We start from the raw sequence: 57,624 nt of genomic DNA, 5'->3' as shown, positions 1-57,624 counted from the left end.
GCGTCGGTCGCGGCGACCTCGACGGTGGCGGCCTCGACGACCTTCTCCGCAGCCTTACGGGTGCGGCGCTTCGGCTTCTCGGCCTCGGCTTCCGGCGCGGTGACCTCGACGGTGGCGGCTTCGGCGACCTTCTCCGCGACCTCCTCCGGGGGCTTGCGGGTGCGGCGGCGCGGCTTCGTGGCCGGGGCCTCCGCCTCGACGGCCGGGGCCGCGGGGGCGGCGGCGACCGGTGCGGGCGCCTCCGTCACGACGGCCGTGCTCTCGGCCGTGGCCAGAGCCTCGGACGCCCCACCGGAACGCGTGCGCCGACGGCGGCGCGGGGTGCGGGGCTCGGTCACCTCGGCGGCCGGGGCGGCCGGGGCGCTCGCCTCGGCCGTCGGAGCGGCGGTCGCCGTCGCGGTGGCGTCGAGCGGGCTGCCCGCACGGGTGCGGCGGCGACGACGCGGCGTGCGCGCGGGGCGCTCGCGCTCCTCGGACGACGCCGGGCCCGAACGGTCCCGGTCCCGGTCGCGGTTGCGGTCCCGGTCACGGTCCTGCGTACGACCGCCGGAGCGGCCACCGCGGCCGCGGCCACCGGTCTCGCCGAGGTCCTCGACCTCCTCCGCGCCCAGACCCGCACGGGTCCGCTCGGCGCGGGGCAGCACACCCTTGGTGCCCGCCGGGATGTCCAGCTCCTCATAGAGGTGCGGGGAGCTGGAGTACGTCTCGACCGGGTCGCTGAACCCGAGGTCGAGCGCCTTGTTGATCAGCTGCCAGCGCGGGATGTCGTCCCAGTCGACCAGGGTGATCGCGATGCCCTTGGCGCCCGCGCGGCCGGTGCGGCCGATGCGGTGCAGGTACGTCTTCTCGTCCTCGGGGGACTGGTAGTTGATGACGTGCGTCACGCCACCGACGTCGATGCCTCGCGCGGCGACGTCCGTGCAGACGAGCACGTCCACCTTGCCGTTGCGGAACGCGCGCAGGGCCTGCTCGCGCGCGCCCTGCCCGAGGTCGCCGTGCACGGCGCCCGAGGCAAAGCCGCGCTTCTCGAGCTGCTCGGCGATGTCGGCGGCGGTCCGCTTCGTACGGCAGAAGATCATCGCGAGTCCGCGGCCGTCGGCCTGCAGGATGCGCGAGACCATCTCGGGCTTGTCCATGTTGTGCGCGCGGTACACGAACTGCTTCGTGTTCGCGACGGTCTGGCCCTCGTCGTCCGGCGCGGTGGCGCGGATGTGCGTGGGCTGCGACATGTACCGACGGGCCAGGCCGATGACGGCGCCCGGCATGGTCGCCGAGAACAGCATCGTCTGACGCTTCGCGGGCAGCATGTTGATGATCTTCTCGACGTCGGGCAGGAAGCCCAGGTCGAGCATCTCGTCGGCCTCGTCGAGGACCAGGCACTTGACGTGCTTGAGGTCGAGCTTGCGCTGGCCCGCGAGGTCGAGCAGACGGCCCGGGGTGCCGACGACCACGTCGACGCCCTTCTTGAGGGCCTCGACCTGCGGTTCGTAGGCCCGGCCGCCGTATATGGCGAGGACGCGGACGTTGCGCGCCTTGCCTGCGGTCAGGAGGTCGTTCGTCACCTGCTGGCACAGCTCGCGCGTGGGAACGACGACGAGGGCCTGCGGCGCCTCGGTCAGCTGCTCCGGCTTGGCGCGGCCTGCCTCGACGTCGGCGGGCACGGTGACGCGCTCGAGGATCGGGAGCCCGAAGCCGAGGGTCTTGCCGGTGCCGGTCTTGGCCTGGCCGATGACGTCCGTCCCCGAGAGGGCGACGGGGAGCGTGAGCTCCTGGATGGGAAAGGGATTGATGATGCCGACGGCTTCGAGCGCCTCGGCCGTCTCGGGAAGGATCCCGAGCTCTCGGAAAGTCGTAGTCAGGGCTATGCCTCTTCTGTGAGACGCGGCTTGAGGCGAACGCTGGGGGTCGTGACCGTGCCACTACCGCCGGGCCGCTTGGGGGGCGGGCCGGGGGCGCGGGACCACTGCCGGCGCTCGAGCGCTCTTACCGCTGAGGTTCCCTCCTCGTGCCGCACGCACCTGTGCGTACCGCCCGGAGGGCTGTCGGGTCGGAGCCGATCGGGCCACCGACCGGGCATCCTCATTCGTACGGCCCGTCGAATATTCGGCAGGCGCATTACCACTGTACCGCGGAATCTCGCATGTGTGTCCGGCGAATTGGTCACATGGTCGTCGTCACAGTCACTGACCAGGGCCTTACGACGTCCGGCAAGCGGGCTATTGTGCGCTTCATGGAGACCCCCGACACCGCTGCCGAATCCGCCCCCGAACCCACCGGAATCGCCGCCCAGGACTGGGCGACGGCCGCCACCGAGCCCCAGTACCGCGCCGCGGTCGTGGACCTCCTCGGCGCGCTCGCCTACGGGGAGCTCGCCGCGTTCGAGCGGCTCGCGGAGGACGCCAAGCTCGCGCCGACGCTCGGCGACAAGGCGGAGCTGGCGAAGATGGCGTCGGCCGAGTTCCACCACTTCGAGCAGCTCAGGGACCGGCTGTCGGCGATCGGCGTGGAGTCGACGGAGGCGATGGAGCCGTTCGTCGCCGCGCTCGACGGCTTCCACCGCCAGACCGCGCCGTCCGACTGGCTGGAGGGCCTGGTCAAGGCGTACGTCGGCGACTCGATCGCCAGTGACTTCTACCGCGAGGTCGCGGCCCGCCTCGACGGCGACACCCGCGCCCTGGTGCTGGGTGTGCTCGACGACACGGGGCACGCGAGCTTCGCCGTGGAGAAGGTGCGCGCCGCGATCGAGGCGGACCCGCGCGTGGGCGGGCGGCTCGCGCTCTGGGCGCGGCGTCTGATGGGCGAGGCCCTCTCGCAGTCGCAGCGGGTCGTCGCCGACCGGGACGCGCTGTCGACGATGCTCGTCGGCGGCGTGGCGGACGGCTTCGACCTCGCCGAGGTCGGGCGGATGTTCTCCCGGATCACCGAGGCGCACACCAAGCGGATGGCTGCGCTGGGCTTGGCGGCGTAGTTCGGGGCCTGGCCGGAGTGCGGTCGGCTGCGGGTCCGTCGTGGCTGGTCGCGCAGTTCCCCGCGCCCCTTGGGTGGTCCGCGGCGTGGTCGGCTGCGGGTGCCTCGTGGCCGGTCGCGCAGTTCCCCGCGCCCCTTGAGCTACCCCCAGCGCCGCCCCCTTTGAGTGGCCCGCAGCGCCGCCCGCGGCTATGCCGTTGCCGAGCGGCGCATTCTTGTGCGGGTCGGGCGGAGCAGCAGGGACAGCAGTGCCACGGAGACGGCGACGGCTCCCAGGAGCGTCGCGGGGGCGTGGCCCGAGCCGAGTGCGGTGTGCGTGATGAAGGCGCCGATGAGTGCGCCTGCGGGGCCCGTGGCCAGGACCAGGTTGCGCGCGGGCAGTCGGTGCCCGAAGCGGTGCGCGGCGGCCCAGGCCAGGGCGAGGCCGAGCAGTGTGGAGCCGAGTGCTTCCAGAATCACGGTGTGTGCCCTCCCTTTGCGGCCGGTGCAAATCGGTCGTAGCCGGTCTACCCCCGGCGGCCGGAACGCAACCCTCCATGATCGGTCGGCGTCGGCATCCCCCGTATGACGGACAAGAACGGCCAACACACAGGAACGGCCCGGTGGTTGAGAACCACCGGGCCGTTCCTGTGAAGATCCACCAAGGGTGTCCTACAGGGCGCTGAAGCCCACCTTGCGCGCCGTGGGCTCGCCGAGCTCCACGTACGCCAGGCGGTCGGCCGGAACCAGGACCTTGCGGCCGTGGTCGTCCACGAGGCTCAGCAGCGGCGACTTGCCGGTCAGCGCCTCGGACACCGCGTGCTCGACTTCCTCGGCGCTCTGGCCGCTCTCCAGCACGATCTCGCGGGGCGCGTACTGCACGCCGATCTTGACCTCCACGGCTTTGTCCCTCCGACGGTCAGTCTGTGCGCGGCCGTCCGCGCCGTACCCAGCACACATTAGCCCGGTGAGGGGACGGGGACGGCCGCGGCCATGAACGCCGGTAGCGAACACGGGACGGGAACAAAAGGGCGAGGGGGTCAGTGGCCCTCGGCGCCGTGCAGCGGGAAGCCCGCGATGCCGCGCCAGGCGAGCGACGTGATCAGCTGGACCGCCTTCTCGCGCGGGACCGTGCTGGAGCTCGCCAGCCAGTACCGGGCGACGACCTGGGAGTATCCGCCGAGGCCGACGGCGAGGAGCATCGCCTCGTCCCGGGGCAGGCCGGTGTCCTCCGCGATGACCTCGCAGATCGCCTCGGCGCACTGCAGGGTGACGCGGTCCACGCGCTCCCGCACGGCCGACTCGTTCGTCAGGTCCGACTCGAAGACCAGCCGGAAGGCGCCGCCCTCGTCCTCCACGTACGCGAAGTAGGCGTCCATCGTCGCGGCGACGCGGAGCTTGTTGTCCGTGGTGGACGCCAGCGCCGTGCGCACGGACTGCAGGAGCGACTCGCAGTGCTGGTCGAGCAGGGCGAGGTAGAGGTCGAGCTTGCCCGGGAAGTGCTGGTAGAGCACGGGCTTGCTGACGCCCGCGCGCTCGGCGATGTCGTCCATCGCCGCCGCGTGGTACCCCTGCGCGACGAAAACTTCCTGGGCCGCCCCGAGGAGCTGGTTGCGTCGGGCACGGCGCGGCAGGCGTGTGCCCCGCGGGCGTGCTGCCTCTGTCTGCTCGATGGCTGTCACGCCGCCTCCCAAATCGTCCGATGTGCGGTGAGCGCCGCGCCGCCATCGTACTTTTCGGTAACAGCGATGTGCGCGGTACGAGCGCAGAATTTCATGGACTGGACCATCGAAGATGGGCTCTCCAACGGTGCGTAGCAGGGCAAACACGGTCAGGTCGGTGTTGTCGGCCGACGACAGCCCCGCTCTGTCTCAGCGGTAGTCGTCCTCGTCGATGCTGACGACGCGGGCCTGTTCCGCGAGGTCGGCCTCGTTCGCCGCGGCCGGATCGGCCTCCTGGAGGGAGTCGTCCCGGCTCGGGGTGAGGTCCGTGTGCTGCTCCGCGGTGTCCGCCTCCGGGGCCTCGACATCGGCCTCGGCCGCGCTGTCGTCCGTCTCGAAGGTGTCGGGGTCGGTCGGGTCGACACTCATGTGTGGCTCGCTTCCCTTGCGGTACTGGGTGGCTTGGTGATGCGAGTGCCCCGTACTCCCTCATTCCATGACGCTTCGTGACTCTCTCTGCAAGTTGTCCCAGGTGATTCGAGCGTAGAAGAGGCACGCGTGAGGCGCTACGCGATCTGAGCACAATCTGTGACGGCGAACACGTGAACTACCGCGTGATCGTCTCGTAACATTGCCGCATGTCTTCGACCGAGCTGCCGAGCCTGCTGGCCTCCGCCGTCGCGCCCAAGCCGGGTGCAGTGGCGGTCGCGGACGGCGAGCGGCTCGACTCCGTGGCACTGCCAGGGCTCTCGCTGACCGTGCGCTCCCGGCCCTCGACCGGTCCAGGACTGCCACCCGCGCTGTACGTGCACGGGCTCGGCGGGTCCTCGCAGAACTGGTCGGCCCTGATGCCGCTGCTGGCGGACATCGTCGACTGCGAGGCGCTCGACCTGCCGGGGTTCGGGGACTCCCCGCCACCGGACGACGGGGACTACTCCGTCACGGGGCACGCCCGCGCGGTCATCCGCTACCTCGACGCGAGCGGCCGCGGCCCCGTCCACCTCTTCGGGAACTCCATGGGCGGCGCCGTCACCACGCGCGTCGCCGCGGTCCGCCCCGACCTGGTCCGCACGTTGACCCTGGTGTCGCCCGCCCTGCCGGAGCTGCGGGTGCAGCGCACCGCGGTGCCGACCGGGCTGCTCGCGGTGCCGGGTGTCGCATCCCTCTTCACCCGGCTCACCAGGGAGTGGACGGCCGAGCAGCGGGTGCGCGGCGTCATGGGGCTCTGTTACGGCGACCCGGGCAGGGTCACGCCGGAAGGATTCACTGCGGCGGTCCACGAGATGGAGCGCAGGCTCCAGCTCCCCTACTTCTGGGACGCGATGGCCCGCTCGGCGCGCGGCATAGTGAACGCTTACACGCTGGGCGGCCAGCACGGGCTGTGGCGGCAGGCCGAGCGCGTGCTCGCCCCGACCCTGCTCGTCTACGGAGGCCGCGATCTGCTCGTCTCCTACCGCATGGCGCGCAGAGCGGCCGCCGCGTTCCGCGACTCGCGGCTGCTCACACTGCCCGACGCGGGGCACGTGGCGATGATGGAGTATCCCGAGACCGTCGCCACCGGCTTCCGTGAACTGCTCGTCGACCTGGGTGAGTCGAGTACCGCGGGCCCTGGTGGCGCGCGCGTGGGTTCGGGGAGCTGAGGCGGGGCGTGGGACGGCACAGCCGCCGGGGTCCGGCAGACACGACTGACAACACCAGCACCTCGGGCATACCGAAGTCGCAGGGCGTGGGCCCGCAGCCGGGGCCCGGCACCGGGCGTCGCAGACGCGCTCGCGGGGCGGACGGCAGGCCGGTGGACGGCAGGCCGGTCGAGGGGACGCCTGCGCATGGCACCCCCGCTCATGGCACCCCCGTGCACGGCGTACCCCGGCAGACGCCGCACCACGGTGCGTCGCACGTCCGTGGCGGGCACCCCGAGCAGCGGGAGCCCGGCGGCGGCTGGGGCGATGTCACCGGCACCGGTGGCGGGCCCCGGATCGGGAGCGGCCCCGGCTTTCCAGGCCCCCGCCAGGACTACGTGGCCGCCTTCCCGGACGGCGGCGGCCCCGAGTCGGGCGCGCAGCCGCAGGCTCCCCGCGACCCGTACGCCTCCGTCACCGCCTGGGACGAGGCCGCCGAGCCCCGGCCCGACGACAAGAACAGCGACTTCCTCGACGGAGACGGAGACGGCGAAGGCAACGGAGACGGCGACCTCGCCGACGGGCAGGACGGCGACGGCAAGAAGGGCGGCCGCGGCCGCACCTTCACCGGCATCGCGGCCGCCGCCGTGACCACCGTGCTCGCGGTCGTCGTCGCAGGGCAGATGACGGGCGGATCCGATGACGCGGACCCGCAGTCCCGCGCCGCACCGGGCGGCGCGCGGGACACCGAGGACCCCGCCTCCCGCTCGGACCGCCGCCCCACCCCTGCGGATCAGCAGAAGGCGGCCCCGGCGACGTACGACGAGAAGATGAAGGAGAAGTACCCGCTGGACGCGAAGCTCAAGGCGTCCGGGGACTTCGAGGCGATGGCCGGGTTCGAGAAGGCGCCCGGCAAGGGGCAGAAGTTCCGCTACCGCGTCGACGTGGAGAAGGGGCTCGGTCTGGACGGGAAACTCTTCGCGCAGGCCGTGCAGAAGACCCTGAACGACGACCGGAGCTGGGCCCACGCCGGAGCCCGCACTTTCGAGCGAATATCGTCGGGGAAGCCCGATTTCGTCATTACGCTGGCGAGCCCGGGGACGACCGGCGTCTGGTGCGCGAAATCCGGTCTCGACACGACCCAGGACAACGTGTCGTGCGATTCCGCGGCGACGGACCGCGTGATGATCAATGCCTATCGGTGGGCCCAGGGCGCGCCCACCTACGGTGACGAGGTCAAGAAGAAGTTCGGCAACGTCATTTACCCGTACCGGCAGATGTTGATCAACCACGAGGTCGGACACCGGCTCGGCTTCAACCACACGGACTGCTCGAAGAGCGGGGACCTCGCGCCCGTCATGCAGCAGCAGACGAAGTTCCTGGAGCACGACGGCATCAAGTGCAAGGCCAACCCCTGGGCATTTCCCAAGAGTTGAGCAGCCACTTTGACATTTGTCGGAAGTTCGTTCATATTTCTCCGCATGTCGAACAGTCACGCCCCTTCGAGCGCCGCCATTGAGCTGGCGCTCTTCGGCGTGACCGCGCTCTGCGTGGCCGACATCCACTGTTGCTGACGCCCGCCCCGGCGAGTGCGTCGCTCTCTTCCCAGCCCAGGCCCTCTTAGGCCGCTCCCGGCTGTCCGCAGCTCTTTTCCGCTGCGTTTCCGCGCCTTCTCCGGGGCGAGCTCCGTTTCATTCCCGCTCGTTTCCTGTTGACCCGCCGCCATTCCGCGGCGACCCCCGAGAGGTCTTCTTCCGATGCGTCAATCGTCCGTCATAGCCCGCCGCGTGGCAGCGGCATCCGTCAGCCTGGTCCTGGCCTCGGGCGTCGCCGCCTGCGCGGGCCCCAAGGACAACGACGCCGGGAGCGGCGGCGACGGCACGCCCGCCAAGGGCGGCACGCTCAGCGTCCTCAACCGCGACCCGCAGACCGACTTCGACCCCGCGCGGCTGTACACCTCCGGCGGCGGCAACGTGCCGAGCCTCGTCTTCCGCACGCTGACCACCCGCAACCGCGAGGACGGCGCCAAGGGCACCGAGGTCGTCCCGGACCTCGCGACGGACCTGGGCAAGCCGAGCAAGAACGCCACCGTGTGGACGTACACCCTGAAGAAGGGCGTCAAGTACGAGGACGGTTCGGCGATCACCTCGGCGGACGTGAAGTACGGCATCGAGCGGTCCTTCGCCGCCGAACTCAGCGGTGGCGCGCCCTACTTGAGGGACTGGCTCGTCGGCGGGGACAAGTACGAGGGGCCCTACAAGGACAAGAGCGGCAAGGGGCTCGCGTCCATCGAGACGCCCGACGAGCGGACCATCGTCTTCCATCTGAACAAGCCCGAGGGCGAATTCCCCTACCTGGCGACCCAGACGCAGTTCACGCCCGTCCCGAAGAGCAAGGACAAGGGCACGAAGTACGAGGAGCACCCGGTCTCGTCCGGGCCCTACAAGGTCGTCAAGAACGAGAACGACGGGGAGCGGCTGCGCCTGGAGCGCAACCCGCACTGGTCCGCGAAGAACGACCCGGAGCGCAAGGCCTACCCGGACGTCATCGACGTACGGTCCGGGCTCGACTCGTCCGTCATCAACCAGCGGCTCTCCGCGAGCCAGGGCGACGACGCCGCCGCCGTCACCACCGACACCAACCTCGGCCCGGCCGAGCTCGCCAAGGTCAGCGGCGACAAGGAGCTGGCCTCGCACGTCGGCACCGGACACTTCGGCTACACGAACTACCTCGCCTTCAACCCGAAGGTGAAGCCGTTCGACGACCCCAAGGTGCGCCAGGCGATCTCCTACGCCGTGGACCGCTCCTCGGTCGTCAACGCCGCGGGCGGCTCCTCGCTCGCCGAGCCCGCCACCACGTACCTGCCGAACCAGAAGTCCTTCGGATACACGAAGTACGACCACTTCCCGGCGGGCACGTCCGGCAACGCGAAGAAGGCCAAGGAGCTCCTGAAGGAGGCCGGTCACAAGGACGGGCTCACCATCACGCTCACGCACTCCAACGCCAAGGACTTCGAGACCAGTCCCGAGATCGCCACCGCGGTCCAGGATGCGCTCAAGAAGGCCGGGATCACCGTCAAGCTGCAGGGCCTTGAGGACAACGACTACAAGGACAAGGTCCACAGCGCCAAGGACGAGCCCGGCCTCTTCCTCGCCCACTGGGGCGCCGACTGGCCCTCCGGCGGTCCCTTCCTCGCCCCGATCTTCGACGGCCGGCAGATCGTGAAGGACGGCGCCAACTTCAACTCCGGCTTCCTGGACGACAAGTCCGTCAACGACGAGATCGACGAGATCAACAAGCTGACCGACCTCAAGGCCGCCGCCGAGCGCTGGGGCGCCCTCGACAAGAAGATCGGCGAGCAGGCGCTGACCGTGCCGCTGTTCCACCCCGTCTACAAGCGCCTGTACGGCAAGGACGTCAAGAACATCGTCATCAGTGACTGGACCGGCGTCCTGGACGTCTCCCAGGTCGCGGTGAAGTCGTCGTGACGGTCCGCTCGGTCTTCTGGGGGCGGCTGCGCGAACAGCGCGCCGCCCTCGTGGCGGCGGGCGTCGTCGCGCTGCTCGTCCTCGTGGCGCTCGCGGCGCCGCTGCTCACCGCCCTGGAGGGGCAGGACCCCACCTCGTACCACCCGGACCTCATCGACTCGGCGCGCGGCGGCGTGCCGGTCGGCCCGTTCGGCGGGATCAGCGGGGAGCACTGGCTCGGCGTCGAGCCGCAGACCGGGCGTGACCTCTTCGCGCGGCTCGTGTACGGGGCGCGGGTGTCGCTCGGCGTCGCGCTCGCCGCGACCGTCGTGCAGGTGGTCATCGGTGTCGCGGTCGGGATCGCCGCCGGGTTCGGCAGCCGCTGGGTCGACCAGGTGCTCAGCAGGGCCACCGACGTCATCGTGGCCCTGCCGCTCATGGTCCTCGCGCTCGCGCTGATGGCGATCGTGCCCAGCACCTTCCCGCGGCCCGTGCTCGTCGCCCTCGTCATCGGCCTCGTCGCCTGGGGCAACATGGCCAAGATCGTGCGCGCGCAGACCGTCACGCTCAAGGAGCTCGACCACGTGGCCGCCGCGCGGCTCAGCGGCTGGGGCTCCGTGCGGATCGCCCGCCGCGAACTGCTGCCCGCGCTCGCCGCGCCCGTCATCACCTACGCCGCGCTGCTCGTCCCGGTCAACATCACGGTCGAGGCCGCGCTGTCCTTCCTCGGCGTGGGAGTGAAGCCGCCCACCGCGTCGTGGGGACAGATGCTCACGGCCGCGGACGTCTGGTACCAGGCCGCGCCGCAGTACCTGCTGTACCCGGCGGGCGCGCTGTTCCTCACCGTGCTCGCGCTCACCGTCTTCGGTGACGGCGTGCGCACGGCGCTCGATCCGCGGGCCGCCTCGCGGCTGCGGGTCGGGACGGGCCGGAAGCGGGAGGCACGGGCATGAGCGGGTTCGCCGGGTTCTCCGGATTCCTGGTGCGGCGCCTGCTGGGCGCCGCCGTCACGCTCCTCGCCATCTCCGTGATCATCTACGTGGTGTTCTACGCCGCGCCGGGCAACGTCGCCCAGATCACCTGTGGCCCGCGCTGTTCCCCAGCCCAAGTGCAGCAGGTCGCCGAGCAGTTGCGGCTCGACGACCCGCTGTACGTCCGCTACTGGGACTTCCTCCAGGGCATCTTCGTCGGCCACGACTACTCGACGGGCACCGGCACCGAGCACTGCGACGCGCCCTGCCTCGGGATCTCCTACCAGAGCGACCAGCAGGTCACCGCGCTGATCACCGCGAAGCTGCCGGTCACCGGGTCGCTCGCGCTGGGCGCCATGGTGCTCTGGCTCATCCTCGGGGTGGGCACGGGCGTGCTCTCCGCCTGGCGGCGCGGGCGGCTCAGCGAGCGCGTGCTGACCGCCGTCACGCTCGCGGGCACCGCCACGCCCGTCTTCGTGATCGGCCTGCTCCTGATGATCGTGGTCTGCGGTCAGCTGCAGTGGCTGCCCTTCCCGCAGTACGTGAACTTCGCGGACGATCCGACGCAGTGGGCGTGGAACCTGCTCCTGCCCTGGCTCTCGCTCGCCCTGATCGAGGCCGCCAAGTACGCGCGCCTGACCCGCTCCTCGATGCTGGAGACCCTCGCCGACGACCATGTGCGGACCTTTCGCGCGTACGGCGTGGGGGAGCGGTCGATCATCGGGAAGCACGCGCTGCGCGGCGCCGTCGCGCCCGTCATCGCGCTGACCGCCAACGACTTCGGGTCGATGTTCGGCGGTGCCGTGCTCAGCGAGACGCTGTTCGGCCTGCCCGGCATCGGGCGTGAACTCGTGCACGCGGTCAAGGTCGTCGACCTGCCGGTGGTGGTCGGCATGGTGATGGTCACCGGCTTCTTCGTGGTGCTCGCCAATGCCGTCGCGGACGTCCTGTACGCGGTGGCCGACCGACGGGTGGTGCTGTCATGAGTCTCGTCCGAGTCGAGGACCTGAGCGTCGGGTTCGGATCCGGCGCCGGTGTGGTCCGGGCCGTGGACGGCCTCTCCTTCACGCTGGAGAAGGGCGGCGCGCTCGCCCTCGTCGGCGAGTCGGGATCCGGCAAGTCCACGGTGGCGTCCGCGCTGCTCGGCCTCCACCGGGGCACGGGCGCGCACGTCGAAGGGACGGTGCTGGTCGACGGCGTCGACGTGGGCGCGGCGTCCGAAGCCGAACTGCGGCGGCTGCGCGGCGGCAAGGCCGCGATGGTCTTCCAGGACCCGCTCTCCTCGCTCGACCCGTACTACGCGGTCGGCGACCAGATCGCCGAGGTGTACCGGGTGCACACCGGAGCGTCCCGGCGGGCGGCACGCGCGCGTGCCGTGGAGGTGCTCGACCGGGTCGGCATCCCCGACGCGGCCCGCCGCTCCCGCTCCCGTCCGCACGAGTTCAGCGGCGGCATGCGCCAGCGCACGCTCATCGCCATGGCGTTGGCGTGCGAGCCCGCGCTGCTCGTCGCCGACGAGCCGACCACCGCGCTCGACGTCACCGTCCAGGCCCAGATCCTCGACCTGCTGCACACGCTGCGGACCGAGACGGGCATGGGGCTCCTCCTCGTCACCCACGACGTGGGCGTCGCGGCGGAGAGCGTCGACGAGGTCCTGGTCATGCGGGACGGGCGCGCGGTGGAGCGCGGCGCGGTGCGCGAGGTCCTGGGGGCGCCACGGGAGGCGTACACGCAGGAGCTCCTCAAGGCCGTGCCGCGGGTGGACTCGCCGCTGGTGCCGCCCGCCGGGGAGCCGGGCGACGTCGTGCTCGAAGCCGTCGGCCTCCGGCGGGAGTTCGGGCGCGGGAAGCGCGCGGTCACCGCGGTCGACGACGTCTCGCTCACCGTCCGCCGGGGGGAGACCCTCGGCGTGGTCGGGGAGAGCGGCAGCGGCAAGACCACGCTGGGGCGCATGCTGGTCGGCCTCCTGGCACCGAGCGCCGGGCAGCTCCTCCACGGGGGTGTGGAGCAGCCCGGCGGGCAGGTGTCGCCCGGTGTGCAGATGGTGTTCCAGGACCCCGTCTCCTCGCTCAACCCACGGCGTTCCGTCGGCGAGTCCATCGCCGACCCGCTGCGCGCGCGGGGCGAGAGCGACTCCTTCGTACGAGGGAGGGCGCGCGAACTCCTCGAACGCGTCGGCCTCGAACCGGCGCACTACGACCGCTACCCGCACGAGTTCAGCGGTGGACAGCGCCAGCGCGTCGGCATCGCGCGGGCGCTCGCGGCCGAGCCGCGCCTCATCGTGTGCGACGAACCGGTGTCGGCGCTCGATGTGACGACCCAGGCGCAAGTCGTCGCGCTGCTCGCCGAGTTGCAGCGCGAGCTGGGGCTCGCGCTGGTCTTCGTCGCGCACGACCTCGCCGTGGTGCGCCAGGTCAGCGACCGGGTCGCCGTGATGCGGCAGGGGCGGATCGTCGAGCAGGGCTCCGTGGCGGAGGTGTACGGGGCGCCACAGGATCCGTACACGAAGCGGCTGCTCGCGGCCGTGCCCGCGCTGGACCCGGAGGCGGCGGCGCGGCGGCGGGAGGCCCGCGAGGAGCTGGCCGCAGCCTGACGCTCGGTGACGAAAAGGGGCTCCTGAACTGCTATAGCGCGACAGAACGCTACCGGCGCGGGAAAGTTACTGCCGTTCACCCCTTTTGGTGGCGCGATGGACAACCGTCCGTCGCGCCACCTGCATGACCGCTTACGTTCGTCCCGCTGCGAGCCGCCGGCCAACGGCGGCTCACCGAACGGGAGATCGGGGGTGCGCTCGTGCGCGTCGGACTGCTTACGGAGGGTGGCTATCCGTATGTGAGCGGTGAGGCGAGGCTCTGGTGCGACCGGCTCGTACGCGGGCTCGGGCAGCACGAGTTCGACATCTACGCACTCAGCCGCAGCGAGCGGCAGGAGGCGCAGGGCTGGGTCGAGCTGCCGCCCCAGGTCGCCCGGGTGCGCACGGCGCCGCTCTGGACCGTCGACGACGAGGCGCTCTGCGCCGCGGGCCCCCGTGGCGGGCGCGGACGGCGGGCGCGGCGGCGGTTCGCCGAGTGCTTCGGAGAGCTTGCGGACGTGGTGTGCCGGGGCGATCGCGACGAGGTGGCGGACCGTTTCGGCAACGCTCTGTACGGGCTCGCCGAACTCGCCCGCGACGAAGGCGGCCTGGTCGGCGCGCTCCGCTCCGAGTCCGCCGTCCGCGCCCTGGAGAGCGCCTGCCACGCACCCGGCGCGCTGCGGGTCGCCCACGCCGCACGCGTCCCCGACCTGCTCGCCGCCGTCGGCCTGATCGAGCGAGCGCTGCGGCCGCTCTCCCTCGACTGGTACGAGTCCGACGGACTCGGCGCCGTCGACCTGTGCCACGCCACGTCCGGCGGGCCCGCGGCCCTCCCCGGGCTGCTGGCGAAGCACTTCGCGGGGGTGCCGCTGCTCGTCACCGAGTACGGCGTGCAGCTGCGCGCGCACTACCTCGCCGCGGGCGGCACGGACCTGAGCGCCCCCGCGCGGGCGCTGCTCGCCTCCTTCCACGGCCTGCTCACCGCGGAGGTGTACCGCGCGGCCACGGTCGTGACCCCCGGCAACACCCACGCAAGGCGCTGGCAGGAGCGCTGCGGCGCCGACCGCGCCAAGCTGCGCACGGTCCACCCGGGCATGGAGGCCGACCGCTTCGCGGAGATCGGCGAAGGGGGCTACGACGAATTCGCCGACGCCCCCGACACGCTCCTGTGGGTCGGTCGCGTCGAGCCCGCCAAGGACCTGATCTCGCTGTTGCACGCCTTCGCGGAGATCCGCGACGAGGTGCCGGGGGCGCGGCTGCGGATCGTCGGGGCACCCGCCGAGGGGCCCGAGGCCCAGGCCTACCTCGCGCACTGCAGGGCCCTCGCCGCGCAGCTCTTCCCGGACGAGGCGGCGGGCGCGCACGCCGTCGGCGACAACCCCGTCTCCTTCGAGGAGATCGGCGGGCCCGACGTGCCCGGCCTCGCCGACGCGTACGCCTCAGCGGGCGTCGTCGTCCTGTCCAGCGTCGTCGAAGGCTTCCCGATCAGTCTGGTCGAGGCCATGTTCTGCGGACGCGCGACCGTCTCCACGGACGTCGGCGCGGTGGTCGAGGTCATCGGCGGCACGGGGCTCGTCGTGCCGCCGCGCAATCCGCGGGCGCTCGCGGAGGCGTGCACGGCGCTCCTGCGCGACCCCGAGCGGTGCGCGCGCCTCGGCGCGGCGGCGCGGGCCCGCGCGCTCGAACTCTTCACCGTCGAGCAGAACATCGCGGCATTTCGAAGCATCTACCTGGAGATCGTCTCGCACTGCCCCGTCCGCAGGGACGCGGTGGACGAGGCGGGCGAACCGGTGCCGTTCGCGCACCCGGCGGAGGCGTATGTCCCGGGGCGCTGGGCGGTCGCGGTGGGGCCCGCGGCCGGGATGGAGCCGGGGGCGGCCGAGTGCGGGGTGCCGAGCTGGGCCGTGCCGGAGGAGGCCCCGGCGCCCGGAGGCGTAGAGGTGCGGGATCAGTTGAAGGGGGCTGCCGTATGAGTCGGACGAGCCGGACTAGCCGGATAGAGGGATACGAGAGCGCCGACCCGCCCGGCGCCGTGGACGCGCCGCGGGCTCCGGCGGGCGCGAGCGCCTGGGACTCCCGGTCGGAGGAGCTGCTGCACGGGCTGCCTGGGCTGCCCGGGCTGCCCGGGCCGCACGGGGCCGCTGCGGCTCCGCTCGGCGACGGCGTGTCCGTCCCCGCCTTCGGCGAGGGCGAGCGCGGCGACGACGACGGCGACAGCGGTTGGGACGCACGCGGCAAGGGCAGGCGCGGCGCCGGAACCCGGTCGCCGCTCGCCCGCGTCGCCGCCCGCGCCAGGCCCCCTCGGCGCGGCGCCGCCGACCCCGTGAAGGCCCTCATGCACCGGCACCGGGAGCTGTGCGAACGTGCCGTCGACCCGCTGGAGATCGCGGCGGGCCTGGAGGCGCACGGCGTCACCGACCGGGCCGCCGCACGCTTCCGGCACCGGGACGTGTTCGCACTGGCCGAGGAGATGTACGCGCGCGTGCCCGGGCTCCCCGGCGGGCGCGTGCCGTCGCTCGCCGTACGCCCCGTGACTTCTCCGTCGAGGCAAGTCCCCTCCGGCTGGGCCCTGTTCGCGCTGCTGCCCGGCGCCGTGTGCGCGGCCGCCGTCGCGGGACTCGCCCTCAGCGAGGGCCACCTGCGGCTCGTGGCCGCGCTCGGCGGCGCACTCGCCGTCGCCGTGGCCCTGCGCATCGCCCTCCGGCACGGACCGCTGCGCGCCGTCACCCGTCCGGTGCCCGCCACGCGCGCGTGGGTGTGCTGGCTCCTTGCGTACGCCCTGCTCGGCGACGGCCTGTTGAACGGCGCCGTCGCGGGCGGCCCGGACGGTCCCGGCGACCTCTGGGACCCGGCGGTCGCCGCGCTCCTCGGGCTCTCCCTCGCCGTCGCGCCCGCGGTCTGGTGCGCCCGCCTCTTCGCGGTGCGGTCCGGTGGCCGCCTCGCCGCGAGCCGCGGACTCGATGAATTCGCGTCCTCCGTAAGGCCGTTGCTCTTCGGTGCCTTCGCACTGTTCCTTGGCGCGCTCGGATCGCTGCTCGCGGGGGTGCACGCGCTGCTGCGCGACACGGGCGCGGGCCCCGGTCACGGCACACCCGCGATGGCCGGGGCCGCCGCGCTCGGCGCACTGCTCCTGCTCGCGCGGCTCCTCGGTGTCTACGGCTTCACCCGCGCTCCCGCCCTGCTGCTCGGCGCCGCCGGTGCCTGCGAAGCGGCCGCCCTGGCCCTGGTGTTCGCCGCCCGGCTGCCCGGCTGCGACGCGCTCGCCGTCCCCGTCACGGCCGCCGTCGACGCATGGGGCCCGGGCGTCGTACCGGCCACCGCGTGCGGCGGCGCCGCCCTCGTCCTGCTCGTCCACGCGGCCAGGACCCTGACCCTGGCCTCGGCCCACGCCGGTTCCCGTGATGCGCCGTGAATCGACAGGTGACCCAACTCGTGAACCGACGCCCCGCAGACCGCCAGGACCACTCTCCCGCGGGGCCGACACCGCGGGCTCATCCCGTGCACCACGGCAACTTCCCGAAGGAGAAACACAGATGACCACCCGCAGCCGTCCCCGCCGCCGAGCGGCCACCCCGGGAGGCCCCCGATGAGGGTGCTGCTGATCGGAGCCAACGGATACCTCGGCCGGTTCGTCGCCGACCGGCTCCTTGCCGACCCGGCCGTGCAGCTCACCGCGCTCGGCCGCGGCGACGACTCGGACGTACGGTTCGACCTCGCCAGCGGAAGCCCCGGCGCGCTCACCCGTTTCCTGGACGCCGTCCACCCGGGCGTCGTCATCAACTGCGCAGGGGCCACCCGGGGCGGTGCCCGCGACCTCACCCGGCACAACACCGTCGCCGTCGCCACCATCTGCGAGGCCTTGCGGCGCAGCGGCTGCGGGGCGCGCCTCGTGCAGCTCGGCTGCGGCGCGGAGTACGGGCCGAGCCAGCCGGGCTCCTCGACGGCCGAGGACGCGGTGCCGCGGCCCGGCGGGCCCTACGGCGTCAGCAAGCTGGCAGCCACGGAACTCGTGCTCGGCTCCGGGCTCGACGCCGTCGTCCTGCGCGTCTTCTCGCCCGCAGGCCCCGGCACGCCCGCCGGGTCGCCGCTCGGGCGGCTCGCGGAGGCCATGCGGCGCGCGATGCAGGCGGGGGACGGCGAGCTGAAGCTCGGGGGGCTCGGCGTGCAGCGGGACTTCGTGGACGTACGCGACGTGGCGCGCGCCGTGCACGCCGCCTCGCTCTCCGCGGCCCAGGGTGTCGTGAACATCGGGGCCGGACGCGCCGTACGACTACGTGACGCGGCCGCCGTCCTGGCCCGCGTCGCGGGGTACGGCGGCGCGTTGCACGAACTCGACCAGGTGCCCGTGCGGGCATCCATCGGCCACCCCCGCGGCGAATCCGAGCACGGGGGACCGGCCGCGGCCGCGTACCCCTACCCGGACGGCTGCGGGAGCTGGCAGCAGGCCGATGTACGCACGGCGCGGGACCGGCTCGGCTGGCGGCCCCGCATCAATCTCGAAGAGTCACTGGCCGATATCTGGATGGAGGCCGCATGCCGCATCTGACCAGGACCACGAGGGGTACCGCGAGCACCGAGGTACGGATCGGCTTCGGCATCCCGGGCTTCGCCCACCCCCTCGTGGCTCCCGTCGAATGGTCCGAACTCACCCGCCCCGGCACCCCATTGAAGTGGGTTGTCCTGAATGTCGCCAATGGTCCCGGGGAGCGTCCTGACCCGCACTGCCTGGAGGCGGCGGGACGGCTGCGGAACGCGGGCATCCGGGTGCTCGGGCACCTCGACACGACGTACGGAGCACGCGCCTTCGGGGAGCTGATCTCCGACGCGCACCGCTATCTCGACTGGTACCAGGTCGACGGCTTCTCCCTGGACCGCTGCCCGACCGAGCGGGCCGCGCTCCCGGAGGTGCGCAGGACGGTGACGACCCTGCGGGCCCTGGTCGGCGACGCGCACATCGTGCTCGGGCACGGCACCCATCCGTACCCCGGCTATGCCGAGACGGGCGACCAGTTGGTGACCTTCACGGGCCCGTGGAGCGATTACCGCTGGTCGCAGGTTGCCGAGTGGACCGCGGACTATCCGCCCGAGCGCTTCTGCCACTTCGTGCACGGCATGCCGCGCGGGCATCTGGACGAGGCGCTGCGCATCGCCCGCTGGCAGGGCGCCTCGACGATCTACTTCACGGACCGTGTGGACGGGGGTGGCGTGGGTGACCCCTGGGAGTCCATGCCCGGCTACTGGGACGAAATCGTCTCGCGCATCGGAACGGGTGTCTCGGAATGAAGAAGGGCGTGGCAGTGTTACTTGCAGAACAACCGTTCCGCATTACCGACCAACGGAGTCCCCGTGTCGCTGCCACCCCTGGTCGAGCCCGCATCCGAGCTCACCGTCGATGAGGTTCGCAGGTACTCCCGCCACCTGATCATCCCCGACGTCGGGATGGACGGGCAGAAGCGGCTGAAGAACGCCAAGGTGCTGTGTGTCGGCGCCGGCGGCCTCGGGTCGCCGGCGCTGATGTACCTGGCCGCGGCGGGTGTCGGCACGCTCGGCATCGTCGAGTTCGACGAGGTCGACGAGTCCAACCTCCAGCGGCAGATCATCCACAGCCAGGCGGACATCGGCCGCTCCAAGGCGGAGTCCGCGAAGGACTCGGTCCTCGGCATCAACCCGTACGTGAACGTGATCCTCCACAAAGAGCGGCTCGAGGCCGACAACGTGATGGACATCTTCAGCCAGTACGACCTGATCGTCGACGGCACCGACAACTTCGCGACCCGTTACCTGGTCAACGACGCGTGTGTGCTGCTCAACAAGCCGTACGTGTGGGGTTCCATCTACCGCTTCGACGGCCAGGCGTCCGTCTTCTGGAGCGAGCACGGCCCCTGCTACCGCTGCCTCTACCCGGAGCCCCCGCCGCCCGGCATGGTCCCCTCCTGCGCCGAGGGCGGCGTGCTCGGCGTGCTGTGCGCGTCGATCGGCTCCATCCAGGTCACCGAGGCGATCAAGGTCCTCACGGGCACCGGCGACGCGCTCGTCGGCCGCCTGATGATCTACGACGCCCTGGAGATGCAGTACCGCCAGGTGAAGGTCCGCAAGGACCCCGACTGCGCGGTCTGCGGCGAGAACCCCACCGTCACCGAGCTCATCGACTACGAGGCCTTCTGCGGCGTCGTGTCCGAGGAGGCCCAGGAGGCGGCGGCCGGTTCGACGATCACTCCCAAGCAGCTCAAGGAGTGGATCGACGACGGCGAGAGCATCGAGATCATCGACGTCCGCGAGGTCAACGAGTACGAGATCGTCTCGATCCCCGGCGCCAAGCTGATCCCGAAGAACGAGTTCCTCATGGGCAACGCGCTCCAGGACCTCCCGCAGGACAAGAAGATCGTCTTGCACTGCAAGACGGGTGTCCGCAGTGCGGAAGTCCTCGCGGTGCTGAAGTCCGCGGGCTTCGCGGACGCGGTGCACGTGGGCGGCGGCGTGATCGGCTGGGTCAACCAGATCGAGCCCGACAAGCCGGTCTACTAGGCGTAGGGCCTGAACGGCCCAAAAGGGGGCCCGCACCTTCAAGGTGCGGGCCCCCTTTTTTGATCAGGTTTTTGATCAGATTTCTTGGGTCAGGAGTCGCAGGTCTTGTTGTTCTTCGGCGGGGTGCCCTCCAGCAGGTACGTGTCGACCGCGCCGTCGACACAGGAGCTGCCGTTGCCGTACGCCCCGTGGCCCTCGCCCTTCCAGGTCAGGTGGACGCCGACGCCCTTGCCGAGCTCGTCCGCCATCTTGCGGGCGCCCTCGTAGGGCGTGGCCGGGTCGCCGGTGTTGCCGACGACGAGGATCGGGGCGGCGCCCTCCGCGCTCACCTCGGGGGACTCGTGCAGACCGGCCACCGGCCACTCGTGGCACCAGCCCGCCGTGTCCCAGCCCAGGAACTCCCCGAACACCGGCGATATCCCGCGGAACCGGTCCAGGCGCTGCTTCGCCTCCGCAGGAGTGGTCCGCGCCTTGGTGTCCAGGCAGGAGATCGCCCGCTGCGAGTGGCTCTGCGTGCTGTAGCGCCCCGAGGCATCGCGTTCGTTGTAGGCGTCGGCGAGCTGGAGCAGCGCCGAGCCGTCGCCCTTCTCGGCGTCCTCCAGGCCGCGGGTCAGCGAGGGCCAGGTCTGCTTGCTGTAGAGGGTGACCAGGATTCCGGTGTGCGCGAGGGACTCCGTCAGCTTCCGGTCGCTCGAAGTGCGCATCGGCTCGGCGTCCAGGCGCTCGAACAGCTTCTCTATCTTCGCGGCGCCCGCCTTGGGGTCCTCCCCGCGGGACTTGAAGTAGTTGTCGAGGGCGCGCTGGAAGCCCCGCGCCTGGTTCTCCGCGTGGCCGATCGAGTCCGCGCTCGGGTCGACGACCGCGTCGAACACCAGGCGGCCGACGCGCCGAGGGAACAAGTGGGCGTACGTGCCGCCGAGTTCGGTGCCGTACGAGACGCCGAAGTAGTGCAGCTTGTCGTCGCCGAGGACCTGGCGCAGGACGTCCATGTCACGGGCGGCGTCGGCCGTCGAGATGTGCCCGATGAGCTTCTTCGAGGCCTGTGCGCAGCCCGCACCGAAGTCGGCCGCGTCCTTGAAGTACGCCTTCTCCTCGGCCGCGGTGTCCGGCGTGAGGTCGACCTTCTTCTCCGCGGCCTGGGTCGCGTCGTCGTCCCGGCAGCGCACGCCCTCGCTGCCCGCGACCCCGCGCGGGTCGAAGCTCACCAGGTCGTACCGCTCGCGCAGCGAGTCGTACGAGTCGGCGAAGGACGGGAGGCCGGAGACGCCCGAGCCGCCCGGGCCGCCGAAGTTGAAGACGAGGGAGCCGATACGGTCGCCCTTGCCCGTGCTCTTGGCACGGATCAGGGCGACCCCGATGGTCTCGCCGCCCGGCTTGCCGTAGTCGAGGGGGACCTTCAGCGTCGAGCACTGCCACTCGGCGCCCGGGGCGCTGCCGCCCTCGGGTGCCTTGCAGCCGCTCCAGTCCAGCTTCTGGGAGGTCAGCGAGGCGGGCAGGGTCGATGAGGGGTCGGGCTTGGGCTTCGGCTCGGGACCGGTCGCCGAGGGGTTCTTCCCGTCGCTCCCGTCCCCGTCGTCGGACGCACCGCAACCGGCGGCCAGGCCCGCCACCAGCACTCCTGCTGCGGCCAGGGCCGCGGACCGTACGAAACGCTGCATAGAGGCGCTTCCCCCCTCGGAAGACAGTCAGGCCATATTAGGTGGGATCACCGACAGCGCCGGGGCGGGCCCTCACGGGTGGGCCCGCCGGGCCGCCGGGTCGCAGGACGGTGCAGGTCAGGAGCAGACCGTGCCCGCCTTCGGGGTCGTCCCTGCCAGCAGGTAGCCGTCCACCGCACCGCGTACGCACTTGTTCTTGCTGTCGTACGCCCCGTGTCCCTGGCCCTTGTACGTCAGCTCGACGCCGACGCCCTTGCCGAGCTCGTCCGCCATCTTGCGGGCGCCCTCGTACGGCGTGGCCGGGTCGCCGGTGTTGCCGATGACGACGATGGGCGGCGCGCCCTCGGCGCTCACGTCGGGGTGGTCGGCCTGGCCCTGGACCGCCCAGTCGGTGCAGCCGACCATGCCCCACGCGAGGTAGTCGCCGAACAGGGGGGATGCCTTGCGGAACTCGGGGAGCCTCTTCTCCACGAACTCCGCGTCGTAACGCGCCTTGTCGTCCGCGCAGTTGATCGAGACGTTGGCGGACTGGATGTTGCTGTACTCGCCGTCCTCGTTGCGCCCGTTCATCGAGTCGGAGAGCGCCATCAGGATCTTGCCGTCGCCGTCGTAGGCCTCTTCGAGGCCCTGGGTGAGGTACGGCCAGAAGTCCTTGGAGTACAGGGACTGCGCGATGCCGTTGGTGGCGGCGGTCTGCGTCAGCTCGCGCGGCGGGAGGCCGCGGATCGGCTTGCTGTCCAGGTCCTCCAGCAGCTTCGCGATCCGGTCCTTGACGTCCTGCTCGGTGTCGCCGACCGGGCAGTCCGCCAGCTGTGACGTGCAGTCCTTCGCGAAGTTGTCGAGCGCGAGCTGGAACCCCTTCGCCTGGCCGAGTGAGCCCTGTTCGGCGGTCTCCGTGGGGTCGACGACCGCGTCGAAGACGGCCCGTCCCACCTTCTTGGGGAACAAGTGTGCGTAGACGCCGCCGAGTTCCGTGCCGTAGGAGATGCCGAAGTAGTGCAGCTTGTCGTCGCCGAGCACCTGGCGCATCAGGTCCATGTCGCGGGCCGCGTCGGTGGTGCGGACGTGCGGGAGCGTCTTGCCCGCGTTCTTGTCGCAGCCGTTGTTGAAGCCCCGCACGTTGTCGAGGAGCTTCTTCTGTTCGGCGTCGTCGTCGGGCGTGGAGTCCTGCTGGAAGTACGTGTCGAGGTCGGAGTCGTCCTCGCACTTGATGCCCGCGCTGCGGCCGACGCCGCGCGGGTCGAAACTCACCAGGTCGTAGCGGGTGCGCAGCTTGGCGTAGTCCTCTCCGAAGGCGGGCAGCGTGGTGACGCCCGAGCCGCCGGGACCGCCGAAGTTGAAGACGAGCGAGCCGATGCGGTCGCCCTTGTCGCCGCTCGTGGCCGCCTTGATCAATGCGATGTCGACCGTGTCGCCCTTGGGCTTCGACCAGTCGAGGGGAGCCTTCATCGTGGCGCACTGCCACTCGGCGCCGCCGGGCAGCGGGGACGGGGCGTCGCCGCCGCCCTCCGCGGCGTCGGGCGCGGGGCAGTCCTTCCAGCTCAGCTTCTGAGCCGACAGATCCTCGTCCTTGGAGTCGTCGCTGCCGCCGCACCCCGCGAGGGTGGCGGACAGGAGCAGGGTGGCGGCGGCCAGAGCGGTCGCGCGCGGCTTGGACTGTGTGGGCATGTGCCCATCCTGCGGCGGGTCCTGACGGGGCGCTCGGGGCGCGGTCCGTGTGGGTGAGGAATCAGCCACTTGGTGTGGGTATGGAGGGGCAGGAGGGGGCTTGGGGGCTGCCTTGGGGGCCCCGGCCCCCGCGTCAGCCTTCCGCGATCTGCTGGGCCGCGGCCGTCCCCGTCGCCACGCACGCGGCGACGCCCACGCCGTCGTACGCGGCGCCGCACAGCGCGAGCCCCGGCAGCTTGCCGACGGCCTCGCGGACGCGGGCGACGCGCTCGATGTGCCCGACGCCGTACTGCGGGAGGCCGCGCTCCCAGCGGGTGACGCGGGCCGCGACGGGCTCGCCGATGGAGCCGAGGGCCCGGTGCAGCTCGATGACCGAGCTGCGGACCAGATGGCGGTCGGGGACGGCGAGCCGGTGCTCCTCGGCGACGCGGCCGATCGAGGTACGCAGCAGGAACACGTCGGGCGCCGCCTCGCGCTGCCACCGCCACTTGTTGCTGAGGAACGTGGCGGCCTTGAGGGTGCGGCCGTCGACGGCGGGCACCAGGAAGCCGTTGCCCTCGGGGAACGCGTCCCCGGGGCCGTGGCCTGGCCCGCTGCCGTCCGCCCGGGTGAGCGCCTGCGCCCGCGGGAACGCCAGGGTCACCACGGCGGTGCTGGCGTGCTGGATCGCGCCGAGGTCGGCGTCGGCGAGCGGCGCGTGCGGCCGCAGCAGCTCCGCGGCCTCGTACGCGGGCACGGCGAGGACCACCGCGTCCGCCTCCAGGAGGAGAGGACCGTCACCCGTGACGGCGAGGACCCGCCACCGTCCTGCCGTGGTGCGCTGCAGCTCACGCGCGCGCGTGCCGGTGAGCACCCGGGCCCCGCTCGCCCCGGCGACGGCGAGCGGAAGGCGCCCGGTGCCGCCGCGCAGCCCCTGGACGGGGACGGTCCGCGGGGCGCCCGCGCGCGGGGAGGCCCCGCCGCCGGGCGTACGCATCCGGCGCAGCGCCGCAAGGAGGGGCTCCCCGCGCTCCGCGACCGCGGCCACGCGCGGCAGCGCGGCGCGCAGCGAGAGCCGGTCGGGGCGGCCCGCGTAGACCCCGCCGAGCAGCGGTTCCACGAGCCGGTCGACGGCTTCCTGGCCGATCCGGCCGCCCAGGTACTCGGCCACGGACACGTCATCGGCCACCGGCTCCGCGGGCAGCGTGTCCTCGTGGCGCAGCCGGGCCGCCCCCTCGTCGGACAGCAGCCCCGTGCCCGCCAGCGCATCGGGTTCGGTGGGGACGCCCATGACGTGGCCGGGCGGCAGCGGGCGCAGCGCGCCGTTCGACCACAGGGTGGTGGGCGCGGGGGCCGGGTCGCACAGCGCGTCGCCGAGGCCGACCTCCTGCGCGAGGCGCACGGCTTCCGGACGCAGCGCCATCAGTGACTCGGCGCCCTCGTCGACGGGGACCCCCGCGAGGGTGCCGGTGCGCAGCTTGCCGCCGATGCGGGGGGCGCCCTCCAGCACGGTCACCTCCGCGTCGCCGCGCAGCCGCCAGGCCGCGGTGAGACCGCTGATGCCCCCGCCGACGACGATCACTGAACGCGTCATGCCGCGCTCCCTTCCGTGAGCAGCTCCCGCAGCTCGTCCTGGTAGGGGAAGCTCCCCGGCTCGTACGCGCACCAGGGATCGGCGGCGAGCACCCGGCCCGTCGCCCCGTACGCACGTGAACGGGAGCCTCCGCACACGGTGTTGAACTCGCAGCGCCCGCACGCGCCGTCGAGCAGCGCAGGGTCGCGCAACGTCGCGAACAGGGCGGAGCCGCGGTAGATGTCGATCAGCGGATGGTGCTTCACGTTCCCGGCCGACAGCGGCAGGAAGCCGCTGGGATGGACCTCTCCGGTGTGCGAAACGAAGACGAAGCCGCGCCCCGAGCCGACGTCCATGGGCGGCCTGCGCACCGCACGCCGCTCCCCGCCGTGCAGACCGAGCACCCGCGCGCGTGCGGTCAGGCGTGCGTACAGGGGGCCCAACTGGGGCTGCTCCCCGTGCCGTTCCAACAGCGTGCGCTGGAGCGCCACGCGGCGGAAGTGGTGGCCCTCGGTGGTCTTGGTGGCCAGCACCGCGCCCGTGTCGTACAGGAAGTGCAGGACGTCCTCGACCTCGTCGGGGGTGAGCGAGGAGAGCTGTTCGCCGCGGCCCGTCGGCACGAGCACGAAGCCGCTCCACAGCATCGCGCCCTCCCTGCGCACCAGGGCCGCGATGTCCGCGAGGTCTTCCAGACTGTTGCGGGTGACGGTGGTGTTGATCTGCACCTTCAGGCCGAGTTCGCGGGCCGTGCGCCAGCCGTCGAGGGTCCATTCGAAGACGCCGTTCACGCCCCGGAAGGCGTCGTGCCGCTCGGCCGTGGATCCGTCGACGCTCAGGGACAGGGCGACGGCGCCCGCCTCGCGCACCGCGGCCAGGTTCGCGCGGTCCAGCGTCGGTGTCCCCGAGGGGGAGACGGCGACGCGGAGCCCGAGCGCCGTTCCGTACGCGACGAGGTCGGTGAGGTCGGGCCGCTGGAACGGGTCGCCGCCCGTGATCACGAAGAGCGGGCTCGGCTTCCCGAAGGCGGCGATCTGGTCCATGAGGCGGCGGGCGTCCGCGCCGTCCAGCTCGTGCGGGTCCCGTGCGGGCTGTGCCTCGGCCCTGCAGTGCAGACAGGCCAGCGGGCACGCGCGCGTGGCCTCCCAGATGACGATGAAGGGGCGCTCGGCGACGGCGTGCCGCGGGCGCCGCACGACCCGGCTCACGAGGCCCGCTCCCAGCCCGGCTTCGGCCGCCGGTTCGCGAGCTGCTCCGGGTCCCGGCTGCGGTAGACCACGTACGGCCTGAAGACGTACTTGAAGGGCGCGCTGAAGATGTGGGCGAGCCGCGAGAAGGGGATCAGCGCGAACAGCGCGAAGCCGAAGACGATGTGCAGCTTGAAGGCGAGGGGCGCGGCGCCCATCAGCCGGTAGTCGGGCTGGAGCGTGAACAGGCTCCGGAACCAGACGGAGATGCCTTCGCGGTAGTTGTAGTCGACCGCTCCGGAGGAGTTCAGGACGGTCGCGACGAGCCCGAGCAGCATGGCGCCGAGCAGCACCGTGTACATCACGTGGTCACTACGGAGGGTGGCTTTGCGGACGGCGGGCACCTTGCAGCGCCGGTACACGAGGATGCCGATCCCGACGGCGGCCGCGACGCCCGCGACCGCGCCGGTGGAGACCGCCATCAGGTGGTACGTGTGGTCGCTGACGCCCACCGCGTCGGTCCAGCTGTCCGGGATCACCAGACCCACGACGTGGCCGAGCACCACGAACGCCATCCCGAAGTGGAAGAGCGGCGAGCCGATGCGCAGCAGACGTGACTCCTGCAACTGCGAGGAGTGCGTGGTCCAGCCGAACCGGTCGTAGCGGGCCCGCCAGGCCAGGCCCGCGATCAGCAGGGTGACGGCGGCATAGGGCATGACACCCCACAGGAGGAGGTCCATTACGCCGGGGTCCTTTCCTGGGCGGCGGGGACGGTGGGCCAGGGGAGGTCCACACCGGGGCCGAAGGGTTCGAGTCCGACGGTCTCGCGGGGCGGCCCGCTGCGGGCGAGGGCCTTCGCCTCGGCACGCGTCTTCGGAGAGGGGCCCGGGAGCGTCCCGCAGACCGCTTCCAGCACGCGCGCGTAGGGGGTGTCCGCGTCGGTGACGGCGAGCCGCAGGAGTTCGAGTCCGGCCCGGTGCTCCTCCAGGAGGGCGGTGCCCGCGGTCTCCTCGCGCGCGGCGAACTCCAGGAGCACCGGCAGGAAGTCCGGCAGCTCTTTGGAGGCGAACTCGAGGCCGTGCTCGCGGTACACCTGCTTGATGCGCACCAGGGAGAGCCCACGGTTGCGGGTGTCGCCGTCCGACCACCAAGTGAGGTACAGGCAGCGGCGGTTGCGGGTGTCGAAGACGCCCGTGTAGTGCGCGGCGAGGTCCAGGGGGCGCTGCACGCGCGCGTGGGCGATGAATTCCCGCAGCAGCGGGTGGCCGGTCGCCTCGTGGAGCAGGTCCAGGTCCGCGTACAGCTGCGCGTCCGGGTACTGCAGGAGCCGCCCGGCGACGAGCCGGACGACGGCGTCGGGGGTCATGCGCTCCTCCGGGTGGGGCTGAGGTTGAGCATGACGCGCTCTTCGGAGGCGCTGCCCGGGGCATCGGCCACCGGACAGCCCTCGGCCATGTCATTCAGGGGATGCGCGTCCGCGAGGGCGTCCGCGTCGGTGCGGGCGGCGGTCGGGACCACGTACCGGTCCTCGTACTTGGCGATCGCCAGGAGCCGGAACATGTCCTCCATCTCCTGGCCGGTGAGGCCGACCGCCGAGGCGATGGACTCGTCGCGCTCCTGGCCGAGGTTGACGCGGCGCATGTAGGCGCGCATGGCGGCCATCCGGCGCAGCACCGCCTCCACGGCGTAGGTGTCGCCCGCGGTGAGGAGCGCGGCGAGGTACTCCACGGGGATCCGCATGGCGTCGATCGCTCCGAAGAGGTTGCCCGCGTCCTCCCCGTCGCGGCCCGCCGCGGCCACCGCCTCGACCACCGGGGACAGCGGCGGCACGTACCAAACCATCGGCATCGTGCGGTACTCCGGATGCAGCGGCAGCGCCACCTGGTACGTCCTGATCAGGTCGTACACGGGGGAGCGGCGGGCCGCGTCGAGCCACTCGTCGGTGATGCCCGAGGCGCGCGCTGCGGCCACGACCGCCGGGTCGTGCGGGTCGAGGAAGCACTCCAACTGTGCGGGATAGAGGTCCTGTTCGTCCTCCACGGCGGCGGCCTCGGCGACCTTGTCGGCGTCGTACAGCATCACGCCCAGGTAGCGCATGCGCCCGACGCAGGTCTCCGAGCAGATGGTCGGCATCCCGGCCTCCACGCGCGGGAAGCAGAAGGTGCACTTCTCGGCCTTGCCGGTGGCGTGGTTGAAGTAGACCTTCTTGTAGGGGCAGCCGGTCACGCACATCCGCCAGCCGCGGCACTGGTCCTGGTCGACGAGGACGATGCCGTCCTCCACGCGCTTGTACATCGCTCCGGAGGGGCACGACGAGACGCACGCGGGGTTGAGGCAGTGCTCGCAGATCCGCGGCAGGTAGAACATGAAGCTCTGCTCGAACTCGAAGCGGATCTTCTCGCCCACCTCGTCGCGGACCTTCTCGACCAGCGGGTCCTTCGGGCCGTGCTCCGGGGCGCCGCCGAGGTTGTCGTCCCAGTTGGGGCCCCACTCGATGGTGCCGATGGGCTCGCCCGTCACCTGCGAGACCGGCTTGGCGACGGGCATGTCGTCGCCCGCCGGGGCGTCGGTGAGGTTCTTGTACTCGTACGTCCAGGGCTGGTAGTAGTCCGACAGCTCAGGCAGCTCGGGGTTGGCGAAGATCTGGCCGAGCCGCTTGAGGCGCCCTCCGGCCCTCAGCCGGAGCCGCCCGGACCTGGTCCGCTCCCAGCCGCCCTTCCAGCGCTCCTGGTCCTCCCAGCGGCGCGGATAGCCCTGTCCGGGGAGCGTCTCGACGTTGTTGAACCAGACGTACTCGGTGCCCTTGCGGTTCGTCCACGCCTGCTTGCAGGTGACCGAGCAGGTGTGGCAGCCGATGCACTTGTCGAGGTTCATCACCATGGCCACTTGCGTCATCACGCGCATCAGTAGGAGACCTCCTGGTCGCGGCGGCGGATGACCGTCACCTCGTCACGCTGGTTGCCCGTCGGGCCCAGGTAGTTGAACGCCCACGTCAACTGGGCGTATCCGCCCACCAGATGGGTGGGCTTGAGCATGATCCGGGTGAGGGAGTTGTGGATGCCGCCGCGGCGGCCCGTCTTCTCCGTCTTCGGGACGCCGACGGTCCGCTCCTGGGCGTGGTTCATGTAGACCGTCCCCGGAGGCATCTTGTGGGACACGATCGCGCGGGCCGTGACGACGCCGTTGCGGTTCACGGCCTCGATCCACTCGTTGTCCTTCACGCCGATGGCGTCCGCGTCCTGCGGGGACATCCACACCGTCTGCCCGCCGCGGCCGAGCGTCATCATGTAGAGGTTGTCCTGGTACTGGGAGTGGATCGCCCACTTGTTGTGCGGCGTCAGGAACCGCACGGCGACCTCGCGGCCCTCCGTCCGGGAGCCCAACTCGGGCTCTCCGTAGAGGCGGTGCATGTCCAGCGGCGGCTTGTAGACGGGCAGCGCCTCGCCGACCTCGTGGATCCAGTCGTGGTCGAGGAAGAAGTGCTGGCGCCCGGTGAGCGTGTGCCAGGGCTTCAGGTGCTCGGTGTTGACGGTGAACGCGGTGTAGCGGCGCCCTCCGGACTCGCTGCCCGACCACTCGGGCGACGTGATGACCGGTACCGGGCGGGCCTGGGTGTCCGCGAAGGTGATCCGCTTCCCCTCGGCCTCGGCGGCCAGGTGCGCCATCTCCGTGCCGACGCGCTTCTCCAGCGTCTCGAACCCCTGGGTGGCCAGGCGGCCGTTGGAGGTCCCGGAGAGCGACAGGATCGCCTCACAGGCCCGCTGGGCGGTGTCCAGACGGGGCCTGCCGTCGGCGGTGCCGCCGCGCACCGTGCCGTTCTTCTCCTTCAGGTACGCGACTTCCTCGGCGACATCGAAGGTGACCGCCTTCGTGGTGACCCCGAGCTCGTCGACGAGCGGGCCGAGCGCCGCGAACTTCTCGCCGACGGCTCCGTAGTCGCGTTCCACGACGGCCAGGTTGTACATCGTGCGCCCGGGGACGGGCTCGCACTCGCCCTTCGACCAGTCGAGCGCGACACCACCGGGCTGGGCCATCTCGCCGCCCGGGGTGTCGTGCTGCAGCGCCGTGGCGACGAGGTCGCGGCGCACGCCCAGGTGCTCGCCCGCCAGCTCGCCGAACCGGCGCGCGACGGCGAGGAACGCGTCGTAGTCGGTGCGCGCCTGCCAGGGCGGGTCCACGGCCGGTGTGAAGGCGTGCAGGAAGGGGTGCATGTCGGTGGACGACAGGTCGTGCTTCTCGTACCAGGTGGCCGCCGGCAGGACGACGTCGGAGAGCAGCGTCGTGGACGTCATCCGGAAGTCGAGGCAGAGCAGCAGATCGAGCTTCCCCTCGACGTCCTCGGAGTGCCACTTCACATCGCGCGGCGCGCAACGCGGCCCGTCGTCGGGCAGGTTGGAGTGCGTGCCGAGCAGATGCTTCAGGAAGTACTCGTTGCCCTTGGAGGACGAGCCGAGCAGGTTGGCCCGCCATACGTTGAGCACGCGCGGCCAGTTGCCGGGCGCGTCGGGGTCCTCGCCCGCGAAGCCCAGCGTGCCCTCCTTGAGCTCCCGCACGGTGTCGGCCACGGGATCCTCGGCCGCTCCCAGATCCAGCGGGTTGCGGTCGAAGGTCGGGTACGACGGCATCCAGCCCATGCGGGCGGAGGCGGCGAGGCAGTCGGCGCCCGTCATCCCCTCGAAGCGGCCCTCTCCCAGCGGGGACGCGAGGGATTCGGCGGGCAGCGTGTCGTAGCGCCACTGGTCGGTGTGCAGGTAGAACCAGCCCGCGCCGATCATGTGCCGCGGCGGCCGCCCCCAGTCGGATGCGCTCGCGAGCGTCGCCCAGCCGGTCACCGGGCGGCACTTCTCCTGCCCTACGTAGTGCCCCCATCCGCCGCCGTTGCGCCCCTGGCAGCCGGTGAGCGTGAGCAGCGCGAGGAACGCGCGGTAGGTGGTCTCCGCGTGGAACCAGTGGTTGGTCCCCGCCCCCATGAGGATCATGCAGCGCCCCTGCGAGGCCTCGGCCGTCTCGCCGAACTCGCGTGCCACGCGCGTGGCCTGCGCCGCGGGCACGGACGTCAGGGTCTCCTGCCAGGCGGGCGTGCCGGGCTGGGAGGCGTCTTCGTAGGAGGTCGGCCACTCGCCGGGCAGCCCCGCGCGCGGGACGCCGTACTGGGCGAGCATCAGGTCGTAGACGGTGGTGACGAGCCGGTCGCCCATGCGCCGGACGGGAACTCCTCGGCGTACGACACCGCCGTCGCCCTGCCCGCCCTCTTCGAAGCGGGGCAGCACGATCTCCGCGGTGCCCTCTCCGTAGAGCGTGAGCCGGGGCACGGTGTCGCCGAGGTCCAGGTTCCAGTCGGGGGTCTCCGACGTGCCCCAGCGGTGGCCGAGCGTGCCGTTGGGGACGGTCGGCTCACCCGTCGCGTCGTCGATCAGGACGGTCTTCCACCGGGCGTTCTCGCTCTCCGCCGCCGTCTCGCCGAGATCCGCCGCGGTGAGGAACTTGTGCGGCACGAGGCCCTTGTCGGTCTCGTCGAGCGTGACCAGGAAAGGCAGGTCCGTATAGCGGCGCACATAGTCCTTGAAGAACGGTGTCTCCTTTTCGACGAAGAACTCCCGGAGAATGACGTGCCCCATTGCCAGGGCCAGTGCGCCGTCCGTTCCGGGGTGCGGGTGCATCCATTCGTCGGCGAACTTCGTGTTGTCCGCGAAATCCGGCGACACGGTGACGACCTTCTGCCCGCGATAGCGCGCCTCCGTCATCCAGTGCGCGTCCGGAGTCCGCGTCACCGGCACATTGGAGCCCCACATCATCAAATACGCGGCGTCCCACCAGTCACCCGACTCCGGCACGTCCGTCTGGTCGCCGAACACCTGCGGAGAGGCCACCGGAAGATCCGCGTACCAGTCGTAGAAGGAAAGCATCGGGGCGCCGATGAGGGAATGGAAACGGGCGCCCGCGGCGTGCGATGCCATCGACATCGCGGGAATGGGGGAGAATCCCGCGACACGGTCGGGACCGTGCTCCTTGATCGTGTGCACGTGCGCCGCCGCCACGATCTCGACGGCCTCGTCCCAACTCGCCCGCACCAGGCCGCCCTTGCCGCGCGCCCGCTGGTACCGCCTGCGGCGCTCGGGGTCGCGCTGGATGTCGGCCCAGGCCAGGACGGGGTCCTTCAGCCGCGCCTTCGCCTCCCGGTACATCTCGAGAAGCGTTCCGCGCACATGGGGGTAGCGCACGCGCGTGGGGGAGTACGTGTACCAGGAGAATGAGGCTCCGCGCGGACATCCGCGGGGTTCGTATTCGGGACGGTCGGGGCCCACGGACGGATAGTCCGTGGCCTGCGTCTCCCAGGTGATGATGCCGTCCTTGACGTACACCTTCCAGCGGCACGATCCCGTGCAGTTCACGCCGTGCGTGGAATACACGACCTTGTCGTGGCTCCACCGGTCGCGGTAGAAGGCTTCTCCGTCCCGGCCGCCGGTGTGCTGCACCCGGTGCAGATCCGCGGAAGTCTCCGCGGCCCGGGTGAAGAAACTCCCGGCCTTCACGAGCGTCTCAGCGATGTCTTTCCTCTGCTGCAACGTCACATCTCCTGGCCGTCCCGAAGAAAAGGCCGCACGGCACGTGCTGCCTGCAACGACCCTAAGCCTGGCGGAGGTTGGGACCCCGGGGACTTAGGTCCTGTTAAGGGGTGACCTCTTTCCGGAATTTCTCGGGCCCTGTGCTGGGATGCTGGTACGCATGGGTAGGAAGAAGCGGAGCGCACTCCGCTCGTGGCTGCCGAACCAGCACGGCGCGTGGGCCATGCTCGCGGTGCCCTTCACGGTGGGCGTGTTCCTTGGCGACGGCTCGGGCGAAGGGCCCAGGTGGGCCCATCTGCCGCTGTTCGTGGCCTGGTTGGCGGGGTACGTCACCGCGTTCCACGCACAGCAGTGGCTCCGGCTGCGCCGCCTCTCCCGCAATCCGAGGGCCCCGCGCCGCCATGTGCGCCCCGCCCTCGCCGCCGCGGCGGTCTCCGCGGTGTTCGGGGTGCCGCTCCTGTTCGCGTACCCCTGGCTGCTGCTCGTGGCCGCCTGCGCCGCACCCTTCGTGGCCATCAACACCTGGTATGCGTGGCGGAACAAGGAACGGGCCCTGCTCAACGGCCTGGCCGCGGTGGTCCCTGCCTGCGGCATGCTCCTCGTCACGCTGCGGATGGGCGGCGGCGCGCTCTCCGACGGGTGGCGCCCGGCCCTCGCCTGCCTGCTGTTCTTCGCGGGCACGGTGCCGTACGTGAAGACGATGATCCGGGAGCGCGACTCACGCGCGTACTACCGGGCGTCGGTGACATACCACGCACTCGCCGTGCCCGCGGCGTACGCGATCAGTCCCTGGCTCGCGGTCCTGTTCGCGGCCTACCTCGCGCGCGCGGTGGTGCTGCCGGGGAAGGGCCTCAAGGTGCCGGTGGTCGGGGCGGTGGAGGTCGTCGGAGCGGCGCTGCTGCTCGCCGTGCTCCTGCTGCTGTTCTGAGGCCGCTCGGGGCGGTCGGGGCTCCGAGACCGCTCGGGGCGGTCGGGTCAGAGCAGCCCCTTCCTCGTCAGGTGGTTGAAGAACAGCCACCCCGGAAGCACCGGAAGCCACAGCGTGAGAAGCCGGTAGAGCAGCACCGCGGGCGCCGCCACGTCCTTGGGCACCCCCACCGCGATCAGACCGAGGGTCAGCGTCGCCTCGACCGCACCCACACCGCCAGGCGTGGGCGCCGCCGATCCCAGGGCGTTGCCCGCGAGGAAGACGACCGCGACGCTCGCCAGGCTGAGTGAGGTCATCTCCTCGTTGCCGAAGGCCCGCACCGAGGCGTCCAGGCAGAGCACGAACATCAGGGTGAGCAGCAGCATCCCGCCGATGCCGGTGAGCAGCTTCTGCGGCCGCTGGAGGACGTCCAGCATGCGCGGCACGACACCGGCGAAAAGCGACCGCACGCGCGTGACGACGAATTTCCGCAGGAACGGGATGGCGGTCACCACGAGGACCAGCACCGCGACCGACAGCAGACCGGCGATGACGGTGCGGGACGGCGTGAACGACGGCGTCTTCTCCGTCCCTGTCAGATAGCCGAAGATCAGCAGCAGCAGGATGTGCGAGCCGAGCCCGAAGAGCTGCGATGCGCCGACGCTCGCCACCGCGAGCCCCGAGCGCACGCCGGACCGCTGCAGGAACCGTGTGTTCAGCGCGACACCGCCGACCGCCGCGGGCGCCACGATCTTCACGAACGACCCGGCGACCTGCGCCGCCACCGCCCGCAGGAACGGCACCCGCTCCGGCACGAAGCCCAGCAGGCTCATCGCGGCGGCGAAGTAGCTCAGCATGGAGAAGCCCACGGCCGCCGCCACCCAGCCCCACTCCGCCTCCTGGAAGAGCGTGCCGAACTCGACGTGCGTGAGCTGCGAGAGCAGGAAGTAGGCGCCGATGGCACCGGCGATGAAGCTGATCAGCGTGCGCGGCCTGATTCGCTCTAGCTGCGCGGGCTCGACCGGCGCCGTCGGACGGATGAGCAGCACCTGGTGGCGGATCTGCGTGAGCAGGTCCTCCTCGCGGGCCTGGTCCAGGGCGTCGTCTATGGCCTGCTTCTCGGCCTGCCGCTCCTGCTTGGCCGCCTGCTTCTCCTGCTTCGAGGACTGCTTGTCGGCCCGGCCGTCCTCGGTCACCTCGGCGCGCACGCTCTGCCGGGACTTGCGGGAGGCCTCCAGGACGGCGTCGCGCTCGCGCTGGGACCGTTCCCGGGCCAGCTTGCTCAGGGTGGAGCGGGTGGAGCGGGTGAGGGCGATGGGCTGCAGCAGCGGCAGACAGTCGGCCACGGCGTCGGGACCGAGGATCTCGACGGCGGTGGCGACCGCGCGTTCGGCGCCCACCCGCAGGCCGAGTGCGGCCAGGAGCTGGGCGATGTCGATGCGCAGGACCAGGTCGCCCGCGGCGATCTCACCGCCCCGCAGATCCGTGAGGATCACGGTGCCGGAACGATCCACCAGAATCGCGTCCCCCGCGAGCCTGCGGTGTGCGATCCGGCGGGACTGCAGTGCCTGTACCTGCCGCCACGTGTCGCACAGCAGTTCGTCGGTGATGGCGTCGTCCGGCAGCGAGTCCAGGGTGCGGCCGCCCGTGTGCTCGTAGACGAGCATCACGGCGTCGGGGCCGAGCTCGGAGGTGGCGATCAGCTTGGGCGCGTTCGCCCCGGCCGCGATGGCCGCGTACGCGAGGAGGGCCTCCTGCTCCAGCGCCTGGCGCAGGGACTGCAGGCTGCGCCGCTGGGTGATGCCCCGCAGGGTGAGCCTGCGCCAGACGCGGTAGAAGAAGCCCTGCGCCTGCTGTTCGCGGTCGATGACCGTGACGTCCAGCGGAGGCCCGTCCTCCAGGGTGACGAAATAGCGGCGGCCGCGATCACCGTGCTCGCTGTCGGGGGACTCCTCGCGGGAGGCGCTCACGGGGTGGAAGCCGACGTGCCGCAGGCCCGCGAGCAGCGTCTGCCCGGTGGGCCGCACGTTCGGCGAGCCGACCGCGTAGAGCGTTCCGTACGCCACGGCCCAGCCGATGAGCACCGTCAGGATGATCGAGAAGGGCGTCGTGTAGCCGGTGACGAGCATCGTGAACGCGTCGAGCAGCAGCACCACGAACAGCACCAGGCGCCAGCGTGGTCTGCGGGACATGCCGACGGCCGTCATGTACGCGATGACGGGCGCGAGATAGCCGTGCACCGGATCGGTGAACGCGTGGAGGTCCGAGGGGGACGGCTTGGTCAGCGCGTCCTGGATGGAGCCGGGGGCGGCCTTGGCGACCCAGAGGTCGGTGGCGAGCGTCACGCCGTGCGCGAGCACGGCCGCCAGGACGCCGTCGGCGATGCGCAGCCCGTCCCGCTTGATCAGCCGCTCGATCGCGAACGCGACGGGGACGAGCAGTACGCCGATGCTTGCGACCAGGCCCGCGACCTTGATCAGCAGGTCCGGCGCCCGGTCCGTGCCCTTGTCGATGTCCTGTTCGAGACCGGACGTCGTGCCGTGCGCGAACGCGGCGATCGAGAGGAGCACGGCGATGGCGAGGACGCCGACGAGGAGCCGCATGAGGTCGGACGGGCGGTGCACACGAGCGGCGAGGAGCGGTTCGTCGCGCTCCACGCGGTCGGTGTGCGCCCCGTCGCCCGCGGCGCAGTCGGAGCCGTCGTCGAACTCGGTCGGTCCGTTCGTTCCGCTCTGTTCGTTCTTCTCGCTCTGTTCGCTCTTCAGGGCGCGCTCACCGGTGTCCAGGTGTGACTCGGACGCAGAGGTGCCCGCCTTCTCATCGGGATGCACGCCCTGCCGTTCCGTCGTCTCTTCTTGATCTCGTATCACCAGTCATCGCCCGCACGATGGTGGCATGTCCCGCCCGTGAAGGGGGGCAGCAGGGGGCAACGCAAGGCTGCGAAGTGGTCACGAAACGACACTTTGCGCCCTGTCGCAGGGGTCGCGGCACACTCCGTGCCGAGCCCGTCACCGTGTCGGTGGGGTACGGCAGGATGGTCCGGATGAGCGAGCTGCCGGAGTACGCGGAACGGGTCCTCGAGGTCGCAGAACTGATTCCTCCGGGGCGGGTGATGACCTACGGGGACATCGCCGAGTGGCTGGAGGAAGGCGGCCCACGACAGGTCGGGCGCGTGCTGGCCCTCTACGGAGGGGGCGTTCCGTGGTGGCGTGTCGTCCGCTCGGACGGCGTGCTCCTTCCCGGCCACGAGCTGAGGGCCCTGGAGCGGTACCGCGAGGAGGGCACGCCGCTGCGGCAGGCTTCGCGTGCCGCGCAGGGGCACGTCCCGAAGCTCGACATGCGGCAGGCGCGGTGGGACGGTGCGGCTCCGGAGGATCACACCTGACAGCTTCCGGCATCCGGCGGCCCGACGGGGGACCAGTGGCCCGTACGGGGGAAGGCACGCGTCCTCCGTGCCCACTGGCGTAGCGTCGACAGCACGCATCCCCCTCACCCCGCGGCCACCGCGCAGCCGCTCATCGACCAGCACACCCACCAGGACCGGCGACCCACGTGAGTTCCCCTTCTTCCACTCGGCACATCCGGCACCCGTCGCACCACCAGGTACGACAGGGGACCCGAGATGGCTACCGACTGGTGCGTACGCCGCCGGCGCTGATGGATCCCCCTCGCATGGACGCAGGTCAGCGCCGTGTGGTTGACCACGAGGGGGGCCCGCTGCTCGTCCTGGCGGGGCCCGGCACGGGCAAGACCACCACCCTCGTGGAGTCCGTCGCCGCGCGTGTCGCCAAGGGCGGGGACCCCGCGCGGATCCTGGTGCTCACCTTCAGCCGCAAGGCTGCGGTGGAGCTGCGCGACCGCATGGCGCTGCGCATAGGAGCGGCGCGTGCCCCGCAGGCCACGACGTTCCACTCCTTCTGCTACGCCCTCGTCCGCGCCCACCAGGACGCCGAGCTGTTCGTCGAGCCGCTGCGGCTCCTGTCGGGCCCCGAGCAGGACGTGGCGGTACGGGAACTGCTCGCGGGACAGATCGACCTCGCCAAGGAGGGGCACGGCCACATCCGCTGGCCGGACGAGCTCCGTGCCTGCCTCACCACCCGCGGCTTCGCCGACGAAGTGCGTGCGGTGCTGGCCCGCAGCCGTGAGCTCGGTCTCGGCCCGGACGCCCTGGACGCCTTCGCGCGCCGCAGCGGCCGTCCCGACTGGGGCGCGGCGGCGGCCTTCCTCGCCGAGTACCTGGACGTGCTCGACCTCCAAGGAGTGCTCGACTACGCGGAACTGGTGCACCGCGCGGTGCTGCTCGCGCAGCGTCCCGAGGTGGCGCGGGCGCTCGGCGCGCAGTACGACGCGGTCTTCGTGGACGAGTACCAGGACACCGACCCGGCGCAGGTGCGGCTGCTGCACGCGCTCGCCGGGGGCGGCCGCACCCTGGTCGCGTTCGGTGACCCCGACCAGTCGATCTACACCTTCCGGGGTGCCGATGTGAACGGCATCCTGGAGTTCCCCGACGCCTTTCCGCGGGTGGACGGGTCTCCGGCGCCGGTCGAGGTCCTCGCGACCTCCCGCAGGTCGGGCGCGCGGCTCCTCGCCGCCACGCGGCTGCTCACCCGGCGCATGCCGCTGACCCGGCTGCCCGCGGAGAAGGTGCGGGCCCACCGCGAGCCGACGCCGGTCAGGGACGGCGGCGGCGTCGAGGTATACACGTACCCGACGGCCGGTACGGAGCTCGACAACATCGCGGACATCCTGCGCCGCGCGCACCTGGAGGACGGCGTTCCCTGGGGCGACATGGCGGTCCTGGTCCGCGCGGGTGCCCGCACGATCCCCGCGGTCCGTCGCAGCCTCAGCGCGGCGGGCGTCCCCCTGGAGATCGACGGCGACGACATCGCCCTGCGCCACGAACCGGCGGTGACGCCGCTGCTTACGGCGCTGCGGGTGGTGGCGATGGCGGTTGATTCGGAGGCGGCGTCGGCGCCGGACCAGGAGCAGAAGCCTGAGCCGGACCAGGAGCCCGAGTCCGAGGCGGACGGAGAAACAGAGGCGGACGGAGAAACAGAGGCTGAGGGAGAGGAAGAGGCTGAGGGAGAGGCTGAGGGAGAGGCTGAGGGAGAGGAAGAGAGGCCCGGAACCGGAGCGACCGTTCCCGCTTGGCTCGACACCGAGACCGCTCTCACCCTCCTGACGTCCCCGCTGGCCGGTATGGACGCCGCCGACCTGCGCCGCCTCGGCCGCGCCCTGCGCGAGGAGGAGCGCGCGGCGGGCAACCACCTGCCGCCGCCCTCCGACGAGCTGCTGGCCCGCGCCCTCGCCGAGCCGGAGCGGCTCGTCGCGCACGACCCGACGTACGCCCGCGGCGCCCAGCGGCTCGGCGCGCTGCTCCGCAAGGCCCGTGAGCGCCTCGCGGGCGGCGGCACGGCCGAGGAGGCGCTGTGGGAGCTGTGGGACGGCACGCCCTGGCCCAAGCGCCTGGAACGCACCGCCCGGCGCGGCGGCGCGGCGGGCCGCAACGCCGACCGTGACCTCGACGCCGTGTGCGCCCTGTTCGCGGCCGCGGCCCGCGCGGAGGAGCGCACGGGCGGTCGCGGCGCCCTCAACTTCCTGGAGGAGACCGAGGCGCAGGACATCGCCGCGGACACGCTCACGCGCAGGGTGGCCCGCCCCGACGCCGTGCGTCTGATGACGGCACACCGTTCCAAGGGCCTCGAATGGCGGCTCGTCGTGGTCGCGGGCGTCCAGGAGGGGCTCTGGCCCGACCTGCGCCGCCGAGGCTCCCTCCTGGAGGCGGACCGCATCGGGCGCGACGGCCTCGCCGAGCCGCTGACCCCCGGAGCGCTCCTCTCCGAAGAGCGCCGTTTGTTCTATGTCGCCGCCACGCGCGCGCGGGAACGACTCGTCGTGACCGCGGTGAAGGCACCCGCGGAAGACGGCGACCAGCCGTCCCGTTTCCTGACCGAACTCGGCGTCGAGCCCAAGGACATAACGGGCCGCCCGCGCCGTCCGCTGTCCGTCGCGGCACTCGTCGCCGAGCTGCGCGCCACCACCGTCGACCCGCGCGTCTCCGGACCCCTGCGCGAGGCCGCGGCCCAGCGCCTGGCCCGCCTCGCCGCGCTCGGCGACACCGACGGCCGCCCCCTCGTGCCTGCCGCGCACCCCTACCGCTGGTGGGGCATGTACGAGCCGACGGCGAGCGAGGTGCCCCTGCGGGACCGCGACAAGCCCGTCGTGCTCTCCGGAAGCGCACTCGACCAGCTCGCCAACACCTGTTCCCTGCAGTGGTTCCTGGGCCGCGAGGTGAAGGCGGACGCGCCCGCGACCACCGCCCAGGGCTTCGGCAACGTGGTGCACGTCCTGGCCGACGAGGTGGCCTCCGGCCGGACCCCCGCCGACCTTGCCGTCCTCATGGAGCGCCTCGACTCGGTGTGGGACGCGCTCGCGTTCGACGCGCCCTGGAAGTCGGCGCAGGAGAAGGAGCACGCGCGCGTGGCGCTGGAGCGCTTCCTCCAGTGGCATGTGATGGACCGCGCGAGCCGCACCCCCGTCGCCAGCGAGCACGGCTTCGACGTGACGCTGGAAGCAGGGCCCTACGAAGTACGTGTGCGCGGTTCCATGGACCGGGTCGAACAGGACGCGGAAGGCCGCGCCTACGTAGTGGACTTCAAGACCGGCAAGCAGTCCCCGAGCGCGGCCGAGGTCGCCCGCCATCCACAGCTCGCGGTCTACCAGTTGGCGGTCCGAGAGGGCGCCGCCGACGAGCTCTTCGAAGGCGTACGCCCCGAGCCGGGCGGTGCCGAACTGGTGCAGCTGCGCCAAGGCGCCGCCAAGAAGAACGGCGGCGAAGCCCTCCCGAAGGTGCAGGCCCAGGAGGCCCTCTCCGGAGAGTGGATCGGCGACCTCCTCGCAACGGCCGCGGGCAAGGTCCTCGACGAACGCTTCGCCCCCACGACCGGCCAGCACTGCACGCACTGCGCCTTCCGCGCCTCGTGCAGTGCGCGTCCGGAGGGCCGCCATGTGGTGGAGTGACGCGGAGCCACCCCACCCGTGGCGATTGTCACGTCCCGTCACCCGGGGGCATAGCACCCCCCGGAGCAATCTAAAGTCTCCGTAAAGACATCCTGTGCCCTGGTCGAGGGTGCACCTTCTCGAGGAGATGCGCGTATATGGCAGCCAACCGGAAGCTCCTGGCAGTGGCCGTCGCCTGTGCCGCCGCCGTCATCGGCGTGACGGGCTGCAGCAGCGACGGGGACAAGGACCCCTTCGACGGCATGAGCGCCGACAAGATCGCCGACAAGGCCTCCAAGGCGTCCAAGGACGCCGGTTCCTTCACGATGAAGGGCAAGATGGAGCAGAAGGGCGAGGTGAGCAACATCCAGTTCTCCGTCGCCGAGTCCGGCGACTGCAAGGGCACGATGGGCTCGCCGAAGAAGGGCACCGCCGAGTTCCTCGCCACCGGGAAGACGTCGTACGTCAAGGCCGACGACAAGTTCTGGGAGTCCCAGGGCGGCGCCAGCACGGCCGAACTCCTCAAGGGCCGCTGGGTGAAGGGTGCGGAGGGCACGAGCGTCTGCAACCCGGACGACATGTTCAAGTCCGACAAGCTCAAGAACCTGAAGCGTGAGGACGACGCCGAGGTCGACGGCCAGAAGGCTGCCGTCCTCACCAAGAAGAAGGGCTCCGAGACCACCACGTTCTACGTGGCCATGGAGGGCAAGCCCTACTTCCTGAAGGTCGTGAACAAGGACAGCGACGAGCCCGGCACGGTGACCTTCAGCGACTACGGCAAGGCCGTCGACGTGAAGGCCCCGCCGGCCAGCGAGGTCGTCGACCCGAAGAAGCTCGCCAACGGTTCCTGACCCCACGCGTCCCATGAGCGGGCGGTGGCCGCCCGGGTCCGGGCCTGCCCCGGATGTCAGTGGCCACCGCTAGCCTCTCTGATGTGTCACCTCGCATCACCGATCCCGAGCAGCTCAAGGAGCTCCTCGGCATCCCGTTCACCCCGGAGCAGACGGCCTGCATCATCGCGCCGCCCGCCCCGCAGGTGATCGTGGCCGGAGCCGGGTCGGGCAAGACCACGGTGATGGCGGCACGCGTGGTGTGGCTGGTCGGGACCGGCCAGGTCGCCCCCGAGCAGGTCCTCGGCCTGACGTTCACGAACAAGGCGGCGGGCGAGCTCGCCGAGCGGGTGCGCCAGGCCCTCGTCAGGGCGGGCGTCACCGACCCCGACGCGGTCGACCCCGACAACCCGCCGGGCGAGCCGGTCATCTCCACGTACCACGCCTTCGCGGGCCGCCTCCTGACCGACCACGGCCTGCGCATCGGTCTGGAGCCGACCTCCCGCCTCCTTGCCGACGCCACCCGCTTCCAGCTCGCCGCACGCGTGCTCCGCGAGGCCCCCGGTCCCTACCCCGCGCTGACCCGCTCCTTCCCCGACCTCGTCAGCGATCTCCTCGCCCTCGACAGCGAGCTCGCCGAGCACTTGGTGCGCCCCGAGCAGCTGCACGCGTACGACACCGGACTCCTGGCAGCCCTGGACGGCGTGAAGCTCACCAACGCCGACCTGCGCAAGGTGCCCGAGACGGCGGCGGCCCGACTGGAACTGGCCGAGCTCGTCGGCCGGTACCGCGCGGCGAAGCGCTCCCGCGACCTCCTCGACTTCGGCGACCAGATCGCCCTCTCCGCGACGCTGGCCCGCACCCGCCCGGAGGTCGGCGAGATCCTCCGCGAAGAATTCCGCGTCGTCCTCCTCGACGAGTACCAGGACACGTCGGTCGCCCAGCGCATCCTCCTGTCCGGCCTCTTCGGCGGCGGCACAGGGCACCCGGTGACCGCGGTCGGCGACCCCTGCCAGGCCATCTACGGCTGGCGCGGTGCCTCGGTGGCGAACCTCGACGACTTCCCCGACCACTTCGCACACGCCGACGGCAGCCCCGCGGCCCGCCATGCGCTCAGCGAGAACCGCCGCAGCGGCGGCCGCCTCCTGGAGCTCGCCAACGGCCTCGCGGAGCCCCTGCGCGCCATGCACGCGGGCGTGGAGGCGCTGCGGCCCGCCCCGGGCGCCGAGCGGGACGGCGTGGTGCACTGCGCCCTGCTGCGCACGCACGCCGAGGAGATCGACTGGCTCGGCGACTCGATCGCCCACCTAGTGCGCACCGGCAAGGCACCCGGCGAGATCGCCGTCCTGTGCCGCACGGCCACGGACTTCGCCGAGATCCAGGCCGCGCTCGTCGCCCGCGACATCCCGGTGGAGGTCGTCGGCCTCTCCGGACTGCTGCACCTCCCCGAGGTCGCCGACCTCGTCGCTGTCTGCGAGGTCCTCCAGGACCCCGGGGCGAACGCCTCCCTGGTGCGGCTCCTGACCGGCCCCCGCTGGCGCATCGGCGCCCGCGACCTCGCCCTCCTCGGCCGCCGCGCCCGCCTCCTCGTGCGCCCGGGGCACGCCGCTCCCGACGACCCGGACCGGCGCCTCGCCGAAGCCGTCGAGGGGGTCGACCCGGCCGAGGTGATATCGCTCGCGGACGCGCTGGACACGTTCCTGGAGTCACCCCTCGCGCCGGACGACCCCTCCGGAGCGGACGACGGACTGCCCTTCTCGGCGGACGCCAGGGTGCGCTTCGCCCGGCTCGCGGCCGAGCTGCGCGAGCTGCGCCGTTCGTTGTCCGATCCGCTGATGGACGTACTGCACCGCGTGCTCGCCGTGACCGGTCTGGAGGTCGAGCTCTCCGCGTCCCCGGGCGCCCTTGCGGCCCGCCGCCGCGAGACCCTCTCGAACTTCCTGGACGTCGCCGCCTCCTTCGCCGCGAACGACGGCGGCGCGACACTCCTCGCCTTCCTCGGCTTCCTGCGCACCGCCGCCCAGTACGAGAAGGGCCTGGACAACGCCCTGCCGGGCGGCGAGAACACCGTCAAGGTGCTCACCGCCCACCGGTCCAAGGGCCTGGAGTGGGACGTCGTCGCCGTCCCCGGACTGGTCACCGGCACCTTCCCGAGCGCGCAGGGCCGCGAGAAGTGGACCGCCCAGGCCAAGGTCGTCCCGCACGGACTGCGCGGCGACACGGCCACGCTGCCCGACGTCGACGCGTGGGACGCCAAGGGCATGAAGGCCTTCCACGAAGCGATGAAGGACCACCAGCGCACCGAGGAACTCCGCCTCGGGTATGTGACGTTCACCCGCCCCCGCTCCCTGCTCCTCGGTTCCGGCCACTGGTGGGGCCCCTCCCAGAAGAAGCCGCGCGGCCCCTCGGACTTCCTCCAGGCCCTGTACGACCACTGCGCGGCGGGCCACGGAGAGATCGAGGCCTGGGCCGACGAGCCCGCGGAGGACGAGGAGAACCCCGCCCTGCACGAGGCGAGCGCCGACCAGGCATGGCCGCTCCCGCTGGACGACGCCTCCCTGGCCCGCCGCCGGGCCGCCGCGCAGACCGTCCTCGCCCACCTGGACCGCCTGACGGGGGAGGGCGCACCGGAGCCCGCCCGCTCCCACGAAGAGGCCCACCCGTCGGCGCACGACGACGTGCCCCCGGCGGACGACCCTGAATGGCCACCCCCTCCGGAGGACGAAGAAGGCGGCTACGAAGACGCTGCTTTCCCCGACACCGACACCGACACCGACGCAGATGCCGACGTCGACCCGGCGGACTGGGACTCCCTGGCGACGGAACGCCCGACGGAACGCCCGACGGTCCCGCACCCCGCGGGCGCACCGCACCCCGCAGCCGCGCCGGGCCCCGAGTCCGCGCACGTGAAACTCCCCGCACCCCGCCCCGACGCCCGCCCCCACCCCGCCCCGGCGGAGCCCGACCCCCGCCTCACCCCGGAGGAAGCCCGCACCCTCGCCTCCTGGGACCGCGACCTGGACGCCCTGACCGGCGAGCTCCTGCGCGCCCGCGAAGCCGTCAGGGACATCCCCGTGCCGCCCTCGCTCACCGCGTCCGAGCTGATGCACCTGGCCGCCGACCCCGACGGCTTCGCACGCGACCTCGCCCGGCCCATGCCGCGCCCGCCGCAGCCGGCGGCCCGCCGCGGCACCCGCTTCCACGCCTGGATCGAGTCCCGCTTCGAAGAGCTCACCCTGCCGCTGCTCCCCCCGGAGGACCTGCCGGGCGGCGCCCCCGACGAGTCCGAGATCGCCGACGAGCGCGACCTCGAATCCCTCAAGGAAGCCTTCGAACGCACCGAGTACGCCCACCGCGCGCCCCACCGCGTCGAAGTCCCCTTCCAGTTCGTCATCGCGGGCCGTGTCATCAGGGGCCGCATCGACGCCGTCTACAAGGAGGGCGACGGCGCCGACGCGACGTACGAGATCGTCGACTGGAAGACCAGCCGCACCCGCACGGCCGACCCCCTCCAGCTCGCCGTCTACCGACTCGCCTGGGCCGAGCAGCAGGGCGTCCCCCTCGAATCGGTCAAGGCCGCCTTCCTCTACGTACGCAGCGGCGAGACCGCACGCCCGAGGAACCTGCCGGGCCGCGCCCAGCTCGAACGCCTGCTCCTGGAGGAACCGGCCCTGGAACCGGCCGTGGAACCGGCCGATGACCCGGGGCACGAGCCGCAGGACGAGCCCACCCCGGATGGCGGATAGGCTCGTGACCATGAGCGAGACACCGGACAGCGCCGTCCGCACGTACATCGGGAACCACCGTGCCGCCTTCCTCGACGACCTCGCCGAGTGGCTGCGGATCCCGTCCGTGTCGGCTCAGCCCGACCACGCCGAGGACGTGCGCCGCAGCGCCGACTGGCTCGCCGCCGCCCTGAAGAAGACCGGCTTCCCGACCATCGAGGTCTGGGAGACGCCCGGGGCGCCCGCCGTCTTCGCCGAGTGGCCCTCCGACGATCCCGAGGCCCCCACCGTCCTCGTCTACGGCCACCACGACGTCCAGCCCGCGGCCCGCGAGGACGGCTGGGACACCGACCCCTTCGAGCCCGTCCTCAAGGGAAACCGCCTCCACGCGCGCGGCGCGGCCGACGACAAGGGCCAGGTCTTCTTCCACACCCTCGGCGTCCGCGCCCACCTCGCCGCCACCGGCCGCACCGCACCCGCGGTCCACCTCAAGCTGCTCGTCGAGGGCGAGGAGGAGTCCGGCTCCCCGCACTTCCGCGCGCTCATCGAAGCCCACAAGGACCGCATCGCCGCCGACGCGGTGATCGTCTCGGACACCGGCATGTGGTCCGAGGACACCCCGACCGTCTGCACGGGCATGCGCGGCCTCGCCGAGTGCGAGATCGAACTGCACGGCCCCGACCAGGACATCCACTCGGGATCCTTCGGCGGCGCCGTGCCGAACCCCGCCACCGAGGTCGCCCGCCTCGTCGCCGCCCTCCACGACGAGCACGCGCGCGTGGCGATCCCCGGCTTCTACGAAGGCATCACCGAACTCACCGACCGCGAGCGCGCGCTCTTCGCCGAGCTGCCCTTCGACGAGGGGCGCTGGCTGAGCACGGCGCACTCGCACGGCACCCACGGTGAGGCCGGACACACCACCCTGGAGCGGATATGGGCCCGCCCCACCGCCGAGGTCAACGGCATCGGCGGCGGCTACCAGGGCGTGGGCAGCAAGACGATCATCCCGTCGTCCGCCCTGGTGAAGCTGTCGTTCCGGCTGGTCGCGGGGCAGGACCCGGAGCACATCGAGGACGCCGTCCGCGCCTGGGCCGCCGACCGCATCCCCACCGGCATCCGCCACACGGTCACCTTCGCCGCCGCCACGCGCCCGTGCCTGACCCCGCTCGACCACCCCGCCCTGCAGTCCGTCGTGCGCGCGATGGGCCGTGCCTTCGAGCAGAAGATCCGCTTCACGCGCGAGGGCGGATCGGGACCTGCCGCCGACCTCCAGGACGTCCTCGGCGCACCCGTGCTCTTCCTGGGCATCTCCGTCCCCTCCGACGGCTGGCACGCGCCCAACGAGAAGGTCGAGATCGACCTGCTGCTCAAGGGCGTCGAGACGACCGCACACCTCTGGGGCGACCTCGCGGAGAACTGGCGCGACGAACCGCGATGAACACTGAGATCCGCCCGGCCGCCGAGCACGTCCCGCGCCACGCACCGCCGCACGTCCTGCCGCACGCCCTGCTGAACCACCCATTCCATCGGGGGAGTTGGAAGCACCTGTGACCACCTGGACCGACCGCACCGCAGACCGACCCGTCTCGCTGACCGCGCCGAGCGGCATCGACCGCGCCGCGCACCACCGCATGGACGAGGCGTGGCTCGCCGCCGCCTGGAGCCACCCCACCACCCGGGTCTTCGTGGTCTCCGGCGGCCAGGTGCTCATCGACGAGACGTCCGAGGGGCACACCGAACTGGTGATGACGCCCGCCTTCGAAGCGCCCCTCACCGAGGAGCACCGCTACTTCCTGGGCACGGACGACGACGGCGTCAGCTACTTCGCGCTCCAGAAGGACACCCTGCCGGGCCGTATGGACCAGTCGGCGCGCCCCGCCGGACTGCGCGAGGCGGGGCTCCTGCTGCCGCCCCGGGACGCCGGTCTGATGGTGCACGCCGTGGCCCTGGAGAACTGGCAGCGGCTGCACCGCTTCTGCTCGCGCTGCGGCGAGCGCACCGTCATCGCGGCGGCGGGCCACATCCGCCGCTGCCAGGCCTGCGGCGCCGAGCACTACCCCCGCACGGATCCCGCCGTGATCATGGCGGTCAGGGACAGCGAGGACCGCATCCTTCTCGGCCGCCAGGTGCACTGGCCCGAGGGACGCTTCTCCACCCTCGCGGGCTTCGTCGAGCCGGGGGAGTCCATCGAGCAGTCGGTGCGGCGCGAGGTCTTCGAGGAGGCGGGCGTCACGGTCGGCGACGTCGAGTACGTCGCGAGCCAGCCCTGGCCGTTCCCCTCCAGCCTCATGTTGGGCTTCATGGCCGACGCGACGTCCTCGGAGATCAACGTGGACGGCGAGGAGATCCAGGAGGCCCGCTGGTTCTCCCGGGAAGACCTGCGGGCCGCATTCGAGTCCGGGGAGGTCCTGCCTCCCTACGGCATCTCGATTGCGGCCCGGCTGATCGAGCTCTGGTACGGGAAGCCCCTGCCGAAGCCGGGAACCGTGGGCTGAGCCCCCGCCCGCACCGTGGGTGCTGTGCCTCAGGCGGCCAGCTTCTGCTTGACCTGGGCCAGCGACGGGTTCGTGAGGGTCGAGCCGTCCGGGAAGAGAACGGTGGGGACGGTTCTGTGTTTTCCCACCGTTCTTTTCGCTGGTCAAGCGGCCAAGGTGACTACTCGGTCCCCCGAGCGGCGGCCTGCTCGTTCGGAAAGTATGAGGGCGCTGGCTAATCAGCGTCATGATTATTCTAAGGCCGGTGATTTTCGTGGGTAGGCGGAAGTCTAGGAAGCTCGTTGTTTCCGGTCTGTGTGATTGACACCAGGCTTTTTCTCGGCAGATGGTTCGGGACCTCGATGTTCTGTGGCCGGGGGAGCGGAATCCGGAGCAGTACGAGGGGGAATTCCCGCTCGCTGGTGGTGTCAGTGATGCTTGTGGTGGCGGTTTGAGGCCTGCTCCTGTTCAGAGCTTGTCGTGAGCGGCGACGGTCGCAAGAACGCCATCTATCTCACGAAGCGGCGTGCTGCTGTGTGTGAGTGCATGGGATGCGGTGTACGGGTGCGGTCGACCCGCCCGTATGCCATGTGTCCTCCGTGTGGCGTGGCGAAGGGCCCTTAGGCCCGCACGGTGGGGCCTTTTGCCGGTCTGGTGGGACGTATGGCCGTTGGTATTTTTTCGGTCATGCGTTTCAAGAAGACAGCGGTATCCGCCCTGTCCGTTGCCGTGCTCGGCATCGGCGCCACGGCCTGTAGCTCTGCGGGGATCAGTGAGGGTGAGTGCCGCAAGAACATAGGCAAGTGCCTGAAGCCTGTCCGCGATGACCAGTGCTCTGGCTCTACGGTTGAGAGCCTCTCCGACAAGTGGGAGGACCGTATGAAGGTGTCCGGCGTGTATAAGAGCCGGGAGGATGTGGAGCGGTACTTCAAGAATGCGCGGCTCGGCTGCTGAAAAGACAGAGCAAAGGGTCCGGGGCTCGGTCTGCGTGCCGTCGGCTTTCACGGTGTACGCGCTGATACGGATGGCCGTGCGTCCACGATGAGCGCGCTCTGCCCGGGGTAGCTAGGGCGTTTCCCGTTGCTGTAAAAGGCCGCTTCTGAGACGGGTCAGAAGATGTCTCAACTCGTCCCCGTACAGGGCGTGTTCTGCGAATCCATCGAACTTGTCGACGTACATCCGTCCGGTAGTACATCGGCCGTGACGAACTTGCCGTCATGGGTGTAGTGCAGGACCGCGACTGTGGACGAGTCGAACAGCCAGAAGTCCGGGACCCCGTTGACGGGGTTGGGCTGGTCGGTCACGTCGACGATGAAGAACTCTTCACCGGCGGTGGCGTTCGTGGCGTAGCCCCACCCCAGCTCGAATCGCAGGTAAGGCGTGAGTGGTCGTGCGAGTACGTGGACGCGGTACATGCGGCGTCCGGCATCTGTGTGGGCCTGGACCTCTTCGAGCCAGTCCGCGTTGTAGTCCTCCGGCTTAGGTTGCCCGTCGAGGAACAGCCGGTAGGCGTCGACGCTGCCTGAGCGGCTGTAGTCGTCGAGGGTCTCTAGCCGGAACGCTTCGTGCTGGAAGTCGTCGAACAGGTCTCCCAGGCTAGGCAAGCTGCCCACCGTCCATGGCCTTGAGGATGAGGTCCATGGGCGCATGGACGCCGCACAGAAGCTGAATCGGATCATCGAGGTACAGGGCGAGCAGTCGGCCACGCTCGCCAGGATTGAGCGCCTCGCACGCCGCTTGTCTGAAGCTGATTAGGTCAGTGCGGAGAGCAGAGGACCCCCGGCCCTATGTGGGTGCGGGGGTCTCTGGTGCTTGCGCGGAGAGCCAGGGGGACTCAAGCGGCCATGGCCTGCTTGACCTGAGCCAACGAAGGGTTGGTCATCACCGACTCAGTACCGGCCTCGGAAACAACCAGAAGCGTGGGGACCGTCTGGTTTCCGCCGTTCGCCTTCTCGACGAAGTCCGCCGACTCCGGGTCATGCTCGATGTTGATCTCGGTGTAGGCGATGCCCTCACGGTCCATCTGACCCTTGAGGCGGCGGCAGTAGCCGCACCACGTGGTGCTGTACATCGTCACAGTGCCCGGCATGTCTTTAGCGCTCCTTAGTTGCTCGGGGTGCGTCATCGCAATGGATCGAACGTACGCGACCCGGCCACCATTCCCGCATTAGTACGACGGGCTCCGCCTCCCTGTGGACAACGGGACTCACCCGCCCCCTGGGACCTGGCAAGCTGGCTGGGTGACATCAGCAACGCACTCCACCCTCTTCCCGCAGGTCCCGGACTCTCCCGACGCGGTGCTCGACGGGCTCGACCCCGAGCAGCGCGAGGTCGCCACCGCCCTGCACGGGCCGGTGTGCGTCCTCGCCGGTGCCGGTACCGGCAAGACACGGGCGATCACCCACCGGATCGCCTATGGAGTGCGTGCCGGGATGCTGCAGCCCGCCAGTGTGCTCGCCGTCACCTTCACCAACCGTGCCGCCGGTGAGATGCGCGGCCGCCTCCGCCAGCTCGGCGCCTCCGGCGTCCAGGCCCGCACCTTCCACTCCGCGGCCCTGCGCCAGCTCCAGTTCTTCTGGCCGAAGGCGGTCGGTGGCCCGCTGCCCCGGATCGTCGACCGCAAGATCAAGCTCGTCGCGGACGCGGCCGCGGCCTGCCGCGTCCGCCTGGACAGGAACGAGCTGCGTGACCTGACCAGCGAGATCGAGTGGTCCAAGGTCACCCAGACCGTCCCCGCGGACTATGCGGCCGCCGCCGCGAAGTCCGGCCGCGACGTCCCCCGCGACCCCGCCGAGATCGCCCAGGTCTACGCGGCGTACGAGACCCTGAAGCGCGACCGAGCCGTCATCGACTTCGAGGACGTGCTGCTGCTCGCCGTCGGCATCCTCCAGGACCGCCACGACATCGCCGAGCAGATCCGGTCCCAGTACCAGCACTTCGTGGTGGACGAGTATCAGGACGTCAGCCCGCTGCAGCAGCGCCTCCTGGAGCTCTGGCTCGGTGACCGGGACAGCCTCTGCGTCGTCGGCGACGCCAGCCAGACGATCTACTCCTTCACCGGCGCGACCCCCGACCACCTGCTGAACTTCCGCACCCGCCACCCGGGGGCCACGGTCGTCAAGCTGGTCCGTGACTACCGCTCCACCCCCCAGGTCGTCCGCCTGGCCAACGGCCTGCTCTCCCAGGCCCGCGGCCGGGCCGCCGACCACCGCCTGGAACTCATCTCGCAGCGGGACCCGGGCGTCGAGCCGATCTACACGGAGTACGCGGACGAACCGGCCGAGGCCGAAGGCGCCGCCCGCCGCATCCGCGCCCTCCTCGCCGACGGCGTCCCCGCCAGCGAGATCGCGATCCTCTTCCGTACGAACTCGCAGTCGGAGATCTACGAGCAGGCTCTCGCCGACGCGAACGTGCCCTATCAGCTGCGTGGCGCCGAGCGGTTCTTCGAGCGCACGGAGGTGCGCGAAGCGGGCGCGGCCCTGCGCGGCGCCGCCCGCTTCGGGGGCAACGACGCGCTCCTCGACGACGTGGTCGACCTCCCCTCCCAGGTGCGGGCCGTGCTCTCCACCAAGGGGTGGACGACGGAGCCCCCGGCGGGGTCCGGGGCGGTGCGCGACCGCTGGGAGTCCCTGGCCGCGCTGGTGCGGCTCGCGGAGGACTTCGCGCGGGCCAGGCCGGAGGCGACCCTCGCCGATCTCGTGGCCGAGCTCGACGAGCGGGCGAACGCCCAGCACGCGCCCACCGTCGAGGGCGTCACGCTGGCCTCGCTGCACGCGGCCAAGGGCCTGGAGTGGGACGCCGTGTTCCTCGTGGGCCTCGCCGAAGGCATGATGCCGATCACGTACGCCAAGACGGACGAGCAGATCGAGGAGGAGCGCCGCCTCCTCTATGTGGGAGTGACCCGCGCGCGGGTCCACCTCTCCCTCTCCTGGGCCCTCTCCCGCTCGCCGGGCGGCCGTCCGGGCCGTCGCCCCAGCCGCTTCCTCGACGGACTGCGGCCGGGCTCCGGAGCGGGCTCCGCGGCCCGGGCGGCGAGCGGCGGCCCTGGTGGCGTCGAGCGCGGCAGCGGCGGGGCCACGGGCCCCGTGGCCGGCCGTCGGCAGCGAAAGAGCCGTACGCCTGCCCGCTGCCGGGTCTGCGGACGGACCCTGACCGAGGCGGGCGAGATGAAGCTCATGCGGTGCGAGGACTGCCCGTCCGACATGGACGAGGGGCTCTACGAGCGGTTGCGGGAGTGGCGATCCGGCCAGGCGAGGGAGCTGGGACAGCCCGCGTACTGCGTCTTCACGGACAAAACCTTGATCGCCATCGCGGAGGCGGTGCCCGACGACGAGGGCGAGCTGGCCCGGATCCCCGGCGTGGGTGTCCGCAAGTTCCACCGCTTCGGTGCCGACGTACTCGCTATCTGCGCAGGTCAGGAGTGTGTAAGGGGCGCCGACGACGAATGATTCAAACTCGTCGAAAAAATAGTTTGCGCATGCGCAAGGAAGACCCATAGGTTCTTAACACGGAAACAGCGGCTTCTCCGAAGCCGAGGTTCCGTGCTGTACTTGATAGTCCGCAGGATCGGTTCCGGCCGATCCCCTAGACGCCGAGAGGAGGCGAATTCCAGTGATCAGCATCAACGAGAGCTTCATCAGCACCGCGAAAATGACCGATCGCTCGGTCGTCGCTTCCTGCCTGCTCGGCTTCTCGAACCAGGGCACCGGTCTGTCCGGCGGCATCCCCGCCATCCGTCCGATGTCCGCCCCGCTGCCTCTCGCCGGTCTTCCCGTCCGCGAGGCCAATGAGGGCAATGAGCGACCGACCAAGGCACCGGAAGCAGCAGTAGCGGAGGCGCAGGCCAAGGCCTATGCCTTTGCGGCAGCCGGTGCCGGATTCCGGAAGCAGACGACGCAGCACCACACGATGTGGGCCTTCCGTGGGCTCGAACCCTGGAGTGATCCAGTCTGATCCTCGATCAGACCGGCGCCTTCAGGGCCGCGGAACCCCACCCGGGATCCGCGGCCCTTCTGTTTTCCCCAGAACAGGGAGAACAGAGCGAAGGGGCCGACAGCAAGACCCGGTACCAGCCGCCAACCGGCCGACCCAGGCCGGCACGACCAGACGAGGAAAACACCACCGTGCAACTCGAAGCGCACGCCCCGTCCGTACCGCCTTCACAGACGCTCCCCCCGCCCGCACCCACGGAGGACCCGACCTTGACTCCCCTCACCGCGCTCACCGCGCTCGACGACGCCATCGAGAACCTCGGCGTACCCGTTCCCTGCCGTGCCTACGACCCGGAGGTCTTCTTCGCGGAGTCGCCGGCCGACGTCGAGTACGCCAAGTCCCTCTGCCGTACCTGCCCGCTGATGGAGGCCTGCCTCGCGGGTGCCAAGGAGCGGCGTGAGCCGTGGGGCGTCTGGGGCGGCGAGCTGTTCGTCCAGGGCGTCGTCGTTGCCCGCAAGCGGCCGCGTGGTCGCCCGCGCAAGAACCCGGTCGTCGCATGAACGCCGCCGGAACGATCGATCGCCCCCTCACGCACGACCCCAAGAAGCAGGCCCCGATGAAGGCAGCCACCAGCGAGCCCGCCGGCTCCACCACCCCAGACTTCAGCACCACCGGCGCGTACGTTCCGCGCCAGAACAGGACCCGTGAGATGCAACTCATCCCAGAAGCCATGGCTCGTGCGCATATGCACGAACGCATGCGCGAAGCCGAGGCTCAACGCCCGGCCGAGCGCCTGATGGCGGCCCGCCGTATGCAGCGCCGCGCGGAGCGCGCCTCGCTGCGTGCCCGGCGCGCGCTCGCCATGGCGGTCATGCAGTAAGAACCGCGGAACGCGGTTCGGCACGATGACACAACGCACCGCGGGGGACGGTCCGAACGGACCGTCCCCCGCGGTGCGTTGTGCTCACCGATCGTTCCCGTGCGGCGATATGGTCGCCCGGTGGAACAGCAGAACTCCCAGCCCTCGGAGCCGGAGAATCTCGTGTGCTCCCGCTGCGGCACGGTCGCCGAAGGCACGCCGCCGACCTGGACCTGCTCCGTGGAGAACGGCGTCCGCCGCTACTTCTGCGACGCCTGTGCCCGGGACAACCTCAGAGCCATCGAAGGTCGCCTCGACTCCGACTGGTGGTGAGCCCCGCGAAGCTTCAGGCCTCCACCGCCGCGCCACCGTCCTCGGCCTCCTCGGCCTCCTCCGTCTCCTCCACGAAGCCGGGCAGCCACTCCTCCAGCTCGTCCCGCATCCGCACCGTCGCGCCCAGCTGACACAGCACCCCGATGGTGCTCACCGTCACGCGGTGTATCAGGAGATACGCGGGCGGCAGGTTCAGATACCGGCCCAACTGGTAGGCAGGGGAGCGGACGTCGGCCAGCCGGGCCGCGTGTTTGCGCATCCAGGCACGGGTGAACGTGTACTCGTCGACCGCCATCGGCTCGATGATCGGCAGCAGATAGTCGAGCACCGCCTGCGGTTCCAGGTCGACGGACTCCTTGACGAAGCCCTCCTCGCGCAACATGTCGTAGACCGCGTCGGCCTCGCCCTCCAGCGTCATCCGCAGGGACCTGCCGATGGTCGGGGGCAGCCCGTCGGGCAGCCGGTCGACCGTGCCGAAGTCCAGGACCCCGAGGCGATAGCCCGCCTTCTCGTCGGGCAGCAGCCGGAAGTTTCCGGGGTGCGGGTCGGCGTGCAGCAGTCCCGTGCGTGTCGGACCGGAGAAGAGGAAGCGGGCCAGGAGCTGCCCCGCCCGGTCGCGCTGCTCCTTCGTGCCGTCCGCGATCACCTCCGAGAGAGGCGTCCCGTCCATCCACTCGGTCACCAGGATCTGGTCGCTCTGGTGCACCACGTGCGGCACCACCACGTCGGGGTCGTCCGCGAACTCGTCGGCGTGCGCCTGCTGGGCCTGGGCCTCCAGGGCATAGTCCAGCTCTTCCGAGACCCGGTCGCGCAGCTCCGCGATGAGCGGCTTGATGTCCATCCCCGGGATCAGCGGCCCCAGCAGGCGGGCGAACCGGCTGAGCTGATTGAGGTCGGACAGCAGCGCCTCGCCCGCTCCCGGGTACTGGACCTTGACCGCGACCTCGCGGCCGTCCGACCACACGGCCCGGTGCACCTGGCCGATCGACGCGGCGGCTGCGGGCTTGTCGTCGAATTCCAGGAAGAGATCGCGCCAGTCGGTGCCGAGCCGCTCCTCCAGGACGGAGTGCACGGTCCGGGTGGGCATCGGTGGCGCCGCTTCCTGCAGCTTCGTCAGCGCCGCGCGATACGGTCCCGCGATCTCCTCGGGCAGCGCGGACTCGAAGACGGACAGGGCCTGCCCGAACTTCATGGCACCGCCCTTCAGCTCGCCGAGGACCTTGAAGAGCTGCTCGGCCGTGCGCTGCTGCAGCTCGCGTCCCACGATCTCCGCGGACTTGCCCCCGATCCGCTTGCCCAGGCCCCAGGTCGCGCGCCCCGCGAAGCCGAGTGGCAGCGCGGCCAGTTTGGCGGTACGGGTGACCGCCTTCCGGGGAAGATCAGACATGCGCCCCTCCAAGTCCCAGACAGCCGCGCCTTCTCAGGCGGTTACCCGGCCATTGTTGCGTGCGGCTTCGCATCAGCGGTGGGCCGATCCCCCTTAACGGACACGCCCGCCCCACAAGAGCATGATGGATGCGGCCAAATCGGGCTTGAGAGCCACTCGAATCCGGAAATGGAGGCCTTCCAGCGGACCCCCGCGCAGGCCGAAGGCCCTCCGTCCAGGAAGGCCAGGGCGTGCCCCGCCGTCAGCCCGGCGACCGAGGCCGCCAGAGCCAGGTCGCACGCGGGCACGTGCCGCGAGTGGCCCGAGCGCCACTGGGCCAGCATCCGCGGCCAGGTGGGATCACGATCCGCGCGCTGCCGGAACAGGCACTCGGCGCATGCGGTCGTCCCCGGCAGGACCAAGGGGCCCACTACGCCCGTCCCCTCGATCACTCCGGCGTAGAGATGAGGGGTGCCCGAGGCGAGCAGCTCCTCGGCCGCCGCGGGGGCCGGAGCATACGCATCCAGCCCGTCCCTCGGGGCGATGATCACAAGGGAAAGCCTCGCCCCTTCCCGCTCCACGGCCTGCGGGGACCGCCGGGCCGGACGGCCGGGCGCCGCCTGCCGCACCATGCGGCGAGCGGCCGTGTCCCTGCGCTCCCCGACGGACTCGGCGGGCAGCCCGCCCGGCGCGACGTCCCACGGCCGCACATGCCCACCGTCCCGCACCTCGACCCGGCCGACGCCCGCGCCCGCCAGCAACGAGGCCACGACGGCGCCCACCCGCCCGGCGCCCTGGACCCGCACCCGCATGGCCCGGCGCGCCGCGACCCTCGCGATCGCATCGCCCGGCTCGGGCGACAGGAGCGACAGCGAGGCCACATCGGCCCGCAGCCGGTCCAGGGTCTCGCCCCGCTCGCGCAGCGCGTCGGCCGCCGGACCGCCGCCGGTCGAGTCGTCGAGAAGCCCGGCCCGCGACAGCTCTCCCAGCAGCCGGTCCACGTGCCCGTCGGGCAGCCCCATCCGCCGGCCCTCCTCGCGCAGGAGAGGCACCCCGCGAGTGCCGTCCAGCAAGGTCAGAAAACTGCTGGTCGCCGTGTCCATCGGGCCGAGCACCAAGGCGTGGGCGGGCGCCACCCCGAACTGCACGGTGCTCAGGTCCCGCCAGCCACGCCGCAGCGCGGGCTTCAAGATCGGATGCATGGTCGTCCCCCGTCGGCCGGTCGGCGCGGTTTCGTCCGCCGCGCTCGATCGAATGCCAGAATGCCCGCCCCACCGAACGCCTGCGTCGCGTTGTCCACAGGCGGTGGATATTCGTCGTACTAATCAAACAGACGGGGAGCGGAACAGCGCCGAACCGTCCCGGAGGCGGGACTTCCCCTATGCCCAGCGGGTAACGTCGGGGCGTGCCCGCCGACCCGTCCCCTCGCGTCGCTGGGGAGTCCTCAGCGCGTCGCGCCGGAGCTCCACAGCGCAGCACGACCAGCCCGTCGCCGTCCGGCGCGGGGGCCAGCGCGGTCGAGGTCAGAAGGAGCGCCCGCCGCCGCAGAACGGTCTCCGCGTACCGGGAGGGCGACCGCACCGTCGTCCTCATCCCCGCCCGCATGTCCGAGGCGGAGGAGCAGCGCTGGGTCAATGTGATGCTCGACAAGCTCGCGGCCCAGGAGAGCAAACGGCTCCTCGGTGACGCGGAGCTCGCCGAGCGCGCGGGGCAGCTCTCCGATCAGTACTTCGGCGGCAGTGCCAGGCCGGAGTCCGTTCGCTGGGTCACGAACCAGAACACCCGCTGGGGTTCCTGCACCCCGGCGGAGGGCAGCATCCGCCTTTCGCACCGGCTGCAGGGCATGCCCGAGTACGTCGTGGACTACGTCCTGGTCCATGAGCTCGCCCACCTCCTCGTCCCTGGCCACGGCCCCCGCTTCTGGCATCTCCTGGAGGCCTACCCCCGCACGGAGCGGGCCAGGGGGTACCTCGAAGGGGTGGTGGCGGCCGGTCGGCTGCCCCATCTGCCCGCCGCCCGCGAGGAGTGAACGTCCGCCGGAACCCGCAGTTGTGTAGCGGGTCTGTACCGGCTTCGCTCGCTGTCGGACTTTGCGGTTAGCCTGACGCGACGCATTCACATTCGGGATGGGGGACGGTCGTTACGTATGGCCAGGGAATTCCAACGCGGCCACAAGGCCAAGGTCAGTGACCTCACCGCAGGGACCGATCTGTACGTCGGCGTACAGATCTCGGCGCCGGGACTGACGTTCGACATCAGCTGCTTCGGCCTGGACGCGAGCGAGCGGCTCTCGGACGACCGTTACTTCATCTTCTTCAACCAGCCGAAGTCGCCCGAGGAGTCGATCCAGCTCCTGGGCTCCCAGGCGGGCGACTCCGAGTCCTTCCGCGTCACGCTCGACCGCATCCCGCAGCAGATCCAGCGCCTCTCCTTCACGGCGACGATCGACGGTGCCGGACAGATGTCGCAGGTCGCGTCCGGGTACGTCCGCATCGTCGCGGGCGGCGAGGAAGTGGTGCGCTACGCCTTCACCGGCGCGGAGTTCTCCACGGAGCGCGCCGTCATGCTGGGCGACTTCTATCTGAAGGACGTCTGGCGGTTCGCCGCGATCGGCCAGGGCTTCGACGGCGGGCTCGACGCACTGCTGCGGAACTTCGGCGGAGAGGTCGCCGAGGAGGAGCCCGCAGCCCCGGCGCCGCAGGCCGGTGCGCCCTCCTTCGCGCCGCCCGCCCAGGCCGCCGCGCCGCCCTCGTTCGGCGCCCCGGCTGCTGCCGCGCCGCCGCAGGCACCCGCCCCGGCCCCCGCGCAGC

At 71.4% G+C, this 57,624-nt stretch carries 46 protein-coding genes; 28 read left to right on the top strand and 18 right to left on the bottom strand.

Going from position 1 to position 57,624, the window contains the following annotated elements; all coding sequences use genetic code 11:
- Nucleotides 1-1,865 (bottom strand): DEAD/DEAH box helicase (locus ABZV77_RS04650; RefSeq protein WP_356252276.1); only part of this gene is annotated, 1,865 nt, incomplete at its 3' end.
- A 365-nt stretch (nt 1,866-2,230) separates the two neighbouring features.
- Between ABZV77_RS04650 and ABZV77_RS04645 the strand changes: the two genes are divergently transcribed.
- The gene (locus ABZV77_RS04645) at nt 2,231-2,968 is read left to right on the top strand and encodes a ferritin-like fold-containing protein (protein ID WP_356250307.1); all 738 of its coding nucleotides are present in this window, start codon (nt 2,231-2,233) and stop codon (nt 2,966-2,968) included.
- Between the two features lie 188 nt (nt 2,969-3,156).
- Here ABZV77_RS04645 and ABZV77_RS04640 read toward each other — a convergent pair whose 3' ends face one another.
- The 4 genes from ABZV77_RS04640 to ABZV77_RS04625 form a co-directional block, all read right to left on the bottom strand.
- Entirely contained in the window at nt 3,157-3,426 is a 270-nt protein-coding gene (locus ABZV77_RS04640) for a hypothetical protein (RefSeq protein ID WP_356250305.1), read from the bottom strand.
- A 192-nt stretch (nt 3,427-3,618) separates the two neighbouring features.
- The gene (locus ABZV77_RS04635; RefSeq protein ID WP_055565193.1) at nt 3,619-3,846 is read right to left on the bottom strand and encodes a DUF3107 domain-containing protein; all 228 of its coding nucleotides are present in this window, start codon (nt 3,844-3,846) and stop codon (nt 3,619-3,621) included.
- Nucleotides 3,847-3,986: 140 nt separating this feature from the next.
- Complete coding sequence (locus tag ABZV77_RS04630) at nt 3,987-4,628, bottom strand: TetR/AcrR family transcriptional regulator (RefSeq protein ID WP_356250303.1); 642 nt, start codon at nt 4,626-4,628, stop codon at nt 3,987-3,989.
- A 189-nt stretch (nt 4,629-4,817) separates the two neighbouring features.
- On the bottom strand, nt 4,818-5,036 hold the full coding sequence (locus ABZV77_RS04625; protein WP_356250302.1) for a hypothetical protein: 219 nt from the start codon (nt 5,034-5,036) through the stop codon (nt 4,818-4,820).
- Between the two features lie 209 nt (nt 5,037-5,245).
- Here ABZV77_RS04625 and ABZV77_RS04620 point away from each other — a divergent pair, with 209 nt between their 5' ends.
- The 12 genes from ABZV77_RS04620 (at nt 5,246) to moeZ (ending at nt 19,761) form a co-directional block, all read left to right on the top strand.
- The gene (locus ABZV77_RS04620) at nt 5,246-6,247 is read left to right on the top strand and encodes an alpha/beta hydrolase (protein WP_356250300.1); all 1,002 of its coding nucleotides are present in this window, start codon (nt 5,246-5,248) and stop codon (nt 6,245-6,247) included.
- Between the two features lie 8 nt (nt 6,248-6,255).
- Nucleotides 6,256-7,662 carry a DUF3152 domain-containing protein gene (locus ABZV77_RS04615; RefSeq protein WP_356250298.1) on the top strand — a complete coding sequence of 469 codons (1,407 nt, stop codon included), beginning with the start codon at nt 6,256-6,258 and terminating at the stop codon, nt 7,660-7,662.
- 45 nt (nt 7,663-7,707) lie between these two features.
- On the top strand, nt 7,708-7,800 hold the full coding sequence (locus ABZV77_RS04610; protein WP_317987152.1) for an Ms4533A family Cys-rich leader peptide: 93 nt from the start codon (nt 7,708-7,710) through the stop codon (nt 7,798-7,800).
- Nucleotides 7,801-7,983: 183 nt separating this feature from the next.
- Complete coding sequence (locus ABZV77_RS04605; protein ID WP_356250296.1) at nt 7,984-9,714, top strand: ABC transporter substrate-binding protein; 1,731 nt, start codon at nt 7,984-7,986, stop codon at nt 9,712-9,714.
- Nucleotides 9,711-10,646, top strand: a complete 936-nt coding sequence (locus tag ABZV77_RS04600) for an ABC transporter permease (RefSeq protein ID WP_356250294.1) — start codon at nt 9,711-9,713, stop codon at nt 10,644-10,646. Before ABZV77_RS04605 ends, ABZV77_RS04600 begins: the two co-directional genes overlap by 4 nt.
- Nucleotides 10,643-11,650 (top strand): ABC transporter permease, encoded by a 1,008-nt coding sequence (locus tag ABZV77_RS04595; RefSeq protein ID WP_356250292.1) that lies wholly within the window; start codon nt 10,643-10,645, stop codon nt 11,648-11,650. Before ABZV77_RS04600 ends, ABZV77_RS04595 begins: the two co-directional genes overlap by 4 nt.
- On the top strand, nt 11,647-13,257 hold the full coding sequence (locus tag ABZV77_RS04590) for an ABC transporter ATP-binding protein (RefSeq protein ID WP_356250290.1): 1,611 nt from the start codon (nt 11,647-11,649) through the stop codon (nt 13,255-13,257). The genes ABZV77_RS04595 and ABZV77_RS04590 overlap by 4 nt, the downstream gene beginning before the upstream one ends.
- A gap of 200 nt (nt 13,258-13,457) precedes the next feature.
- Nucleotides 13,458-15,209: a DUF3492 domain-containing protein gene (locus ABZV77_RS04585; protein WP_356250289.1), complete on the top strand. Its 1,752-nt coding sequence runs from the start codon at nt 13,458-13,460 to the stop codon at nt 15,207-15,209.
- Nucleotides 15,206-16,648, top strand: coding sequence for a hypothetical protein (locus ABZV77_RS04580; protein WP_356250287.1), 1,443 nt, complete (start codon nt 15,206-15,208; stop codon nt 16,646-16,648). Before ABZV77_RS04585 ends, ABZV77_RS04580 begins: the two co-directional genes overlap by 4 nt.
- 174 nt (nt 16,649-16,822) lie before the next feature.
- Entirely contained in the window at nt 16,823-17,782 is a 960-nt protein-coding gene (locus tag ABZV77_RS04575) for an NAD-dependent epimerase/dehydratase family protein (protein ID WP_306333045.1), read from the top strand.
- The gene (locus tag ABZV77_RS04570; protein ID WP_356250286.1) at nt 17,770-18,519 is read left to right on the top strand and encodes a spherulation-specific family 4 protein; all 750 of its coding nucleotides are present in this window, start codon (nt 17,770-17,772) and stop codon (nt 18,517-18,519) included. The genes ABZV77_RS04575 and ABZV77_RS04570 overlap by 13 nt, the downstream gene beginning before the upstream one ends.
- 63 nt (nt 18,520-18,582) lie before the next feature.
- Nucleotides 18,583-19,761 carry an adenylyltransferase/sulfurtransferase MoeZ gene (gene moeZ, locus ABZV77_RS04565; protein WP_356250285.1) on the top strand — a complete coding sequence of 393 codons (1,179 nt, stop codon included), beginning with the start codon at nt 18,583-18,585 and terminating at the stop codon, nt 19,759-19,761.
- An 89-nt stretch (nt 19,762-19,850) separates the two neighbouring features.
- On the opposite strand, the gene ABZV77_RS04560 is transcribed toward moeZ, so the two are convergent.
- The 8 genes from ABZV77_RS04560 to ABZV77_RS04525 all read right to left on the bottom strand — a co-directional run bounded on the left by ABZV77_RS04560 (nt 19,851) and on the right by ABZV77_RS04525 (nt 32,389).
- Nucleotides 19,851-21,419, bottom strand: coding sequence for an alpha/beta hydrolase (locus ABZV77_RS04560; protein ID WP_356250283.1), 1,569 nt, complete (start codon nt 21,417-21,419; stop codon nt 19,851-19,853).
- 117 nt (nt 21,420-21,536) lie between these two features.
- The gene (locus tag ABZV77_RS04555; protein ID WP_356250281.1) at nt 21,537-23,087 is read right to left on the bottom strand and encodes an alpha/beta hydrolase; all 1,551 of its coding nucleotides are present in this window, start codon (nt 23,085-23,087) and stop codon (nt 21,537-21,539) included.
- Between the two features lie 133 nt (nt 23,088-23,220).
- Nucleotides 23,221-24,660, bottom strand: a complete 1,440-nt coding sequence (hemG, locus tag ABZV77_RS04550) for a protoporphyrinogen oxidase (RefSeq protein ID WP_356250279.1) — start codon at nt 24,658-24,660, stop codon at nt 23,221-23,223.
- A complete protein-coding gene (locus ABZV77_RS04545; protein ID WP_356250277.1) occupies nt 24,657-25,844 on the bottom strand; it encodes a TIGR04053 family radical SAM/SPASM domain-containing protein in 1,188 nt (395 codons plus the stop codon). Before ABZV77_RS04545 ends, hemG begins: the two co-directional genes overlap by 4 nt.
- Nucleotides 25,841-26,563: a respiratory nitrate reductase subunit gamma gene (gene narI / locus ABZV77_RS04540; protein ID WP_356250275.1), complete on the bottom strand. Its 723-nt coding sequence runs from the start codon at nt 26,561-26,563 to the stop codon at nt 25,841-25,843. The genes ABZV77_RS04545 and narI overlap by 4 nt, the downstream gene beginning before the upstream one ends.
- Complete coding sequence (gene narJ / locus ABZV77_RS04535; protein ID WP_356250273.1) at nt 26,563-27,189, bottom strand: nitrate reductase molybdenum cofactor assembly chaperone; 627 nt, start codon at nt 27,187-27,189, stop codon at nt 26,563-26,565. The genes narI and narJ overlap by 1 nt, the downstream gene beginning before the upstream one ends.
- Nucleotides 27,186-28,727 (bottom strand): nitrate reductase subunit beta, encoded by a 1,542-nt coding sequence (gene narH / locus ABZV77_RS04530; RefSeq protein WP_356250271.1) that lies wholly within the window; start codon nt 28,725-28,727, stop codon nt 27,186-27,188. The genes narJ and narH overlap by 4 nt, the downstream gene beginning before the upstream one ends.
- Nucleotides 28,727-32,389: a nitrate reductase subunit alpha gene (locus tag ABZV77_RS04525; RefSeq protein ID WP_356250269.1), complete on the bottom strand. Its 3,663-nt coding sequence runs from the start codon at nt 32,387-32,389 to the stop codon at nt 28,727-28,729. Before ABZV77_RS04525 ends, narH begins: the two co-directional genes overlap by 1 nt.
- A gap of 160 nt (nt 32,390-32,549) precedes the next feature.
- Between ABZV77_RS04525 and ABZV77_RS04520 the strand changes: the two genes are divergently transcribed.
- Entirely contained in the window at nt 32,550-33,317 is a 768-nt protein-coding gene (locus ABZV77_RS04520) for a YwiC-like family protein (RefSeq protein WP_356250267.1), read from the top strand.
- Nucleotides 33,318-33,364: 47 nt separating this feature from the next.
- Here the strand turns inward: ABZV77_RS04520 and ABZV77_RS04515 are convergent, their stop codons facing one another.
- Complete coding sequence (locus tag ABZV77_RS04515; RefSeq protein ID WP_356250266.1) at nt 33,365-36,166, bottom strand: lysylphosphatidylglycerol synthase domain-containing protein; 2,802 nt, start codon at nt 36,164-36,166, stop codon at nt 33,365-33,367.
- Between the two features lie 173 nt (nt 36,167-36,339).
- Here ABZV77_RS04515 and ABZV77_RS04510 point away from each other — a divergent pair, with 173 nt between their 5' ends.
- The 7 genes from ABZV77_RS04510 to ABZV77_RS04480 all read left to right on the top strand — a co-directional run bounded on the left by ABZV77_RS04510 (nt 36,340) and on the right by ABZV77_RS04480 (nt 48,278).
- Nucleotides 36,340-36,681 (top strand): MGMT family protein, encoded by a 342-nt coding sequence (locus ABZV77_RS04510; RefSeq protein WP_356250264.1) that lies wholly within the window; start codon nt 36,340-36,342, stop codon nt 36,679-36,681.
- A gap of 167 nt (nt 36,682-36,848) precedes the next feature.
- The gene (locus ABZV77_RS04505) at nt 36,849-40,316 is read left to right on the top strand and encodes an ATP-dependent DNA helicase (protein WP_356250262.1); all 3,468 of its coding nucleotides are present in this window, start codon (nt 36,849-36,851) and stop codon (nt 40,314-40,316) included.
- Between the two features lie 137 nt (nt 40,317-40,453).
- On the top strand, nt 40,454-41,146 hold the full coding sequence (locus ABZV77_RS04500; protein WP_356250260.1) for a hypothetical protein: 693 nt from the start codon (nt 40,454-40,456) through the stop codon (nt 41,144-41,146).
- An 83-nt stretch (nt 41,147-41,229) separates the two neighbouring features.
- A complete protein-coding gene (locus ABZV77_RS04495; RefSeq protein ID WP_356250258.1) occupies nt 41,230-44,871 on the top strand; it encodes an ATP-dependent DNA helicase in 3,642 nt (1,213 codons plus the stop codon).
- Between the two features lie 10 nt (nt 44,872-44,881).
- The gene (locus ABZV77_RS04490; protein WP_356250256.1) at nt 44,882-46,288 is read left to right on the top strand and encodes a dipeptidase; all 1,407 of its coding nucleotides are present in this window, start codon (nt 44,882-44,884) and stop codon (nt 46,286-46,288) included.
- Between the two features lie 109 nt (nt 46,289-46,397).
- Nucleotides 46,398-47,345 carry an NAD(+) diphosphatase gene (gene nudC / locus ABZV77_RS04485; RefSeq protein WP_356250254.1) on the top strand — a complete coding sequence of 316 codons (948 nt, stop codon included), beginning with the start codon at nt 46,398-46,400 and terminating at the stop codon, nt 47,343-47,345.
- A gap of 666 nt (nt 47,346-48,011) precedes the next feature.
- Nucleotides 48,012-48,278, top strand: a complete 267-nt coding sequence (locus tag ABZV77_RS04480) for a hypothetical protein (RefSeq protein WP_356250252.1) — start codon at nt 48,012-48,014, stop codon at nt 48,276-48,278.
- A 167-nt stretch (nt 48,279-48,445) separates the two neighbouring features.
- Here ABZV77_RS04480 and ABZV77_RS04475 read toward each other — a convergent pair whose 3' ends face one another.
- Entirely contained in the window at nt 48,446-48,928 is a 483-nt protein-coding gene (locus ABZV77_RS04475) for a DUF6879 family protein (protein ID WP_356250250.1), read from the bottom strand.
- A gap of 230 nt (nt 48,929-49,158) precedes the next feature.
- Complete coding sequence (locus tag ABZV77_RS04470) at nt 49,159-49,413, bottom strand: mycoredoxin (protein WP_356250248.1); 255 nt, start codon at nt 49,411-49,413, stop codon at nt 49,159-49,161.
- 151 nt (nt 49,414-49,564) lie between these two features.
- On the opposite strand from ABZV77_RS04470, the gene ABZV77_RS04465 reads away from it, so the two are divergent.
- The 5 genes from ABZV77_RS04465 (at nt 49,565) to ABZV77_RS04445 (ending at nt 53,448) form a co-directional block, all read left to right on the top strand.
- Nucleotides 49,565-51,772, top strand: a complete 2,208-nt coding sequence (locus ABZV77_RS04465; RefSeq protein WP_356250246.1) for an ATP-dependent DNA helicase UvrD2 — start codon at nt 49,565-49,567, stop codon at nt 51,770-51,772.
- 163 nt (nt 51,773-51,935) lie between these two features.
- Nucleotides 51,936-52,277 (top strand): hypothetical protein, encoded by a 342-nt coding sequence (locus tag ABZV77_RS04460; RefSeq protein WP_356250244.1) that lies wholly within the window; start codon nt 51,936-51,938, stop codon nt 52,275-52,277.
- Between the two features lie 170 nt (nt 52,278-52,447).
- Nucleotides 52,448-52,816 carry a WhiB family transcriptional regulator gene (locus ABZV77_RS04455; RefSeq protein WP_055565619.1) on the top strand — a complete coding sequence of 123 codons (369 nt, stop codon included), beginning with the start codon at nt 52,448-52,450 and terminating at the stop codon, nt 52,814-52,816.
- Complete coding sequence (locus ABZV77_RS04450; protein WP_356250242.1) at nt 52,813-53,136, top strand: hypothetical protein; 324 nt, start codon at nt 52,813-52,815, stop codon at nt 53,134-53,136. Before ABZV77_RS04455 ends, ABZV77_RS04450 begins: the two co-directional genes overlap by 4 nt.
- 120 nt (nt 53,137-53,256) lie before the next feature.
- Nucleotides 53,257-53,448 (top strand): hypothetical protein, encoded by a 192-nt coding sequence (locus tag ABZV77_RS04445; protein ID WP_356250240.1) that lies wholly within the window; start codon nt 53,257-53,259, stop codon nt 53,446-53,448.
- Between the two features lie 13 nt (nt 53,449-53,461).
- On the opposite strand, the gene ABZV77_RS04440 is transcribed toward ABZV77_RS04445, so the two are convergent.
- On the bottom strand, nt 53,462-54,835 hold the full coding sequence (locus tag ABZV77_RS04440; protein ID WP_356250239.1) for an AarF/ABC1/UbiB kinase family protein: 1,374 nt from the start codon (nt 54,833-54,835) through the stop codon (nt 53,462-53,464).
- A 41-nt stretch (nt 54,836-54,876) separates the two neighbouring features.
- The gene (locus tag ABZV77_RS04435; RefSeq protein WP_356250237.1) at nt 54,877-56,016 is read right to left on the bottom strand and encodes a ThiF family adenylyltransferase; all 1,140 of its coding nucleotides are present in this window, start codon (nt 56,014-56,016) and stop codon (nt 54,877-54,879) included.
- Between the two features lie 203 nt (nt 56,017-56,219).
- On the opposite strand from ABZV77_RS04435, the gene ABZV77_RS04430 reads away from it, so the two are divergent.
- Together ABZV77_RS04430 and ABZV77_RS04425 are read left to right on the top strand one after the other, a co-directional pair.
- A complete protein-coding gene (locus tag ABZV77_RS04430; protein WP_356250235.1) occupies nt 56,220-56,843 on the top strand; it encodes a M48 family metallopeptidase in 624 nt (207 codons plus the stop codon).
- Nucleotides 56,844-56,960: 117 nt separating this feature from the next.
- A partial coding sequence (locus tag ABZV77_RS04425; protein WP_356250233.1) for a TerD family protein occupies nt 56,961-57,624 on the top strand: 664 nt, incomplete at its 3' end.

Origin of the sequence: Streptomyces sp. NPDC004732 (assembly GCF_040609235.1) — a bacterium.
GTDB lineage: Bacteria > Actinomycetota > Actinomycetes > Streptomycetales > Streptomycetaceae > Streptomyces.
This window is presented reverse-complemented; position numbering and strand designations above follow the sequence as displayed.

Bases quoted from the DNA above. Each gene is read 5' to 3' on its own strand.
- ABZV77_RS04645 (WP_356250307.1), top strand. From the start codon at position 2,231: ATGGAGACCCCCGACACCGCTGCCGAATCCGCCCCCGAACCCACCGGA.
- ABZV77_RS04625 (WP_356250302.1), bottom strand. From the start codon at position 5,036: ATGAGTGTCGACCCGACCGACCCCGACACCTTCGAGACGGACGACAGC.
- ABZV77_RS04620 (WP_356250300.1), top strand. From the start codon at position 5,246: ATGTCTTCGACCGAGCTGCCGAGCCTGCTGGCCTCCGCCGTCGCGCCC.
- ABZV77_RS04610 (WP_317987152.1), top strand. From the start codon at position 7,708: ATGTCGAACAGTCACGCCCCTTCGAGCGCCGCCATTGAGCTGGCGCTC.
- ABZV77_RS04605 (WP_356250296.1), top strand. From the start codon at position 7,984: ATGCGTCAATCGTCCGTCATAGCCCGCCGCGTGGCAGCGGCATCCGTC.
- ABZV77_RS04595 (WP_356250292.1), top strand. From the start codon at position 10,643: ATGAGCGGGTTCGCCGGGTTCTCCGGATTCCTGGTGCGGCGCCTGCTG.
- ABZV77_RS04590 (WP_356250290.1), top strand. From the start codon at position 11,647: ATGAGTCTCGTCCGAGTCGAGGACCTGAGCGTCGGGTTCGGATCCGGC.
- ABZV77_RS04580 (WP_356250287.1), top strand. From the start codon at position 15,206: ATGAGTCGGACGAGCCGGACTAGCCGGATAGAGGGATACGAGAGCGCC.
- ABZV77_RS04575 (WP_306333045.1), top strand. From the start codon at position 16,823: ATGAGGGTGCTGCTGATCGGAGCCAACGGATACCTCGGCCGGTTCGTC.
- ABZV77_RS04570 (WP_356250286.1), top strand. From the start codon at position 17,770: ATGCCGCATCTGACCAGGACCACGAGGGGTACCGCGAGCACCGAGGTA.
- ABZV77_RS04560 (WP_356250283.1), bottom strand. From the start codon at position 21,419: ATGCAGCGTTTCGTACGGTCCGCGGCCCTGGCCGCAGCAGGAGTGCTG.
- ABZV77_RS04555 (WP_356250281.1), bottom strand. From the start codon at position 23,087: ATGCCCACACAGTCCAAGCCGCGCGCGACCGCTCTGGCCGCCGCCACC.
- hemG (WP_356250279.1), bottom strand. From the start codon at position 24,660: ATGACGCGTTCAGTGATCGTCGTCGGCGGGGGCATCAGCGGTCTCACC.
- narI (WP_356250275.1), bottom strand. From the start codon at position 26,563: ATGGACCTCCTCCTGTGGGGTGTCATGCCCTATGCCGCCGTCACCCTG.
- narJ (WP_356250273.1), bottom strand. From the start codon at position 27,189: ATGACCCCCGACGCCGTCGTCCGGCTCGTCGCCGGGCGGCTCCTGCAG.
- narH (WP_356250271.1), bottom strand. From the start codon at position 28,727: ATGCGCGTGATGACGCAAGTGGCCATGGTGATGAACCTCGACAAGTGC.
- ABZV77_RS04520 (WP_356250267.1), top strand. From the start codon at position 32,550: ATGGGTAGGAAGAAGCGGAGCGCACTCCGCTCGTGGCTGCCGAACCAG.
- ABZV77_RS04510 (WP_356250264.1), top strand. From the start codon at position 36,340: ATGAGCGAGCTGCCGGAGTACGCGGAACGGGTCCTCGAGGTCGCAGAA.
- ABZV77_RS04500 (WP_356250260.1), top strand. From the start codon at position 40,454: ATGGCAGCCAACCGGAAGCTCCTGGCAGTGGCCGTCGCCTGTGCCGCC.
- ABZV77_RS04490 (WP_356250256.1), top strand. From the start codon at position 44,882: ATGAGCGAGACACCGGACAGCGCCGTCCGCACGTACATCGGGAACCAC.
- ABZV77_RS04480 (WP_356250252.1), top strand. From the start codon at position 48,012: ATGCGTTTCAAGAAGACAGCGGTATCCGCCCTGTCCGTTGCCGTGCTC.
- ABZV77_RS04470 (WP_356250248.1), bottom strand. From the start codon at position 49,413: ATGCCGGGCACTGTGACGATGTACAGCACCACGTGGTGCGGCTACTGC.
- ABZV77_RS04450 (WP_356250242.1), top strand. From the start codon at position 52,813: ATGAACGCCGCCGGAACGATCGATCGCCCCCTCACGCACGACCCCAAG.
- ABZV77_RS04440 (WP_356250239.1), bottom strand. From the start codon at position 54,835: ATGTCTGATCTTCCCCGGAAGGCGGTCACCCGTACCGCCAAACTGGCC.
- ABZV77_RS04435 (WP_356250237.1), bottom strand. From the start codon at position 56,016: ATGCATCCGATCTTGAAGCCCGCGCTGCGGCGTGGCTGGCGGGACCTG.